The organism is Propionicicella superfundia DSM 22317, assembly GCF_000423465.1.
Lineage (GTDB): Bacteria > Actinomycetota > Actinomycetes > Propionibacteriales > Propionibacteriaceae > Propionicicella > Propionicicella superfundia.
The window spans coordinates 430,786-486,585 of record NZ_KE384021.1 but is presented as its reverse complement, the minus strand read 5'-3'; the positions used below and the strand labels follow the sequence as shown (position 1 = coordinate 486,585).

The following is a 55,800-nucleotide window of genomic DNA, read 5'->3' as shown; positions in this document are numbered from 1 at the left end:
CGGGCGGCGGGGTCGAGCCCGGCGAGACCGACATCGCCGCCGCCGTCCGGGAACTCGCCGAGGAGACCGGGCTCGAGGTGGACGCCGCCGCGCTGCGCGGGCCGGTCGCCCGCCGCGTCGTCCGGCACGGATACTCCGACCAGATCACGATCCAGCACGAGACGTTCTTCGGCGTGGGCGTCGCGGCACCGTTCCCGATCTCCACCGCCGGTCACACCGAGGGCGAACAGCTCACCCTCGTCGGGAACCGGTGGTGGCCGATCGCCGAACTGACGACGGCCGCGGATGAGATCTGGCCCGCGAACCTGCCGTACCTGCTCGCGCTGGCCGACGTCCCCGAACGACCGGACGGCCCGGTGGCGCTGCCGGATGTGGAAGAATCGACAGTCCCCATCTCTCCCGAGGCACCACCACCGTTGGTCTGACAAGGAGCGTCGTGGTCACTCAACGCGACCGGACACAGACGATCCTGGAGCGCTACATCTGGCTCTCGATCGCCACCGCCGTGGCCACGCTCACCCTGAAGGCGGTCGCGGCGTGGATCACCGGGTCGGTGGGCCTGGCGTCGGACGCTCTCGAATCGACCGTCAACCTCGTCGCCGCGCTCGTGGCGCTGTGGGCGCTGCGGCTGGCGGCGCGACCCGCCGACCACAACCACGACTTCGGGCACGGCAAGGCCGAATACGTGTCGGCGGGGGTCGAGGGGGCGATGATCTTCGTCGCCGCCGTCCTGATCGTCGTCTCGGCCGTCGACCGCATCGTCAACCCGGCCGAGCTCGAACAGCCCGGCCTCGGCCTGCTGCTGTCGACGGTCGCCAGCCTGCTCAACCTCGGCACGGGCCTGCTGCTGATCCGCGCGGGCCGGCGACACCGGTCCATCACGCTCGTCGCCGACGGCAAGCACCTCATGACCGACGTGTGGACGTCGGCCGGCGTCCTGGCGGCCGTCGGGCTGATCGTCCTCACCGGCTGGCAGATCCTCGACCCGCTCATCGCCATCGCCGTCGCCGTGAACATCCTGTTCACGGGATACAGACTGGTACGACGGTCGATCGTCGGCCTCCTGGATGCCACGCTGCCCCCCGAGGAGGTCGCCCTCGTCCGCGACACGCTCGACCGTCTCGCCACCGACAACGGCGTCGAGGTCGCGAACGTCCAGACCCGCGAGTCGGGCCGGCAGCGGTTCGTCAACGTGACGATCCTCGTCCCCGGCCAGTGGACGGTGCGGCGCAGCCACGACCTCGCCGACGCGATCGAGTCGGCCGTGGACGAGGTGCTGCCCGAGACGACGACCTTCGTCCACGTCGAGCCCGCGCCGTCCCCCTGACGGCCACTCCCAGCCGACACGCGGCGGAACCAGGCTCTCGCTGCTTCCGATACCGGTGGCGCACGCGGCAGGCCTCCGATGGTCGAGCGACACAGGTCACCCGAGCGGGGACTTGGGCCGACAGCTCCGCACGTCACACAATCCGACACACATCTCGCGGAAGACACTCAGGCGTGCGCAACGCGAGATGCAGCGCAACATCAGGAGCACCCCAGCCGAGAGAACCGCCATGAAGCACTCACGACCCCCCACACGCAATAGGAGACTCGCGACGCCTGTGGTTGCCGCCGCCATCCCCCTCCTCCTGATCGGATGCTCCTCACAGGCCTCACCCGCGATGACGACCATTTCGACCGGCGGACGGATCGCAGCCGATTCGCCCTACTACAGCGACGTGGATTCTCTGCTGAGAGAATCGGATGCGGTGGCGCTGGTCGAGGTCACCGAATCCAGATCGGCCGTGATCGAGACGAGTCGCATGACCGTGTACACCGCCGATGTCCTGAAGTCGATCCAAGCCGGGATTCCGTCGCGGATCGAACTCGCAGCGATCCCGGACAACGGCACCGCCGAGACGATCGATCTGGCCGTCGGGAAACGCTATGTCGTGTTCTTGACGACACACGATGACCGGCCGGCCGGGCTCGTATCACCCACGCAGGGCGTGTTTCCCGTCGACGGCGACGTCGCTGGCGCGAGCCGTGAGGGCTCGTTCGGGCTTGGCGCTCTGGCATCACAGTTGGGGCTGAAATGACCTCCATGGCGGGTGGTGCGACGTGAGCAGACCACTCTCACCGAGCCTGCGTGTGGACCTTGCCCAGCGACGCCAACGTCACTCGGTGGCGATCGCCTGCAACACGTCGAGTTGCGCCGCCCGCCGGGCCGGCCACACCGCCGCGAGGATGCCGACGAGCACCGATACGACGAGGAACAGGCCGAGCAGCGGCCACGGGATGTCCAGCTTGTCGAGACCCTGGTCGGCGAGCGGACGCTGCAGGGCCACGCCGAACACCAGCCCCATGCCCACGCCGAGGAACGCACCGAGGAGCGCCACCACCACCGACTCCAGCGTCACCATGCGCCGAAGCTGGCCACGGGTGAGCCCGATCGCGCGCAACAGCCCGATCTCCCGCGTCCGCTCGATCACCGACAGTGCCAGCGTGTTGACGATGCCGAGGACGGCGATGATGATCGCGAGGGCGAGCAGGGCATAGATGACGGCCAGCAACTGGTCGATGGCCGAGGTGGCCTGCTGGGTGATGCTGGCGACATCGTTCACGCTGATCAGCGGCTGATCCGACACGGCGTCGGCCACCCGCTGCCGCACATCGTCCACGCTCTGGCCCGGCGAGACGTACAGGACGTATTCCGTGTCCATCTCCGGAACCCCGGCCCGCTCCAGGGTGCCGAGGTTGCTGATCATCCCCGGCACACCCGAGTTCTGCGGCGCGGAGAAGATGCCCGTCACCCTCAGCGGCACGTCCTTGTCGCGGATCGTCGCGGTGATCGTGGAGCCGGTCGTGTACCCGTGCTCGGTGGCCCAGGTGTCCTTGACGACGACCGTGTCGACCGCATCGGTCAGCTCGCCGGACTGCATCGTCATCTCCGACGTCCGCCCGAACGCCGCCGCATCCATGGCGAGGATGTTCGCGTTGTCGGAACCGACGCGCGCAGCCGCCCGACGGGTGCGGTACAGGTCGGCGACACCATCGACCTTCTCGATCCTGTCGCCCACGGAGGGAGCCATCTGCGCGGCGAGCGACGAGACCGTCAGGTCGCCGCGGAAGCCGGTCGCCACGATGCTCGCGACGCTGGTCTTGGACGTCTGGCCGAGGATCGCCATCGTCACCACGAGCGCGAGCCCGATCATCAGGGCGGACGCCGTCGCGGCCGTGCGGCGCGGGTTCCGCGCCGCATTGAGCTCCGCCAGCCGTCCGACCGATCCGAACGCCAGCCCGTAGACCCGGCCGAGCACCCAGGTCACCGGTCGGCCCAGCAGCGGGCCGGCACCGGCGACGCCGAGCAGGATCAGCAGGGCGCCGACACCGACGCAGGCCAGCGCCTCGGGGAACCAGCCGAACAACCCGCCTGCCATCGCGACCGCACCGGCCGCGATCATGACGACCGACAGGATCGTCCGCCTGCCGAGCCCCTGGGTGCCCGTCATGTACTCCCCCGTCATCGCCGCGATCGGCGGCACCTTCGAGGCCCGCGCCGCGGGGACGTACGCCGCCCCGAGCGTGACGAGCAGGCCCACGGCGTACGACGCGATCACGGCCGTGGGGCTCAACCCGGGCAGGGCACCCCCCAGGTCGACGCCGACATAGGCCATGAGCCCGTTGATGCCGGTGGCGAGGAGCCAGCCGAAGCCGATCCCCGCGGTGGCCCCGCCGAGGCCGATGATCGCCGCCTCGAACAGGACGGAGACCCGCACCTGGGCACGCGAGGCGCCCATCGCGCGCAGCAGCGCAAGCTCCCGGCCGCGTTGGGCGACGATGATCGAGAACGTGTTGACGATGAGGAACGTGGCGACGATGAGCGCGATCGCCGCGAACACGAGCAGGAACGTGTTCACGAACGACAGGCCCTGGTTGAGCGTCTCCTGGGTCTTCTCGGTGACCGTGTCGGCGCTCAACGCCTCCAGACCGGACGGAAGCACCTTGCCGACATCAGCGGTGACCTGCTCGACGTCGGCCCGCCGGTCGGCGACCACCCAGGCCGTCAGGTAGGCGTCCTTGCCGCCGGTGAAAAGCTGCTTGGACGTCTCGTCGCTGACGAACATGTAGGTCGCGCCGAACGTCGTCCCGGATCCCCACGTCGCGGTGCCGACGATCTTGAACGGGACCGGCTTGCCCGTCAGCACGTCCACGGCGGCCATGATGTCGCCGACCTTGTAGCCGCCACGCTCCAGCGCCGTGGGGTCGAGCATGACCTCACCGTCTCCGGGGGCGTGCCCCGACTTGATGACGAGGCCCTGCTGCCCGCCCGCCGCGGGAGCCTTGATGTAGTTCGACGTGATCGTGGGCGCCCCGGGCGACGAGATGAGCTGGCCCGACTTGCTGAGCGGGTACAGCGTCGTGCCGACGTTGTTCCCGTACGCCGCCGCCACCCCCGGGACGTCGCGGATCCGCTCCAGGACGGCAGGCGTCACCTCGACGCGGGCCGAGTCGAGGTCGGTCATGGTCGCGTCGTCGTACTGGCCCTTGAGGCCCACGTTCACGTCGGCGACAGTGCCCTTGAGCAGCCCGTTCAGCGACGCGGAGAGCATGTCGGTGAACAGCAGGGACCCGGCCACGAACGCGACGCCGAGGACGATGGCGAATGCGCTCATCAGCATCCGCAGCTTGTGTCCGAGCAGCGACTTCCAACTGGCCCGGAGCATCAGTCCTCCACCACGCGGCGCGCCTCCTGGGGCGTCCCCTCGGACGGTGGGACGGCGAGTTCGGATGAGCCGGGCAGCAACGCCGCCTCGCTGTGCGCGGGCGCCACGTCACCGGGAAGCAGGACGCGGCCCCCGGGTGGCGTGGCCGGGCGTGCCGTCCGCCCGCCGGCCGGCTCGAGCCGGCCCATCGCCCGCAGGACGTCCTCACGGGACGGGCTGCGCAGTTCGTCGACGACCTCGCCGTCGGCGAGGAACACGACCCGGTCGGTGTAGGCGGCACCCACGGGGTCGTGCGTGACCATGACGATCGTCTGTCCGAAATCGTCCACGCTGCGGCGCAGGAATGCCAGCACCTCGGCGCCGGAGCGCGAATCGAGGTTGCCGGTGGGCTCGTCGGCGAACACGATGTCGGGCTTGCTCATCAGCGCGCGGGCGCAGGCCACCCGCTGCTGCTGGCCTCCGGACAACTCGCTCGGTTTGTGGGTGAGCCTGTCCCGCAGGCCCACCGTGTCGATGATGAGGTCGTACCACTCGGGGTCGGGTTTGCGCCCCGCGATGGAGAGCGGCAGCAGGATGTTCTCGTCGGCCGTCAGCGTCGGGATGAGGTTGAACGACTGGAAGACGAAGCCGATGCGCTCACGGCGCAGCAGCGTGAGCTGCTTGTCCTTCAACCGGCCGATCTCCGTGTCGCCGATGAACACGGCGCCACCCGTGGGATTGTCGAGGCCGGCGACGCAGTGCATGAGCGTCGACTTCCCCGAGCCGGACGCCCCCATCACGGCGGTGAACTTGCCGCGCTCGAACCCGAGGGTCACGCCGGCGAGCGCGACGACCGCCGCCTCACCATGGCCGTATACCTTGCGCAGGTCCTCGGTGCGGGCGGCGAGCGGGCTCAGGGACCCAGCAGTCATCGGCGTGGCTTCCTCTCGGGTCGAATCTGGGCCCCAGGGTACTCACAGCATCCGCCGCCGCTCCGGGCATCCGGGCGGGCTGGGGGACGACTCCGGGCAGCCCCCGAGCCTCGCCCGGCCGGCCGCGGCGGGAAGGCCGGGGACGTCGGTCGGTCAGCGCTGCGACGGGGCCGCGTGCAACTGCCGGGCGGCCTCGGCCATCGAGCCCGACAGCGACGGATAGATCGTCATGGCGCTGGCGAGTTGGTCGACCGTGACGCGGGTGGTCACCGCGAGAGTCAGGACGTGGATGAACTCGCTGGCCCGCGGCCCGACGACGACCCCGCCCAGGACGGTCCCGTCGCCGTCGCGGGCGATGATCTTGATGAACCCCTCGTGGATTCCCTGCATCTTCGCCCGGGCGTTGCGCGCCAGCGGGACCGTCGTCGCCCGTGCGCCGTGCTCGGCGGCGGCCGCCGCGCTGATGCCGACGGTCGCGATCTCGGGTGCGGTGAACACGTTCGCGGGCACGTTGCGGGTGTCCAGCGGCGCGACGGCATCGCCGAGGGCATGCCACATCGCGATCCGGCCCTGAGTCGCCGCGACCGACGCGAGAGGCAGCACGCCGGTCACGTCGCCGGCGGCATAGATCTGGGGCACCGTCGTCCGCGAGACCCGATCGACCTGGACGTGGCCGGACCGGGTCAGCGCGACCCCGGCCTCCTCCAGCCCCAGCCCGGCCGAGTTCGGGACGCCCCCCACGGCCATCAGGCAGTGCGAGCCCGTCACCTCGCGGCCGTCCTCGAGGGTGACGACGACACTGTCGCCGCGGCGCTCGGCGGCGGCGGCGCGCGACCGGGACAGGACCCGCATCCCGCGGCGCCGGAACGCCTCCTCGATCAGTGCCGCGGCATCGGGATCCTCGCCGGGCAGAACCCGGTCCCTGCTGGAGATGAGGACGACGTCGCATCCGAGCGCCCCGAACGCGCCCGCGAACTCGGCGCCGGTCACGCCCGAGCCGACGACGATCAGGCGTTCGGGCAGCTCCGTCAGGGAGTAGAGCTGCGTCCATGTGAGGATGCGCTCCCCATCGGGCCGCGCCGAGGACAGGACGCGCGGAGACGCGCCCGTCGCGACCAGGATCACGTCGGCGTCCAGTTCGGACTCGGCGCCGTCGGCGGCCGTCGCCTGGACGACGCCCGCCGTCACGATCCGGCCGGCGCCGTCGAAGACGCGAACACCCTCGCGTTCCAGGCGCGCGCGGATGTCGGCGGACTGCTGCGCGGCCAGCCCGCGGACGCGGGCGTTGACCTCGCCGAGGTCGACCGGCAGCGCGGTCGCGCCGTCCAGATGGACGCCCAGCTCGTCGGCACTCTCGATCACCGACCGCCATTCGGCGGTGGCGATGAGCGTCTTCGACGGGACCACGTCGGTGAGGACGGCGGCACCGCCCACGCCCTGGCGCTCGACGAGGGTCACCTCCGAGGCGAGCTGGCGAGCGACGAGGGCCGCCTCATAGCCGGCGGGCCCTCCCCCGACGATCACGACCTGGCGGCCGCGCATGGTCGCCGAGGCGCCGCTGTGCTGAGGGGACGCTCCCACCGATTCGCTCATGGCGACAATCTTGCCCCTCCCGGTGCCGGTTCACCCACCGTCCGCGCGGCTCGGCGAGCACCTCTTCGTCAACGCGAGCGGCGATCGCGGCGCCCGGGGCGGCGCTGCCGGGCGGATCAGCGACGGGTCGCCAGCTCCGTGAAGTCCTCGTACCGGAACTCGTCGCGCCCTTCCTGGAAGCGCAGCGCGACGCGGCGGATCTTGCCCGAGATCGTCTTCGGCAGCTCCGCGAACTCCAGCCGGCGCACACGCAGGTACGGAGCGAGGTTCTCCTTCGCGTATCGCAGGATCGTCAGCGCCGTGTCGCGGCTCGGTTCCCATCCCGGCGCGAGGTGGACGTATGCCTTCGGCACGGCGAGGCGCACCGGGTCGGCCGCGGGGACGACGGCGGCCTCGGCCACGGCAGGGTGCTCCAGCAGGACGCTCTCCAGCTCGAAGGGCGACACCTTGTAGTCGGACGCCTTGAAGACGTCGTCGGTGCGTCCGACATAGGTGAGGTAGCCGTCCTCGTCCTGCGACACGAGATCCCCGGTGTGGTAGTACCCGCCGTGGATCGCCTGCCGCACCTGGGCGGCATCGGCGTATCCGGACATGAGGTTGAACGGCCACGGGTCGACCGGGAGGCACACCTCGCCGTGAGCGTCCGGCCGCTTCGTGTCGGGATCGATGACGACCAGGTCGGTCCCCGGCATCCGCCGCCCCATCGAGCCCGGCTTCACGATCTCACCAGGGGCGTTCCCGACGATGCAGGTCGTCTCGGTCTGGCCGTACCCGTCGCGGATCGTGAGCCCCCATGCGTCCTGTACGCGTTTGATGACCTCGGGGTTCAGCGGCTCCCCGGCGCCGACGATCTCGCGCAGGCCGGCCGGACGCGACCCCAGATTGGCGAGCAGCATCATCCGCCAGACGGTCGGCGGGGCGCAGAAACAGGCGATGTGGGCGTTCTCCAGTTGCGCGATGAGGTCCGCCGCGTCGAACCGGCGGTAGTTGTACACGAAGACGGTCGCCTCGGCCAGCCACGGGGAGAAGAAGCTGCTCCATGCGTGCTTGCCCCAGCCGGGGGAGCTGATGTTGAGGTGTACGTCACCGGGCCGGACGCCGATGAAGTACATCGTCGTGAGGTGCCCGACGGGGTACGAGAGCTGGGTGTGGAAGACGAGCTTGGGATCCTTGGTGGTGCCGGACGTGAAATACGCCAGGACGGGGTCGGAGGCGTCGGTCGCGATCGCCTGCGGCACGGGGGCGACCTCGCGCGCCTCGGTGAACGAGCGCCAGCCGGCGGGCTCGTGGCCGGTCGTGATGCGGATGAAGTCCCCGGCGACGCTGGCGAACTTGTCGGCGTCACGGGGGTTGGCGATGACGGCCCGGACGTTCGCGCGCGCGATCCGGTCGGCGATGTCGGCCGGTGGGAGCGCTTCGGTCGTCGGCAGGATCACCGCGCCGATCTTCATGACGGCCAGTTGCGCGACCCACAGCTCGACCTGGTTGCCGAGCATGAGCATGACGACGTCGCCGATGCCCACTCCGACGCCGCGCAGCCATTCGGCCGCCGCGTCGGAGCGGTCGACCAGTTCGCCGTAGGTGTAGGTGGAGTCGGTGCCGTCGGTCTCCCTGATCCACAGGGCCAGGGTGTCGCGACCCCGGCCGATGGCGTCGAACCAGTCGATGGCCCAGTTGAAGGGGCCGCTGATGTCGGGCCACCGGAAGTCGGCCGCAGCCACGGCCGCCTCGCCACGGTGCGCCAGCAGCAGGTCGCGGGCCTCGCGGATCGCCTCGGTGGCCTTGCTCATCGGTCTCCCTCCCGTTCCGTGAACCTACCCTTACGGAACCGTAGGTTAGCAACGCTACCCCCGCTTTTCGCCGTGACCCGCGATGTCCCACCGCTGAGGCCCTTCACCGGGACCTGCCCGACCGCGGGCAGGCGCGTACCGAACGCTCGCTTTCCCCCACCCCGCCTCCGCCGAGCGCTCCCAAACTGCCGGAATTCGCCGCTTTTCCGGCAGTTTGGGAGCGTTCGGCGGGGGTTTCGGGCCCTCGGCGCGGGGATGTCTCAGCCCGCGGGACGCCGCACCGGCGGCCAGGGCGTCCCCGCGAGGTCGCCGGCCAGCTCCTCGCAGAAGACCGTCATCCGCTTGAGCCACGGAGAGCCGAACGTGGAGCACAACGCCACGTCCACCGCGTCCCGGCCGTAGGCGACGGGGACCCGCCCCTTGCGCCGGGCATCGTGACGCGGGTCGAACGTCCACCACCGATCCCCCAGGTACACCTCGCACCACGCGTGATAGTCCATCGGCGCCGGGTTGGGGACGACGTCGAGATCGGGCAGCATCCCGGTCACGTACCGCGCGGGCAGGTTCAGCGCCCGGCACAGCGCGACCATGAGATGCGCGAAGTCGCGGCACACGCCGTAGCGGTTGTTGAAGGCGTCCACGGCCGTCCACCACGACCCGGTGCTCCCGGTCGAATAGGTGAGGTGGGCATGGACGAACTCGCTGATCGCGCGCGGCCGCTCGTATGTCGCCGGCAGGTGACCGAAGAGGGCCCACGCCTCCTGACTGAGGACGTCCGACTGGGCGTACCGGCTGGGCATCGTGTACACGAGGAGGTCCTCGGGGATCGACTCCGGGGGCAGTTGCGGGGCGGAGAGGTCCGCCTCGTCGAGGTCGTCGGGGACGTCGGCGACGGCGTAGTACGCCACGACGGACTCGCCGGCCGGAAGCACCGTGCGGTGACACCGGTTGCCGAACAGGTCGCGGTACTCGTGGAGGTCGATGCCGGGCGCGGTGTACCAGGTCTCGCCCGACAGGTACCGGGCCGTCGGAGGTTGCAGGATGAAGATCGCCGGGGTCGCTGCCTGCGCGACGTGGACGAACTCGCCGCCGATGCGAAGAGTGCGCGTGACCATTGTGTTCCCTCCCCACGTGAGGCGCCGAATCTACCTCGGCGCCCCGCATTCGCTCTCCCCCCGACGCCGGATGCCGGATGCCCGGCCCCACGGCGGGTCCGTCGCCCGCCGCTCGCGTCCGGCGAGCCCGTGATTCAGAAGAGGACCGTCCGGACGGCGAGCGCCAGGACGATCGCGCCGCCCAGGACGGTCGTCCCCCGCCGGCCCCGCGGCGACGCCACGACGCGGCCCAAGGCCGATCCGCCGGTGGCGAAAGCGATCTGCCACACGGCCGACGCCGCGAACGCGCCGGTCACGAAGGCGACGCGGGCCGGCACGGAGGCGATCTCGCCGAACGGCGAACCGACGACGAGGGCGGCGAAGTAGACCACGGTCACGGGGTTCACGGCCGTGATCCCCAGCACCGTCAGATAGGCACGCAACGGCGACGTCGTGTCCTGCGGACCGGACGACGCCACCGGACCGGTGCGCAGCCCGCGCCACACCATCGTCGCGCCGATGCCGGCGAGGAGGACCGCCGAGGCCCATCGCAGCGCGGGACCGGCCTGTTCCACCAGCGGCGCAACGACGCCTCCGGCGAGAACCGCGACCACGGCGTACACGCCATCGGCCGTCGCGGCGCCCAGCCCGGCTGCCGCGCCCACTCGCCACCCGTGACGCGCCGACAGAAGGATGATGAACGTCGCGACCGCACCCACCGGCACGGCGACCGCCAGCCCGGCGACACAGCCGCCGAGGAACGCCCCGGTCATGGCGCCGAAGGGGGCTCCGCAGGGTCGTCGGCGAGAGTGTTCAGGCCCGACTCCGTCGCGCGCGGCATGGCGAGCGGGAACCACCGGGTCATGAGCATGCGGTCAGGCTAACGCCCGGGTGTTACGGACGGGTTCCGCGGCGGGTGAGCTCCTCGCTCAGGCGCACGAGGCGCCCGCGGTAGTCGGGGTCGTACGCCGCGGGTCGCGCCTGCGCCTCCGCCTGGCGGTTGAAGAAGCGGCCGGTCACGCCCTCCAGCGCCGGGTCGTCCACGAGCCGCATCACCGACGCGACGCCGGTCTCGAGGGACTCCTCGGCCTCCTGCCCGGCGTGCAGGACCATCTTCGTGGGCATGAACGTCGCGGGGTGGACGCTGTTGACGGTCACCTGGTCGGCCGGCAGTTCCTCGGCCAGGGCGAATCCCGCCGCGATCATCGCGAGCTTCGAACGGCGGTACGCCTGCCAGCCGTCGTACCCGTGGGCCAGGGTCGGATCGTCGAGGTCGACCTCGGCCTGTCCGATCGACGCCACGTTGACGACGCGCGCGGGTGCACCTGCCCGGAGCAGCGGCACCAGATCGCGGGTGAGGGCGAACGGGGCGAGGTGGTTCACGGCGAACCGCAGCTCGTTGCCGTCCGCGGTGAGGCGCCGGTCGGTTCCGTCGGGCTCTCCGAACCCCACACCGGCGTTGTTGACGAGGACGTTGACCCGGTCGGTGACGGTCGTGATGTCGTCGGCCAGGTGGTGGACCTGCACCATCTCCGACAGATCGGCCACGACGGTGACGATCCGGGCGCGATGCTCGGCCAGTTCGCTCTCCACCGCGGCGAGGCGACTCGGGTTGCGGCCGTGCAGGATGAGGAGGGTGCCGGCGCGCCCCGCGAGCCGGTGTGCCAGCGCACGGCCCAGTCCGTCGGTGGCTCCGGTCAAGACGACGACCCGATCTTCGCTCATGGATCCTTCCGGTTGCTGCCCCGGAGGAACGGCCCACGACAACGAGGTTCCTTGTTCCGGGTGCACGTGTCCACGTCCGATGGTACGCAACAGGTCCGGACCGGACGGCCGATTCCGTCCACGCGCTATCCCTCGGGCCTGTTCCACAGCACCACGTACCTCCACATGGCGAGCCGTCTCCAGCGGCATCCCGGCAGCGCGTGCCGCGCCGCGGCCCGCACCTCGGCGTAGCTGTGGGGCGGCCGGACGGTCGGCGCGGAATGCTCCCAGGCGGTGCGCCCGACGCTGAGCACCCGGTGTCCGACCACCCCGGCGACATCGTGGGCCCAATCGACGGGACGCGTGCTGCGGGCCATTCCGACCACAGCGACGACACCGCCGGGCCGGACAAGCTCGGCGAAGCGCCGCAGGGCCGTCGCCGGGTCGGCCAGGTGGTGAAGGGCCGCGACCGAGGCGACGACATCGAACGACGCCCGCGGGAACGGGTAGGTGAGGATGTCGCCGCGGATCCAGGTCACCCCAGGATCCTCGGCGTGGGCGAGAGCGAGGACATCCGCGTCGACGTCCAATCCCGTGACGTGCGGGATGCGCCGGTGGAGCTCGGTTGCCAACAGTTCGTTCCCTGTGCCGACATCGAGAGCGGTCCGGGCGTTCCGCGGCAGCGCACCGAGGATCACCGCGTGATAGTGGATGTTGTGGTTCCACCTCTCGTCGCGCCTCATCCGCCACCTCTCAGGAGGACACGGCCAGCGTACCTGTGGAGATGCCACGGACGTCGGGCAGCGGATCGCCGGAGACCCGGCACCGTCCTAGACTCGCGCCATGACCCTCGGATTCGCCGGTCGGCTCGACCGGAACCTGCTGCTGCCGGCCGTCGACCGCGTCGGCGAACTGGTCGCACGCCCACAGATCGAGCGCTCTTGGGAACGGGATTCGAGCTGCGAGGGAATGACGGTCGGGGGCCTCACCCGCCATCTCGTCCAGCAGCCCGCCACCGTCGCCGACCGGCTGGCGGGCGATCCCGATGCGGGCGCCGGCGCCGGGACGGTCGGCCTCGCCGAGCACTACGCGCGGGCGGCGTGGGCCAACGCCGACCTGGACGAGGCGCCCAACACCTCGATCCGCGATGCCGCCAACGCGGAGGCGGCGTCAGGCCACGCGGCGGCCGTGCACGCCCTCTCCGAAGCGCGGGCCCGCCTCGCCGGCGTCCTGCCCGGGGCACCGGCGACGGTGTTCCTGCCGCGACAGGGCTGGTGGCTGGCGACCGACGACTTCATCGTCACGCGCCTGATGGAGATGGTCGTCCACGCCGACGATCTCGCCGTCAGCGTCGGGCTGCCCACGCCGGCCTTCGGCGCCGAGACGATCGACGCCGTGCTGCGGCTGCTCGCCATGCTGTCGGTGCGCCGCCACGGGGAGGCGGCGCTCATACGCACGCTCACCCGGCCGCAGCGCGCCTCGCGCGACGTCACGGCGTTCTGACGCGCTCGGCGACGGGTCTCGTCAGCCCCGGCGCCGCAGGGCCAGGCCCGCGCCCAGCACCGAGATCGCGCACCACACGATCAGCACGATCCACGACCGCGGCGCGATGGAGAACTCCTGCGGCGCCAGACCGGCACGGACGGCCTGTGCCATCGGTTCGAGCGGCAGCCACTCGTGCAGGATCCGCGCCCACCCCGGCAGGCGCTCGGACGGATAGCTGATCGGGGTGAACAGCATCACGGTGAAGACGAGCACCTGGGAGATCAGTTGCGCCACGGTGGGCGGCAGCAGGGTCCCGATGGCGTAGCCGAGCGAGGCCGAGACGAGCGAGACGAGAAGGATCGATGGCACCAGCCACCAGGTCGGGGAAAGCGTCACGCCGAAGGTGAGCGCCCCGACGACGACACCGACGACGGTCCCGGGCAGCGCGATGAGCGTCCACATCACCAGGTCCGCCAGCAAGAAGACCTCGCGCGGCGCGGGCAGCGTCCGCAGCCAGTCGAGGCTTCCTTCGGTCTTGGACTGGAGCACCGTCTGCGGGGTCATCACGAGTCCCACGGTGATCAGGGTGATCGTGGGGGCGCCGGTCGCGAGGTACAGCCCCGCGATGCGGTCGGGGTTTCCGGCCAGCAGCCCGTAGCCGACGACCGTCGCGACGGCCAGCATCACCTGCACCACGACGAGCAGGGGCAGGTACTGGCCGCTGCGCCGCACCTGCCACTGGACCATCAGGCCGAGCTGACGCATGTGTTCGGCACCACGCGAGAACGCCTCCGGGCGACGCCCGGAACCGCCGACCCCGGTCTCACGAGCGAGGGCGGTCATGCTGCGGACTCCTCGTGGTCGACCAGCTCGACGTAGACGTCCTCCAGGGAGCGCTGCGTGAGGGAGAACGCCTCGATGCTGCGCTCCGCCCGCTCGCGGGCGGCCCACGCGATCGCCTCGCCGGCACGCTCGGCCGGGACGGTCGCGACCGAGCGCGTGCGGGTTCGCTGCGCGACCACGAGACCCGCAGGCCAGCCGAGCCGGGCCCCGGGAGCGGTCTCGACCTCCAGCGCCAGTGTGTCGCCCAGTCCGTGCGTGAGCGCACCGGGGGTTCCCGATGCCAGCACCACGCCGTGGTCGAGGATCGCCAGGCGGTCGACGACCTGCTCGGCCTCGCGGACGTTGTGGGTGACGAGGAGGACCGCGGCCCCGGCGTCGGCGAGGGCCCGGATCTGGCCCCAGAGGAGCCGTCGCCGCACAGGGTCGACGTCGTTGGTCGGTTCGTCGAGGACCACCAGTCGGCCCGGGACGACGGCCGCCATCGCGAACGCCGTGAGCCGGGCCACGCCGCCGGACACTTTCTCGGACGGTGTGTCGATCCATTCCTCGAGGTCGAGTGCCCCGAGCAGCGCCGCTGCGCGCGATGCCACCTCGGGGCGTCGGCCGCCGCGAATCCGTCCGACGAGCTCGACCGCGACCCGCGGGGTGAGGCCGGTGATCGGCACGTTCGCCTGTGCCTGGACGCTCGCAAGGCGGCGTGCCTGCTCGGGGCGGGCGATCGCGTCGACGCCGGCGAGGAGAATCTCACCCGCATCGGGCCGGAGCAGCCCGACGACCTGGTTGACCAGGGTCGACTTCCCGGCGCCGTTGTGCCCCAGCAGTCCCACGACCTGTCCGGCCGTGACGGTCAGATCGATCCCGCCGTTCGCCTGAACCGCACCGCCTCGGGAACGGAATCCCTTGCGCAGCCCGGTGACCTGCAGCACATCGTCCATCGCATCCTCCATGCCAGACGAGACCAATACCAACCGGTATGGAACATACCAGATGGAATCTACATGTCCTGGCAGTACGCTGCCCTCATGGCGAAGGCCCACGACGGCGACGACATCGGCACGGCGACCCGCGCGCTGGCCGAGGCGGTCAGCGCCCTGACAAGGTCGGTCACCCAGAACCTCTCCGAACTCGGGCAGGACGTGAACACGCAGGTGGCCGGCTCGCTGCGGGCTGCGTCGCGGGAGCTCGCGGACGCGTCCACGAAGCTCGGTCGCTCCGGTCGCGGCGCCACACGGGCGGCGTCACGCCGCACACGCGAGAGGCTTCTGGCTTCGGCCAGGAAGCTGTTCGCCGAGCGCGGCTACGAGGCGGCCAGCCTGGGCGACGTCGCCGCCGACGCCGGCTTCACCAAAGGTGCGGTCTACGCGAACTTCGCCGGCAAGGAGGACCTGCTGCTCGCCGTCGCCGAGGAACTCGCGTCCGAGAACGAGCGGTGGCTCGCCGACGGGCCGACCGCCGCGGCGCTCGGCGAGGCCACGGACGATCCGGCGGCCCACGAGTCGCAGTTGCTCGCCGTCGAGATCTCCTTGTACGCGGCGCGCCACCCCGAGGTCCGCGAGCGCATCGCGGGGCTCTTCGGCCCCGGGATCGACAGCATGGCGCGGCTCGTGGCCGCCGCCCCCGACAGCCCGGGATCGCACGACCGCGACACCGCGGCGGGTCTCATCGCGATCCGCACCTACATCCCGTTCGTGATCCCGATCCTCGCCGATGCCGATGCCGCCGAGACGAGCCGCCGCCTGGCCGTCCGGCTTCTCGCCGCCGAGCCGGACACGACCGCCTGATCGTCCCTCCGCGAACGGCGCCGCGAGGCCCGCCCGTCCACCCCGCGGCGACCCCGACTCGTTCTCGCGCGGGCCTGGGACGATGCCCCATGACCACGCTGAAGTCGATCGTCTTGTTCGTCGCCGCCGCGATCTGCGAGATCGGCGGCGCCTGGCTCGTCTGGCAGGGGGTCCGCGAACACAAGGGATGGGTGTGGATCGGAGCGGGCGTCGCCGTGCTGGGGGTGTACGGGTTCGTCGCGACGCTGCAGCCCGACGCGCACTTCGGACGCATCCTCGCCGCCTACGGCGGGGTGTTCGTCGCGGGGTCACTCCTCTGGGGGATGGCCGTGGACGGATTCCGCCCCGATCGGTTCGACGTCATCGGCGCGATCCTGTGCCTCGCCGGCGTCGCGGTCATCATGTACGCGCCCCGTGGCGCCTGAGCCTGCGCCGGGCCTGGCACGGCCGCCGCGTTCCCCCCGAGACGCGGCGACCTCGTGTGGTGCCGCGCTAAGGATAGCCTCACCGCACAACCGGACACCCCGACGTCTCGCCGGTAGGGACGCTCGCGCGGGGACATGAGGCGGTGGCCGAGAGGAGCGCAGACGCTCCTGCGCGCCACGAGGGCGAGCCCCGCGAACGGCGCAGAGCCAGGCAGCGGAGTTCGTGTCGGAGCCCGTCGCTAGTGTCATCGTCATGGTCGTACGCACGCCGCACGATGGTCCCCGCCCACCCCGCCTGCGCCCGATCCGTCTCGGCGCGCTCGCGGCGGTGGACGTCGATGCCCTCCGACACGGGGACACCGATCTCGAGTCGGTGGAGGCTGACGGTGCGTCGCTGGACGCGCTCGTCTGGGATCATCGCCGGCATCTGGACTCCTCGCGGCTGACCCGTCTGCGCGCCGAGGGCTGGGCGGCGCGGAGCGCCGTGCTCACCGACTCGATCCTCGACGGTGTCGACGTGCTGTCGCTCGCCGCTGCGGAGTCCGAGTGGCGCGGCGTCGAGATCCGGGGCAGCCGCATCGGGTCGGCGGAACTCTACGGGGCGTCCTGGCGATCCGTGCGGCTCACCGGTTGTCGGCTGGGCTACGTCAACCTGCGCGACTCCGCGTTGACCGACGTCGCATTCACCGACTGCGTCATCGACGAGCTCGATCTTCTGCGGTCGACGGCGACCCGTGTGTCCTTCGCCGGCTGCCGGATCGCGCGCCTCGACGTCACCGGCTCCTCGCTCGCCGACGTCGACCTGCGAGGGGCACGACTGGCCGATATCGCAGAGCCCGCCGGGCTCCGCGGTGCGACCATCACGCCGGACCAGCTCCTCGATCTCGCTCCGGCGATCGCCGCCGCCCTCGGCATCGCGGTGGGGTGAGCTCCGGGGCCGGCAGCCCCGGATCGGGCCGGAACACGCGGCCGAGGGCTCCGCGGGAGTCCCGCGATCCGCCGAGCGCAGCCAGGCCGACACCACGTCCGCGAACCCGATCCGCGATCCTCCCGCGGACGCCGCCCCGGTTCCGCCGGCGGATGCCGCCCCGCGCGGCGCTCACCTCGCCGACCGTGCAGGGCAGCGGCCGGACCAGCATGTACACGCCGATGACACAGGCCCCTGAGCCGAAGAAGACACCCGCCACCCCCGTGAGGTGAGCCGGTGCGCCGTCCTCGGAACTGAACGACATCAGGGCCGTCTGGGTCAGTGCCAGGAGGATCAGCGCCCCGGCGAGGTTGGCCAGTTTGATGACCTCGACGACGACGTCGGAGTTCCGCCGCGCCGAGACCACTCCGGCGATGGCCATCCCGAGCTCGGTGAAGGTGAGGGTGGCGATGGCGATCCCGCTGTAGGTGTCGTAGCTCTCGGATGCGCCGCCGCCGAAGACCATCGTCAGGCAGCTCACGACGTACAGCGCGGCCAGCACGCACACGGCGGCGCCGGCCGTCCGGTAGATGCGGTGCTGCGCGCGCACCCGGTTCGCCGGGCCGCGGACCTTCCCGGTGCGTCCCTGCCGATGGGCGACGACCGCGAGGGACTTGGCAACCGCAATCCCGACGCTGAACGCGGCGTTGCTCAGCCAGAACAGGGATCCGCCGACGAGTACCGCGGCGCCGATCTTCCAGGCCGCCATGGCCACGCTGCCACCGATCGACCACATCGCGAAGAACACGCTGCGCTCACGCAGGTCTCGCCAGTCCACGCCGAGTCTGCGGGTGACCCGGGGCACGGTGTGCGGGACGGGTGCGACCCCGACCCGCGCGCGTTCCGGCGACAGTTCCTGCTCGCTCACGGTTCGGATCGCCTGGGACACGGTGGCCCTCCTCCGCCTGGTGTGTGTCGACACCGGCAGTCTTCCGGGCGACGACGCGCTCCGAATCGTCCGTGCGAACCGGTTCGACCTACTGCGAACGCCGTACACGGACGGTCCGCCCGGACGATTCACCGCCGGCCCTCACCGACGAGGATCCACAAGGCAGGGGCAGCCGACGGTGTCTGCACCGCCCATCCACAGTCGAAAGGACGTCATGACCGACAGCAGACTCGCGGCCCACCCGGGCGTGATCGTCGCGATCCTCGCGCTCACCGGAGTGATCGCGACGGGTATCCAAACCCTTGTCGTACCGCTCATCGGCCAACTGCCGAGCATTCTGGGAGCCACGCCCGCCGACACCTCCTGGGTGATCACGGCCACCCTGCTCGCCGCCGCCGTGGCCGTCCCGCTCGCCGGCCGGCTCGGCGACATCTGGGGCAAGCGCCCCGTCCTGATGGCGAGCCTGCTGCCGCTGATCGCCGGCACCGTGGTCTGCGCACTCTCGTCGTCCCTGCTGCCCATGATCCTCGGACGCAGCCTCCAGGGGCTCGGCATGGGCGTCGTCCCGCTCGGGATCAGCCTGCTGCGCGAGATCGTCCCCGCCGAGCGGGTCGGCTCGGCGGTCGCGACGATGAGCGCGTCGATGGGCATCGGCGGGGCGCTGGGGCTTCCGTTCGCGGCGGTCGTCGGGCAGACGACCTCCTGGCGGGTGATGTTCTGGACCTTCGCCGGGCTCGCTCTGACGGCCCTCGTGCTCGTCTGGCGTTGCGTGCCCGCCGGGCTCCCGCCGCAGCGCACCGCCCGCTTCGACGGCCTGGGCGCCGGGTGGCTCTCCTTCGGTCTGGTGTGCCTGCTCCTGGGGATCTCCCGAGGAGCCGAGTGGGGCTGGACGTCCAGCCTGACGCTCGGGTTGCTGTGGCTGGCCTTCCTGGCGCTCGCCCTGTTCAGCATCCGCCAGGTGCGCACCGATCAGCCACTGATCAACGTGCGTGGTCTCGCGGACCGGCGCATCGCACTCACCAACATCGCATCTCTGCTGATCTCCTTCAGCACCTATGCCCTGTCCTATGTCGTCCCGCAGATCCTGCAACTCCCCGCCGCCACGGGCTACGGGCTCGGCCAGTCGATGGTCGCGATGGCGTTGTGGCTCGCGCCCGGCGGGCTCGCCATGCTGGCCGTCGCCCCCCGGTCCGCGCGTCTGTCGGCCCGCTACGGACCGAAGGTGACGATCGTGCTCGGAGCCGTCGTGAGCGCGACCGGGTTCGCGTCCGCCGTCCCCCTGATGGCGACCACCTGGGGGATCCTCGCGGTCGTCGTGGCGTGCAATGCCGGCCTCGGCATGGCCTACGCCGCCATCCCGCTGGTCATCATGGACGCCGTCCCGCCCCGCGAGACCGCGTCGGCGAACGGCGTGAACACCTTGGCCCGCGCCATCGGCACGAGCACCGCGGGCGCCGTCATCGGCAGTCTGCTCGCCGGGCTCAGCTCCAGCGTCGCCGGGTACACGGTGCCCTCACTCGGGGGGCTGCATCTGGTGATGCTGATCAGTGCGGGAGCGGGCCTCGGGGCCGCCATTCTCGCCATCGCCCTTCCGCGGCGCTCCCGGAGCGCCGGGACCCCGCCGCCCGTCACGACCGAACCGGTCCTCACCGGCCGCGGCTGAGACGACTCCGGGGACCCGTCGGTGAAGAGACCGCACCCGCGAAATCACCATCTCCTGGGCGCAACGACGCACGCGCTCGGCGAACCTGCACGCGAAGTACATCGCGTTACTGCGAACGCGGTACTCGGTCGATCCGTCCGGACGACGTCATCTCGACCCCGAATTGCGAGGCTATTCGTGCTGGACGTCGCCAGACGCTCTTCACGAGAAAGGAGAACGCAATGTCCACACGCTCGAAAGTGATCTCTGCGATCGCCGCGACCGGCGTGATCGCCGCGATCGTTGCCGTCGTGGCGCACAAGAGGACGTCCGAGACCTTCGCCGCCTGACCGTCCACCGGGGCGCGCAGGGCATCACATCGTCCATAGAAGACAGTCCGCAGTTTCATACAGATCGGAGAAGAAAATGAGCACCACCGCAATCGGCTGGACCATCGCGATCATCGTCGTCGTCATCATTCTCGCCATCGTCATCGGACGTGTCATCGTCAAGCGCAAGGGCTGACCTTCACGAACCGCACCGCAGCGTGATCGGCCGTCCCGTCAACGGGGCGGCAGATCGCGCTTCGGCCACGTCCCCACGACGCGGCGAGCGCTCCGAAATAGCCGGATTCGGCCGGATTTCCGGCAGTTCGGGAGCGTTCGGCGGAGATCAGGGATGGATCCCGGCCAGCACGGCGAACGACACCAGTTGCGCCCGGTCCCGGGCGCCGACCTTCATCATCGCCCGGTTGGCGTGCGTCTTCACCGTCAGCGGGGACAGGTACAGATCGGCGGCGATCTGGGTGTTGTCCAGCCCGGTCACGATCGCCCGGACGATCTCCAGCTCTCGCGGGGTGAGCGCCTCGAACCTGGCCGCCACCGCCGGGTCGGACGGGGCTCCCTTGTCCTCGGCGACATGGTCCACCAGAGCGTCCACGGCCGTGGCCGACAGCGCCCGGCCCCCTCCGGCGACCCGCACGATCCCCGCGGTCAGCTCGGCCGGACTGGCCCCCTTGCTGAAGAACCCGTCTGCCCCCGCCCGCACCGCGGCGAGCACGAACTCGTCCTGGTCGAACGTGGTCAGCACGAGGATCCGCAGCTTCTCGGGCGGATAGGAGCGACGGATCCGCCGCGTCGCCTCCACGCCGTCGATGCCGGGCATCCGGATGTCCATCAGCACGACGTCAGGAGCCATGGCGTCCAACTCCCGGATCGCCGCCAGGGCGTCCCCGGTCTCCCCCACGACCTCCAGGTCGGGGTGAGCGTCCACGATGGTCCGCAACCCGGTGCGGATCATCTCCTGGTCGTCCACGATCAGCACTCGGATCATCGATTCTCCTCCTCCTCGACGGGCAGCCAGGCACGCACCGAGAACAGTCTGTCGTCCGACCGGACCTCGATCCGGCCGCCGGCGGACGCGGCCCGCTCACGCATGCCGACGAGCCCGTTGCCGCCGCCCGACGTGCCGGCGCCGGCGGCCCCGCGCAGGTTCACCACCTCGATCGTCACCTGCGCAGGCGTGACGTCGACACGCAGCGACACCGGCCCCGTGCCGTGCTTCTCCGCGTTGGTGAGCGCCTCCTGCGTGATCCTGTACGCGGCGGCGCTCGTGGTCTGCCCCAACGACCGCTCCAGTCCCGTGAACCGGGCGTCGACCTCCAGCCCCGCCGTCTGGAAGGACGCCAGGAGATCCGGGATCCGGCTGTGCTCCGGAGTCGGGGTGACGCTGTCGGGCTCGACGCCCACGCGAAGCACCCGCAGGATCTCCTGCGTCTCCCGCAGGACGGACTGCACTCCGGCGCGCGCCTCGGCGAGGTCGACGGCAACCGCTGCGGCGTCGGTGGGCAGGTGCACCTCCGCGGCACCGAGGTGCATGCTCACCACCGCGATCTTGTGGCCGACGCTGTCGTGCAGATCGCGGGCGATCCTGACCCGCTCCTCGGCGACGCTGCGCTCGACCGCCGCCTCACGGGTGACGATCGCGTCCCGGGTGCGCTGCTCCAGTTCGGCCAGGTATCGGCGCTGGCCCCGGATAGCGCTTCCGATCGCGGCGCACATCAGCACGGCCGCGACGGCGATCCACGCCTCCGGATTGTCGTTCACGGACAGGCCACCGCCGTGCCAGCCGACAGCGGCGAAGCTCGCCAGCCCCGTGACCACACCGCCGATCACCCCCGGCAGCCCACGCAGTGTGAGCAGCAGCACGGCGAAACAGGCCATCGACCAGTTGTGGATCGGCAGCCACCCCACGAACACCGCCACCAGCGGAGATGCCGCCACCAGCGCCAGCCCCACGTACGGCTGGAACCGGTAGCCGATCACCGTGCCGGCCGCGATCGTGCCGGCCGCCACGAGTCCGGCCGGATTGCGGGCGATCACGGCCAGCGACGCCTCCACCCCGACGGCCAGCCCGATCACGACGAGGGTGACGATCTCGAGCACGCGCGAGGCGCGCACCCACAGCGGGGCGCGCGCCGTCCACGCAGAGCCCGGTGCCGTCGCCATGCGCTCAATGCTCCCACCCGTGCGCAGGTCCGACGTACTCCGAACGCAGTAGGCCAAGACCGTCCGCGCGGACGATTCCTCCGACGCCGCCGGCAGACAGGATCGGATCATCCCCACAACGGGGCACCGCACGAGGAGGACCAGCCATGACAGACACCACCACCGACTTCGTCGCCTACGAGTACCTGACCGTTCAGGCCGACCGTCAGCTCGAGCTGCTCTACAAGGACACCTACCGCAACTTCGGCTGGACCGTCGAGGGCTACGGCGTCGGCGTCCCCAACGTGAGCACCGTCACCCTGAAGCTCAAGCGCGACCGCCGCATCCCCAACCGCACCGCGGTGCTGGAGCTGCAGCGCACGGCCGAGCACGCCCTCGCCACGATCGCACGTCTGGAGCGCTCCACGTCGACCGCGCCGATGGCGGCCGCCATCACGCTGGGCCTCGTCGGATCGGCCTTCCTGGCCGGGTCGGTCTTCGCGATCACCGCCAACCTGTGGGTGCTCGGCATTCCGCTGGGCATCGTCGGGCTGGCCGGGTGGGCTGCCGGCTACTTCGCTCACGGCAAGGTGAAGGAGAACAAGACCGCCCAGGTCACGCCCCTCATCGACCGCGAGTACGAGACGGTCTACGAGACCGGCGAGCGGGCCGGTCGGCTGCTCGCCGCCTGACGCCCCGATTCCAGGAGGCGAACAGACCATGGCCGAGGTGCCACCCGGAGGGCGGCCGACCGACTTCCCGCTGTACCCCGACTACATCGGCTACGAGTACGCGACGGTGACCGCCGATCGCGATCTGGAGCCGCTGTACGAGGACACCTACCGCAGCTTCGGCTGGATCGTCGAGAACGCCACCACCACCGTGCCCAACGTGAACGCCGTCGCCTTGAAGCTCAAGCGTGACCGCCGCGTCCGGAACCGGCCGCTGATCAACGAACTGCAACGCACGGCCGAGAACGCCCTGGCCTGCATCCGGGCACTCGAGAAGTCCCGGACCGCCACGGCGACGGGCGTGGCGCTCGGCATCGGCATCGCCGGCTCGGCCTTCCTGGCGGGCTCCGTGTTCGCCATCGAGGCCGGCCTGTGGCTGCTGTCGATCCCGCTGGGCGCGATCGGCCTGCTGGGCTGGCTCGCCGCCTACCTGGCACACGGCCGGGTCAAGGTCCGCAAGACCGCCCAGACGGCGCCGTTGATCGACCAGCAGTACGAGATCGTCTACGGGGCCTGCGAGCAGGCCGCCCGGCTCCTCGCCTGACCCTCGCCGGCGGTGGCAACCCGCCCTGCGGTGAGTAGACTCACGCCGCAGTTGATCCGGTCGGCCAGGCGAGAGGGTGACACGAATGGCGCATCGACTCGACGTGCGTGCGCCGGGAAGGTACCCGTCGCCCTCCGGGACCTGGATGCTCTGGCTGGCCACCGGCGTCGCGGTCGCGTCCGCACTCGCGGTCGGCACTTTGCTGACGGCGCTGCCACCGCTGCCCGGACGTCCCACCGCCGACGATGTGACCGGCGTCGTGAGCGTTCTGGGCGATCTGATCGCCCGGCTCACCGGCGCGGCCGCGTTGGGCGGGCTGGCGGCCGTCTTCGCGTTCACCCCGGTCGGCGACGGGACGAGTCTCACCGAGACCGGCCGCCGCCTGGCGCGGTGGACGGGGCGGGTGTCGCAGGTCTGGTTCGTCGCGGCGGTGCTGATGACCTTCGCCAACCCGACGTTCGTGAACGGGACGCCGCTCGGCTCCGCGTTCCGCCCTGATGCCTGGTGGACCTTCCTCACCACCACACCCAGCGCCCTGGCCTGGCTGACCGCGGCGGTCGCCGCGGCCGGCACGGCCATCACCTGCTACCGCGCGACGCGGGTCCCCGCCTTCCTCGTCTGCTGGCTCGCCGGGGCCGCGGCGAGCGTGTTCGTGGCCACGACCGGCAACGTCTCGGTCGGCCTCGATCACGACTGGGCGACAGATGCCGCGACGATCGCGACGATCGCGACGCTGCTCCTCACCAGCGGCGCGGTGGCCGTCGTCGCGGCTGCCGCCGCCGGCAGCCCGGCGATCGACGCCGCCGTCCGCCGGTACCACCGCGCGGCGGGCGTGCTCGTGGCGATCTCGCTCGCGGGGTACGGCGTCGTCGCGTGGCAGCAACTGGCCGGCTCGTCATTGTTCGTCGTCCCTGCCGGTCTGCCCATCCTCGCCGGCCTCGTCGTGTCGATCCTGCTCCTGGTCAACTGGCTCTGGCGACAGGCGTCCCGCAGGCGCGCCACCGACCTGGACCGGCTCGTCGCGGGGGTTGTCCGGGACCTCGTCGCTCTCATCGGGCTGATGGCGTGTCTCACCGCCGCCGCCCACATCCCGCCACCCCGCTTCGCCCTGGCGCAGTCGATCCAGGTGAACTATCTCGGCTACGAGGTGGACGTACCCGCGACCGTCGAGCGCCTGGCCGGGCTGGGACGTCCGAACCTGCTGTGGGTCGCGCTGTCGCTGGGGGCGATCGGCGTCTACGTGTGGGGGATGATCCGCGTGCACCGCGCAGGCGGGCGATGGCCGGTGCCCCGTCTGTTGTCCTGGGTCGGCGGTTGGGGACTGACGCTCTACCTCGCGGTGAGCGGTCTGTGGATGTACTCCACCGCCGTCTATAGCTGGCACATGCTGGTGCACATGACCATCAACATGATGGTGCCGGTGCTGTGTGTCCTCGGCGCGCCGTTCGGCCTGGCGGACGCCGCGTCCCGGCAGCCCGGCCCCGACGACCTGCCGGGGCCCCGGCAGTGGCTGGCCGGGCTCGCAGAGAACCGCCTGGTCCGCGTCGTCCTCAGTCCTCCCGTCGTGTGGGTGGTCTACGTGGGTTCCCTCTTCGTGGTCTATTTCTCGCCGCTGTTCGGCTGGCTGATGAAATACCACTGGGCGCACCAGCTCATGCTCTTGCACTTCATGGCGGCCGGGTTCGCCTTCTTCAGCATGATCGTGGCGCCGGAGCGGCATGGCAGGCTGCCGTACCTGGTGAAGTTCGCCCTGCTGCTGAGCGTCATGCCGTTCCATGCGATCTTCGCCGTCGGCATCATGATGTCGCGTTCGCTGATCGGCGAGAGCTTCTACCGGGCGCTCTCCGTCGAGTGGGTGGGCGACCTGCTGAGCGACCAGAACATCGCCGGTCAGATCACGTGGTTCACCGGTGAGATCCCCGCGTTCCTCGCGGTGATCGTGCTGGCCGCCCAGTGGTTCCGCAGCGACACCTCCGCGGCGGCGAAGGCCGACAAGCTGATCGACGCCGGGGGCGAGGACGAACTCGCCGCGTACAACGACATGCTCGCCGAACTCGCCGCCCGTGACCAGCGCGAGCGCCGACCGGAGGGGGAAACGGGATGAGCCAGGCGGAGATCAGGACGACCGCCGAGACCGGCGATCCACTGGAGCAGCGGGTCGAACTCGACATCTCCGGTATGACCTGCGCGGCGTGCGCCAGCAGGATCGAGCGCAAGCTGAACCGCCTCGACGGGGTCCGCGCGACCGTGAACTACGCGACCGAGCGCGCGGTCGTCCTCGGTGCGCCTGCCGAGCGGGCTCCCGACCTGATCGCCACCGTGCGGGCCGCCGGGTATGACGCCAGCCCGGTCGTCGAGGGCGAGGAACCGGACGGCTACAGCGATCGGGTGCGGCTGCTGCGGAACAGGCTGATCGTGGCCGCCCTCATCACCGTCCCGCTCGGAGACGCCGCGATCGTGCTCGCGCTCGCGCCGCAGCTCCGCTTCCCGGGATGGCCGTGGGTCCTGATCGCCGGTGCGATCCCGGTGGTGTTCTGGTGCGCGTGGCCGTTCCACCGCGCAGCGTGGCGGAACCTGCGGCACGGCGGCACCAGCATGGACACGCTGGTCTCGCTCGGCGTCCTCGCGGCCTTCACCTGGTCGGTGGTGGCCACGCTGCTGGGCGTGTCGCAGGAGAGCACGTACTGGATCGGCTACGGCGCGGCGCCCGCCGGCGCCGACTCGCTGTATCTGGAGGCCGCGGCGGCGATCACCACGTTCCTGCTCGCCGGACGGTATGTGGAGGCGCGTTCGAAGCGCTCGGCTCGCGGCGTCCTCAGCGCGATCGGTGGACTGGCGCCCACCACGGTGCGAGTGATCCGCGACGGCGCCGAGCAGGTGGTGCCGATCGGCACCCTCCAGGTCGGAGAGCGTTTCGTGGTGCGACCGGGCGAGCGGATCGCCACCGACGGGCGCGTGCTCGTGGGAGCGTCGGCGATCGACACGTCCGCGATGACGGGGGAATCGGTGCCTGCGGAGGTGGCCGTCGGCGACCGGGTCCTCGGCGGCACCACCAACACGACGGGTGCGCTCATCGTCGAGGCCGAGCGCGTCGGCGCCCATACCCAGCTCGCCCAGCTCGCCGTGCTGGCCGAGCAGGCGCAGGCGCGCAAGGCCGCGGTGCAGACGCTCGTCGACAAAGTGGTGGCGGTGTTCGTCCCGGCCGTGCTGGTGATCGCGCTGCTCACCCTCGTGGCGTGGCTGGCCTTCGGCGGGGATGTCCGCGACGCCGTCAGCGCCGCCATGTCCGTGCTCATCATCGCCTGCCCGTGCGCGCTCGGCCTGGCCACGCCGACGGCGCTGCTGGTCGGCGTCGGCAGGGGCGGGCAGCTCGGCATCCTGGTCAAGGGGCCCGACGCCCTGGAGGCGTCCGGGGCGATCGACACCGTCGTGCTCGACAAGACCGGCACCTTGACCACCGGCCGGATGTCCCTGATCGACGTCCGCGGCTTCGGACAGGCCGATTCCCGAGACGCCCTGGGCATCGCGTCCGCCGTCGAGGGCTATTCCGAGCACCCGATCGCCCGGGCGGTGGTGGCCGGCGCTCAGGAGGTGGCCACACCTGCGGCGACCGACGTCACCGCGCTGCCGGGGTTCGGCGTCCGGGGACGCGTGTCGGCATCCGCCGGCGGGGTCAGCGACGTGGTCATCGGCACGCGCGAACTGATGGACGCCGAGGGGGTCGCGGTGCCGGCCGAGGCCCAGGAGTTCCTCGACCGGGCCGCCGAGGCCGGGACGACCGCCGTGCTGCTCGCCGTCGACGGCACGCTGACGGGCGGGTTCGAGGTCGCCGATGCGATCAAGGATTCCGCCGCCGGCGCGGTCGCACGGCTTCGCGACATGGGCCTGCGCACCGTGCTGCTCACCGGCGACCGGCAGCACGCCGCCGAGACGGTCGGCGCACAGGTCGGGGTGGACGAGGTGATCGCCGAGGTGCTGCCCACCGAGAAGGCGGCGGTCATCGAACGGCTGCAGGCCGACGGACGCTCCGTGGCCATGGTCGGCGACGGGATCAACGACGCGGCCGCCCTGGCAACCGCCAATCTCGGGATGGCGGTCGTCAGCGGAACCGACGTGGCGTTGAAGTCGGCCGACATCATCCTCGTGCGGCGCAGCCTGGACGTGGTCCCGGACGCGATCGCGCTGGCGCGGCGCACCCTCCGGACGATCCGCGGGAACCTGGTGTGGGCCTTCGGCTACAACGTGGCCGCGATCCCGCTCGCGGCGTTCGGCCAGTTGAACCCGCTCATCGCCGGTCTGGCGATGTCGCTCTCCAGCATCTTCGTGGTCACCAACTCGATGCGGCTGCGCCGCTTCGAACCTGCCCGGCCCCGCCGACCCCAGGCGGCCGACCCGGGTCGCGGCAACTGACCTGTCAGGTCCGGTGGCAGGTGCAGTGCGGACCGCACTGGCAGTCCGAACACAGGCACGGATCACCTGTGCGGCAGCCGCACAGGCGGACATCGACGACGTTCACCACGCGCTCGCCCAGGTCGGCCTGCAGGAGCGGGAGCATCCGGAGCCCCGAGTTCACCGTGGTCGCCCGGTCGAGCCACACCGAGCAGTCGTCGCAGTCGTCCAGGTGGGCGGCGATACCGGCGAGGGGCACCTGCGGCTCCTCGCCGTCCAGGAGCGCCGACAGTGCCGCGCGCCACACCTGCTCGCCGGCCGGAAAGTCCATTCCGGCAGCATACGACGGGACACTAAGGTGACCGCATGGCCACCGCTGATGCCGTCACCGCGCTCGCCCTCGCGGCCGCCGGCGGCGACAGGGCCGCGCTGGCGGAGTTCATCCGGGCGACACAGGCGGACGTCTGGCGCTTCGTCGCACACCTCGCAGGTGTCGCCGCTGCCGACGACCTCACCCAGGAGACGTTCCTGCGCGTGCTGACCGCTCTTCCCGCGTTCGAGGGGCGGTCGAGCGCCCGTGCCTGGCTGCTGGCCATCGCGCGGCGCGCCGTCGTGGACCGGATCCGCCACGACCGTGCCCGTCCTCGGCTGGTCGCCGTCGACGGGTCTCTCGATGAGCTCGTCGCCGAGCACGCCGATCCTTCGAACGGTCACGGCGCGGCGGCTCTGCTCGGCCTGCTCGGGCCGGAGCGGCGGGAGGCACTGGTGCTGACCCAGTTGATGGGGTTCACCTACGCGGAGACCGCGGAGATCTGCGCATGCGCCGTCGGAACGGTGAGGTCGCGGGTCGCGCGAGCCCGCGCCGACCTGGTGGAGGCCCTCGCGCGGCAGGACGCACCCGCGTCCCGTCGCTGATCCCGCGACGAGCGACCGGCGATTCCCGGGAACTCTCCGGCCCCGCCGGACGACTTCTGTGGTAGGCCCGAGGCGCCGCGCCATCGGGAGACGGAGGATCCATGTTCACGTTCGACGCGACACCGGTGAAGTTCGTCGGCCTGCTGGTGCTGTTCGCCTGGTGCACGGTGTGGTGCGTCTACGAATCGGCCCGGCCGCAGGTCGCGAAGCAGCGCGTCTCGAATCTGCTCCACCTGCTGATGGCGGTCGTGATGCTCCTGATGGTGCCGGGCTGGACCTGGAAGCCTCTCGTGGGCGTCGTCCCGCTGCCCGCGCTCGTGGCGGTGTTCGTCGCGGCCACCGCGTGGTTCGTCGTCATGGCCGTCGGCGCCTTCCGTGCCGCGGATCGGCGCGGCGGAATGCACCTGACCGGGCACGCCGCCATGTTCGGTGCCATGACCTGGCATCTCGCCGCGATGGCGGTGATGGCGGCGGGCATGTCCGGCATGGGTCACGGCGGCATGGGCGACGCGGCCCGGCAGCCGGGCGGCATCCTGTGGGCGTTCGCCCTGGTCGGCCTGCCGTTCATGGCCTACCTCCTGGCGGCCGGCGTGCTCGGGCTGCGGCGTGCCCTCCGACCGGCCGTATCCGTGCCTGGCGACTCCCGCGAGGTGGAGCATGCGGCCGCGTCGACGCACGCGTCCGGATCCGTGGCGCTCAGCGCCACGCCCGACGGCGAGCATCGCCCGGCCGCCGCGGCGCCGGACCCCGATCCGGCGGCGGCCGTCCACGGATGTCACGAGGAACGCGTCACCGGCACGGTCACGGATCGTCTCGCGGCGCTCTGCGACGCCGCGATGAACCTCGGCATGTTCTGGATGAGCACCGGGCTGATCACGCCGATCCTGCCGTTCTTCGCCGTGCTGGCGTTCTGAGCCGCGACGTCCGGTCAGGCGCCGTGTCCCTGACGTCCGGGAAGGAGGTCGGCCGGGAGGCGGGCCGCGCGGACACCGTTGAGGATGACGACGACCTCGGCGATCTCGTGCACCAGGACGACGCCGGCGAGGCCGAGGACGCCGAACAGGGCGAGCGGGAACAGCACGATGATGATCGCGAGCGCCAGGCCGATGTTGGCGGTCATGATCCGCCGGCCGCGACGGGCGTGCGCGAGCGCGCCGGGAAGGAGCCGCAGGTCGTGCCCGGTGAAGGCGACGTCGGCCGATTCCACGGCCGCCGCGGTCCCTGTCGCACCCATCGCGATCCCCACGGTCGCCGTCGCGAGCGCCGGGGCGTCGTTGATCCCGTCGCCGACCATCGCGGTCGGCTGCGTGCGGGCCATGGTCTCGATGATCGCGGCCTTGCCGGCCGGCAACTGCTCGGCATGGACGGTGGGGATCCCGGCCTCCTGCGCCAGAGCATGCGCGGTGCGGGCGTTGTCGCCGGTGAGCATGCTCGTCTCGATGCCCTGCTCCTGAAGACGCCGCACCGTCTCGGCGGCCTCAGGCCGCAGTTCGTCGCGGACGCCGATCAGCCCCGCGATGCGTCCGTCGGCCTCCACCACGACCACCGTCATGCCCCGGGAGGCCATCGCCTCGGCCGCGGCGGCGAGCTCGCCGGGGTCCAGCCAGCGCGCGCTGCCCACGCGCACGGCGACCCCGCCCACCCTGCCGACGGTCCCGCGTCCGGCGTCCTCGGTCACTCCCGATCCCGGCGGCGCACCGGGAGCAGCGGCGAGGATGGCCGCCGCGAGCGGATGACCGCTCGACCCCTCCACCCCTGCGGCCAGTGCGAGGACCTGGGCGCGCGGGACGTCCTCGGCGGGGAGAACCTCCACGACCGTGGGCTCGTTGCGTGTCAGCGTGCCGGTCTTGTCCAGCGCGATGGCGCGGATGGTGCCCAGCTCCTCGAACGCCTCGCCGGACTTGACGATCACGCCGAGCTTCGACGCCGCCCCGATGGCACTGATCACCGTGACGGGCACCGAGATCGCCAGCGCGCAGGGGGACGCGGCGACGAGCACGACCAGGGAGCGCTCCACCCATGTCCACGGGTCTGCGGTGAGGATGCCGAACAGGGCGACCAGAACCGCGACGATCAGGACCCCCGGTACGAGCGGACGGGCGATCCGGTCCGCCAGACGGGCCCGCTCCCCCTTGCGGGCGTGGGCCTGCTCCACCAGCCCGACGATCTGGGTGAGCGAGCTGTCGCGGCCGTCGGCGGTCGCGTCGATCCGCAGGGTGCCCGAGCCGTTCACCGATCCGGCGGCGATCTCATCGCCGCGCGCGACCTCGATCGGGATCGACTCGCCGGTGATCGCGGAGGTGTCGATGCTCGAACGGCCGCTCACCACGACACCGTCGGTCGCCACCCGCTCACCGGCGCCCACGACCAGGATGTCGCCCGCCCGCACGTCGGCGGCGGGGATCGTGGCATCGCCGCCCGGGCGCGATACGCGCACCGTCTCGGGGATCAGCGTCAGCAGTGCCCGCAGGCCCTCTCTCGCCCGGTCCATCGCGCGGTCCTCCAGCGTCTCGGACAGCGAGAACAGGAACGCCAGCGCGGCTGCCTCACCGACATGGCCGAGCAACACGGCCCCGATCGCGGCGATGGTCATCAGGAGCCCCACGCCGATCCGGCCCCGGACGAGGCGTCGCACGGTGCCGGGCACGAACGTGTACGCCCCGGCGACCAGCGCGATCCCGTGCAGGACCACGGCGGCGACCGACTGCCCCGACCACTCGAACCCGTAGCCCACCAGCAGGAACACGCCTGAGACCACCGATGGCAGGAAGGCCGTGTCCCGCCACCACGGCGGACGCACCTCGTCGGCCTCGTCGGCATCGTCCTCGACGGCGGGCCGGTGCGACGGCGCGCCTCCGCAGCAGTCGTCCCCGGCGGCCGGCGCGTCGCTCATCGCGCCTCCTCGACGGCCGTGGCGGCGCGAGACCCGCAGGACGCCTCGCCGCCGCCGTCCAGGCACGGCACATTGTCGTCGTAGGCGACCACCGCCTGTACCAGCAGCTCGATCGCCTGCGCCAGGTGCGGATCGGCGATCTCGTAGCGCGTCTGCCGACCCTCGGGGGTCGCCACGACGAGGCCGCATCCCCGCAGGCAGGCGAGATGGTTCGACACGTTCGTGCGGGTCAGGCCCAGCGTTCCTGCCAGGCGCGCCGGGTATCCCGGCGCTTCGATCAGTTCGAGCAGGATCCGCGAGCGGGTCGGGTCGGCCATCGCGCGGCCCAGCCTGTTCATGACGTCGAGGCGCGTCGCAAGAGTCAGCACACGCTGACTATACAGTCGCCAGTGACCTGACGCGGGTCGTCCTCAGCGTTCGCCCGGCCGGGCGAGCAGGCCACGCGCGGTCGCCAGCGAACGCGATGCCTGACCGGGGGCGACGCGGACGAGCGCGAATGCGGCCACCACGAGACCTGTGCAGGCGTCGGCCAGCACCTCGCTCTCAGCGCGGGGGAGGTCGGGACGGAGCGCGGCCACGCCCCGGCCGATTGCGACACGAAGCTCCTCGCGGTACCCCGCCACGGTCCGGGCGACCGCGTCGTCGCGTCCGATCGGGGCCGAAGCGGCGTTGATCAACAGACACCCGCTGCTCGCCGGAAGCGATCCTGCGCGCGTCAGGGCAGCATCGAGGCCGTTCAGATAGCCGATCAGGGCGTCCCGCTCCACGGTCTCGGCACGGAGCGGCTCCAGCCGAGGACGGATGACCTCGGCGAGATAGCTGTCCACGGCGGCGTCGAACAGCCCGCGTTTGGAGCCGAAGGCGTGGTAGATGCTCGATCGGCTCAGACCCGTCGCCCGCTCCAGCTCGGGCAGCGACGCGCCCTCGTAGCCGCGCTCCCAGAACACCGCCCGCGCCGCACGGACCACCGTGCGGGTGTCGAACCCCTGCGTCCTGCCCATGCCCACCGCTTCCCGCATCCGATCGATCCAGCATATATTGGATCGGACAGTACACAATTTCCGGGCCTCAGAGCCCGCCGACATCGAAGGGTCCCCGTCATGGTCATCGCAGGGCTCGTGCTCGCCGGGATCGCGGCGCTCGTGCACGTCTTCATCTTCTACCTCGAATCGATCGCCTGGACCGGCGAGCGCGCCCGCTCGGTGTTCGGGATCTCCTCACCACAGGCCGCGGAGGCGACGAAGGACCTGGCCTTCAATCAGGGCTTCTACAACCTGTTCCTCGCCGTCGCCGTGCTCGTCGGGATCGTGCTGTTCTCGCTCGGACATCCCATCGCCGGGGCGACTCTCGTATTCACGGGGGCAGGGTCGATGGTCGCGGCGAGCCTGGTGCTGCTGCTGTCGAGCCGGGACAAGGCCGCTGCCGCGCTCAAGCAGGGCGTGATCCCCGCTCTCGGCGTGATCGCACTGGCCGTCGGTCTCGTGATCTGAGTCTCAGCCGCCCGGCCCCAGATCACCAGGAACGACGAACGGCCCCCCTCCCGTCACCAGGAGGGGGGCAGCGTCGCATGCCCCCGGCGCGGGCGAGAAGGCTCGCCCACGGCCTGCATCGTGGACCGGTCCCGTCGCGCACGCCCCCCGGTCACGCGCGACGAGTCCCGGACCCGATGCAGCTCCCCCCCGATACTTGGAGGACGCCCACAGCCGGCAACTATGACGCGAGACTCACCCGCTTTCTCACCCGCCGTTTCACACCGTCCCGTCCCGATCAAGCGTCAGCGCGGCCGATCACGAGAAAGTCCGATACCAGAGGCTCAAGACGCCGGCTCCGCCCCGGGGCAGAGGAAGGCCCGGGCGAGGACCAGGCAATCCGGCGCTCACCGCCACGTTGTGAGGCACACCGAGGGGGTAGACCAGGGCCGGGAGCCGAGACCGCCAGTTTGCACGGCATACGGAGTCCCGCCCGGACCGGGCAACCCGCACAACGTGGCGGTCACGACACAGTGACGGCGACAGACCGGCTCTCATGCCGCACAACCTGGCGGTCACCCCAACCGCGATCGGCGCGGCGCACGCCCACGTCGTCCTCGTCGATCGCGAAGGAGCGTCCTGACGGGTTGATCACGAACACCGCGTCGAACGGAAGACTCGAACGGAGAACTCGAACGATCTACGAGGATCAGCCCGGCAGGATCGCGCGGCGACCCAGCCGCGGGGCGAGACGCCGCCACACCGTCGCGGCGCCGATGGCCGCCACGGCGCAGAAGACCGGCAGGTGAGGGATGAGGTAGCGCGAACGGCCCTGGAACACGAGCATGAACAGTCCCGCCCCGAGCAGCGTCACGGCGGCGAGCAGGATGTCCCTCCGAGGCGGACAGACCAGCAGCCCGGCTCCCGACACCGTGAGGATGAACAGCCACAGAATCTCCGCAAGGTGCACGTGGATGCCCCACAGCGGGACGGCCGGGTCGTTCGCGGCTCCGACGGCCCGCCACGGGAACGAGGCCAGGAGCGGCTTGGCCATGTCCTGGCCTTCCCCGCGAGCCCAGAATGTCCCGTCGCCGAAGTTGAATGTCCATTTGTCGATGGCGAAGCCCACCATCCCCGCGAACCCCCGCGTGGAGACCTGCTCGCCGATCAGCTCGCGGGACGTCTCGGTCTGCTCGTCGGTGGGACGACCCCAGGTCGCGAGGTTGACGACCCTGTCGTACCCGCCATACACGACGCTGCCGTCGTCGCGGTACTGCTCGCGGATCCCATCGGCCACGTAGGAGAGCGGAACCTTCGACACGCCCGGCGTCAGCGGCGGCATGTCCGCGGACGAACTCGCCCACGCGGAGAACCCGACATACCCGGCGCCGAAGCCGAGTGCCGCCGCGATCAGTGACGTGGCCACCGCCCGCCGGGCATGACGCCGTCGCGAGCCGGGCGACGCGAAGGCGAGGACCCCCACGGCGACGACCGCCACCATGCCGACCACCGGGGTGACCTTCAGCACGAAGCCGACCGCGAGGACGGCTCCGCCGGCCAGCGCGCCGACGACACCCCGGATGGTGGGCCCGCGCAAGACCGGAAGGAACAGGGCGAGGGCGACGATGGGCGTCCACATGGCCAGAACGTCCGTGTACGGAACCGACATCCACGGCGACAGCCCGAGCACCCCGAGGAGAAAAACCAGGGAGAGCGCCCCCGCCTTCGCTCCGCGGATCTGCCGCACGACGATGTACATGGCGACCGCGGCGGCCAGGTAGCACGCGGCATTGATCAGCGCGAAGGCGGCGTCGTAGTTCAGCCCGATGGCGCCCATCCCGCGAGCGATCCGAGCCACGGCCAGCATCGCGTAATTGTTCGGGTACCGGGAGAAGTAGGCGACGTAGTACTCGCTGAACTCGTCGGGCGGCAGCGCCGAGGCCAACTGCACAAGCCGCGAGTCCCAGGTCGTCTCGTACACCGACGTGTACGCCGTCAGCCACGCGAGTGCGGTCGTCGCGCCGCAGAGCGTCCACCCGAGGCGGTTCCCTCGCTTAGCCGACCAGGGCGCCGGGCGGATCCCGAACCGGCGCGCCGCGAAGACGAATCCGGCGCACGCCAGGGCCAGGCCGACAACGACGATCAACGGGTTGGTGGGGTTGTTGGGTTCCCGAGGACGGATCACCACCAGCAGGACGGTGAGCAGAAGCACAACCCCGATCACTCGCTGGGTGGCCGTCTCGATGCTCTGCACGACCATCCTGATGCGATCACCAGGCTTGGCCATCACGGCGCTGCCCACGACGGGGAGCCTAACGTACGGCGGCTCGCGCAGGCGGACGAACGGGCGCGAACCACCCTCCGATGGCACCGCCCGCGATCACCTCCTCGACGATCTGGTCGCGTCGCCTGAGGAGGAGGCGAACGAGACGGCGGCGGTGCGTTGTTCGCACGCGTCAGACCGGTGCAGCCGCGTGAGTCACCCGCGCTGCCCGTGCTCCGGCAGGACTGCACCGATCATCTGCGCAAGTGCCTGGACGAGGGCATCGCGGCTGGCCGAGGACAGCGGTTCGAGGGCCGGAGTCCAGGAGCGGGCGAGAGCCAGGCCGATGCCGGTGCACATCACGAGTTGCGTACGCATGAGCAGTTCGTCGTCGGGGGCCGAGGGGTCCCATCCCGCGACCGCAGCCATGCTCTCGGCGAAGCGGCTGAGCAGGTCGATCCGCACCCGCTCCGCATTTTCGTCGCCCGAGGACTGCATCAGCAGCGGCAGCAGCGATCCGATCTCCTGGCCGGAAGCCGAGCCGGGGACCTGGGCCAGTGCGGCCGCCAGGATGCCGGCGACCCCGGCCTGCCCCTGCAGCGCGGCTCTCGGGGCTCTGATGTCCTCGGCAGCCGCTTCGAGGCACGCCGTGAACAGTCCTTCCTTCGAGCCGAAGTAGCGGGAGACCAGGGCCACATTGACGCCGGCTTCCTCGGTGATCGCCCGGAGCGTGGTCGCGGCGTAGCCGTCGACGGCGAAGCGGCGCCTGGCGACGTCGAGCAGCCGTTGCCGCGTGCGCATCGCGTCCCGCGTCCCCGGGGGCGGCGTCTCGCCGCCGGGCGGTGCGTCCGTTGCGGCTGTCTCCACCGGTTCCGAAGGCATGGTCTGGTTCCTCCCTGTGCTCAGCGCCGACGAGACAAGTGTAAACGCTTGTTGACTTCCTCGCGTGGGCGGTGCGAGACTACACAAGTAATCACTCGTTTACTTACTGGATGCGTGGCACCATGATCAGATCCCACACGAAGCCCGGCAGTGATACGCCTGCACCAACCGAAACCATGGGCCGGGCGAATCCCGGTGTCGTGGTGCTGTTCTTGTCTCTCGGAGGCTTCGCCTTCGCGGTGCTGCAGTCGATGGTGGCCCCGGCACTGCCGGACATCGCGGCACAGTTGCACACGTCCTCTGCGGACGTGAGCTGGGTGGTGACCGCCTACCTCCTGGCGGCAGCAGTCCTCACGCCGGTCCTCGGACGTCTGGGCGACATCGCCGGCAAGCGCCGGGTGCTCATCATCGTCGTCGCGGTCCTCGCCGTCGGCACGCTGCTCGCCGCTGCAGCCACCACGCTGCCCGTGCTGATCTTCGCCAGGGCGGTGCAGGGCACGGCCGGGGCGATCCTCCCGCTCTCCGTCGGCATCGTCCGAGACGAGCTGCCGCCCGAACGCGTCAACGTCTCGGTCGGTCTGCTGTCGGCGATCACGGGAATCGGAGGCGGCCTCGGCATCGTGATCGCGGGCCCGATCGTCGACCACCTGTCGTGGCAGTGGCTCTTCTGGCTCCCCCTTCTCCTCGTCGTCGTCGCCCTCGCCGGCGTCGTCCTCGGCGTGCCGGAGTCGCCGGTGAAGGACCGTGACAGCCACCTCGACCTGCCGGGTGCGGCGACGCTGTCCGTCACGCTGGTCGCGCTCCTGCTGGCCATCACGAAGGGCCCGGAGTGGGGATGGGTCGCCGGCCCCACACTCGCTCTGCTCGCCCTTGCGGCTGTCGCGCTCGTCGGCTTCGTCATGGTCGAGCAACGGACGACCAGCCCGCTCGTGAATCTGCCGTTGCTCGCCAAGCGCAACGTCTGGGCCACCGATCTGGTGGGCCTCATCTTCGGGTTCGCGATGTTCGGCATGTTCATCCTGATCCCGACCCTGCTCGAACTGCCGGCGGCGACCGGATTCGGCTTCGGCAAGACGGTGACCGGTGCGGGCCTGTTCCTCCTGCCCTCCACAGTCATGATGCTCGCCCTGGGGCCGGTCTCAGGGCTGCTCGCGGATCGCTTCGGTGCTCGCGTGCCGCTCCTGCTCGGATCGGTCGTCACCACGGTCGCGTTCCTCATCCCGGCGATTGCCCACGACCAGGCCTGGCAGCTCATGGCCTGCGGGCTTCTGTTCGGAGCCGGCATGGGACTCGTGCTCGCCGCCATGTCCAGCGCGATCGTCGCCGCAGTACCCGCCGACCACACGGCGGAGGCCATGGGCGTCAACGCGATCGCCCGCAGCATCGGTGGGAGCGCTGGGACTGCGGTTGTCGCCGCGGTCATCACGGCTCACACGACGACGCAGGGCATACCTCTCGACTCGGCCTTCACATCCGGATTCTGGGTCTGCAGCATCGCTGCCGCGGTCGCGATCGCAGCCGTGCTGGTGATCTCCCCCCGCTCTGCCGAGGGAGCCTGAACGACGGCCCAGCCGTTCGCGCCGCCGCGAGGTGTCCTCGATCCGGCCTGTCGGCCCCGGGCGGCCGAGGACACCGACACTTCGGCGTAGCGACCGACGACGCTCGCGTCGGACCCGGAGGCCGGAGATGCTCCCGTCTGCCCTCTCACGGGGCTGACGGGAGCACCACGGGCTGCGTGTGATCAGGCGTTGACGGTGAGCGCCTGCGCCTGCGCGAGCGGCACCGGAACCGGAACAGCAGTCAGGAAGCGCTGCGTCGGATCCTCGACGTCGGGATCTGCCGGCCGCGAGTATGGGGTGACGTAGATCGGGGAGCCTGGCTGCGACCGTCTTCCCTCGGCCAGCCCACCGAGGTCCAACGCATCGAACCCGATCACGTCCAGGAACTCGATCACCCGCACCTTCGCGTCGAGACCGTCGCCCGCGATCGGAAGAGCGGTGCGCTCAGGCGAACCTGCCGGACGACCCAACTGGGGCAGGCGCACGAAGTCGATGTTGTTGAGGCCCTTCACCAGCAGGACCCCGGGCAGATGGGAGGCGAGGTACTCGCTCGAGGTGAGTCCCCCGTCATCCAGGGCGGCCACATGACCATCACGGCCGGGATAGTAGTTGGTGGCATCCACGACGACCTTCCCCGCCAGCACCCCTGCCGGAAGGTCTCCAACGGCACCGAACGGGATCGCGAGAACCACGACATCGGCTCGTTCGATCGCTCGCTCGACCGTGTCCGCCGTGGCACGTCCGCCCAACTGGGCGATCAACGCGACCAGCGAGGCAGGCCCCCGCGAGTTCGCCACCACCGTCTCGAGGCCTGCTGCGGTCGCCAACTGCGCGACGCCCTTGCCGATGTTGCCGCTTCCGATGACCCCAACCACGAGTTCACTCATGCGATCTTCCTTCCCGCTCGTAAGCACGAACACGTTCCCGGCAGGAGTTCCTCGGCCCGCCGCCAGCAGACGCTTCCCTTTCAGAAGCACCGTCGGTGTTGATAGTGTATCGACATGAGCAAGGCCATCGAACGGGCGCAAGAGATGAGTGTGTATGACCCCGACTGCGTGTCGCGGGCAATCCTCGAACATGCCACCGGCCGGTGGGGGTCTCTGGTGCTCGTCTCACTTGCGGACGGGCCGCTCAGGTTCACGCAGATTCGCCGCCAGGTGGCCGGAATCGGCGACCGGATGCTGTCGCAGACCCTGCAGCGCCTCGACGCTGACGGCCTGATCTCCCGCACCGAACTGTCGGCCATCCCGCCGCATGTCGAATATGCGCTCACCGAACTCGGCAGGCCAATCGCCGACCGCATCGGTGCACTCATAGAAACGATCTACGAACAACTCCCCGGCATCGTCGCCCACCACTACGCACACCCGCAGACCGCTCCAGGGAATCCGGCCCCACAGATGCCCGGAGCGCCTGACGCGAAGATCCGCTGATCCTCAGGTGGCGATCATGGCCAGTGCCCCTACTCCAGGGCGAACCGAAGGGGCTCTTCGGAATCAAGCGTGGTTTGGTCTGGTTGATCGGGCGCCGGAGGCGGCCAGCAGGATGCGGGCCCGGTAGTGGGCGAAGGTGCGGAGTGAACCGCTCTGGGTTTGATGGAGACTCGCGCTATTTGATTCCCAGCAGCCGGTCGGCTGCTGTTTGGTCAGCATGGAACGCTTCCTCGAACTCGGCAGGCGGGACGTCGCCGAGGTAGCCGTGCAGGCGCTGCGTGTTGTGCAGTGCACCCAGCCGAGGGTCGCCAGTTCCAGATCAGGATGCCGCGCCGAGGTCGGATCGGGCCTGGTCGTCTTCACCCGCTTCGACCGGATCGCTCCCTCGATACTCGCCGCCCGCATGAGCCGGCCCGTCTGGTCCCGACCGATCTCAATGCCCGCCCGGCGAGCCGCCTTCCAGAGTTTCCGGACCCCATAGACGCGGTAGTTGTCCCCCCAGAGAGAAACAAGGGCAGGGGTGAGGACGGCGTCACTGATCGACCGTGCTGACGGGGCACGGTCTTTCGCGGCGTAATACGTGCTCGGAGCTACCTGCAACACAGAGCAGATGGGCTCGACCCCGAGCAGGCGACCCTCGACGACGTCGGTCTTGTTCGCGTCGATGAACGCCACTACTTCCGGTGTTGGCGGTCGAGCTCCGCCCCGAAGAAAGACGCCGCTCTCTTCAGAATCTCGTTGGCCCGCCGCAACTCACGGACCTTCCGCACCCACCGCGCCTCCGCCGTGGTCACCCCGGCGACGTGACCGTCATCGACATCAGCTTGCTTGACCCAGCTTCGGACGGATTCAACGCCGTATCCGAGCTGCGCCGCGACCCGCTGCACCGCCCCGTGATCGGTCCCGAGCTCCGCGCGCAGCATCCTGACCACCCGGACCGCGGCGGCCTTCTCCCCCGGTGAATACCGACGTCCCGTCGACCCACCAGACCCCTGCCTTGCTCCCATGACTCCATCCTCGTTTCCAAAGTCAGGAGCCCCCATCAAACCCAGAGCGGTTCAACCTGCGGGTGCTGGCCAAGCTGTTCAAGCATCCCTGGCCGTACCTGCTTGAGGATGCGCCTGAGCCATCCCCACACCCGGGTGACGACAACCGCACATCTGCCAACCAGAAGGCCGTACTCTCGCCGGAAATGATCGCCGAGTTGCAGGCAACCGACCTGATGCTCGAAGCAGCCGCCGAGCTCTTTCCTGAGCCGCGGTTCGTCCCGCCGACACTGAGTATCACGCCGGACACCACTCCCGCCCAGCTCGGTGCAGACACTCGGGAGCGGGACTGCTGCACAGATCGTCGCCATGGACAACGCCTACAGCCAAACCATGTCCGTGCCGAGGCAAGAAACAGACACCAGAGCTAACGGGATTCGAACCCGTGACCTTCTCAGGCCGCACGGCACCGGCAGGGTGGTCGCGATCGAGGTCGGATGGACCACCCGAGGCACCCGGCAGCGCAAGCGGCGCATGACCAACCCGGCCACGGGGAGGGCGATGTTCTAGGCGCTGATCGCGACGACGCTCTCGATCGGCTTTGGCGGCTCTTCGGACATTCGGTGGAGGTCATGGGGGTGAGGTCGCCGGCGGCGAGGAGCATACGGAGCCGGTAGTTGTGCCGGTTGCGGAAGCCTCTGGCAAGGCGTCGGTGTAGCTCGATTGAGTATTCGTGTCGACGACGCGTGAATACTGACCCCCAGGCGTCGGGGATTTTTGGCCCCCTCCGACCACTCTTGGAGCGTGATCTCAATGGAAGATTGGGCGGAGATCCGTCGTATACATCGCGCTGAGGGCGTGCCGATCAAGGCGATCGCGAGGAGGCTCAGGGTCGCGCCGAACACGGTGCGGGCGGCGTTTTCGTCGGACGCGCCGCGCGGTATAGGCGGGCGGGGAAACAGTCCTTCGTGGACGCGGCCGAGCCCGAGGTACGCAAGCTCCTCACGCTGTCCGCGCGGATGCCGGCGACGGTGATCGCGGAGCGGATCGGGTGGGAGCACTCGATCGCGATTCTGAAGGACCGTATCCGGCAGATCCGGCCCGAGTATGCCGGTGTCGACCCGGCTGACCGGATCGTGCATGAGCCGGGGCAGGCGCCGCAGATGGGTTTGTGGTTCCGGGAGCCGCGGATCCCAGTCGGGTTCGGGCAGGCGGCGATGCTGCCGGTGCTGGTGATGACACGGGTGCCCAACGGTGGTGTTGGCAACGTGACGCAGCAGCGATCTGGCGTTCCTCGCCGAGTCACTCACGCGTTCTCACGGGGGATGAGTTGGTGAGGCCGAGTAGTGAGGCCGAAAGCACTTGAGAGGAGCGATCATTGGCCCTCTGACCGTACTCGACGATGGTCGCGATCAGCCCGGTCATCCGTCGCCACACGAGCGTGCAGACCGATCGCCACCCCCACTTGGTCGACAGCCCTCGGTTCGTATAGCGGAAGGCGGGCCCAGCGAGGGCATCGCTTGCCGACTATCGATTCGCAGGGCATTTGCGGGCGAGCTGGCATAACTAGTCCGTGGTAGCTGCTCGTCTGATCGCGAGCAGGAACGGGCCGTCTTCGGCGCGCGTAGCGGGATCCAGATCCGCAAAGGGCACGATCGATTCGTGGGTTGGGTCCACTCCGAGCATCCAAGCTGCCCAGGCATCGTGGACGTCCTCTGCCTGGACCTTGGTGCCTTTAGCGCGCATGAGCACTGCATAGAGCAGGAACAGGTCGTTGGCATCATCCGGCACTGAACTGCCTTCCGGAAGAGCCGCACGTATGCGCGCAGCGTCCATAGCTAGGTAACTCACCATGGCAGCAGCCTCCCTGCGAGTAGTGCGACGTACAACAACCCGAACACGATTGGCACGACCCGCTCAACATTGCCGAGCTGCCTCAGTCCAGCCTTCACCCTCTTCAGACGCCCCTTCACCGCGTCACCCCCGCTGAGCACAGCCCATTCGTCCAGGAATGGTCGTACAGGTAGGTGGTTAGCCTCGATCTGGTTGATGACCGCAAACTTCGCCTCGTTCAACCTGCGGTAGTTCCGGAGAAGGAACCACCAGCATGCGGCGACCACGATCCCAGCAACGCAGACGGAAATCGGCAGCAGGGCGGAGCCGTCGGTTTCGCGGCGCAAACCCACCACTGCGACGAGCGTCGTGTTCACCATAAGGAAGAACGCGTTGGCGGCTGCGCGCCGTGCCGACGTTCGGTCGGCCATCTCGACCGTCAACTTGTAGATCTCCATCACCCGGGGATCAGGCGACGGACTCGCGGGACGCCTGAGGCGCCAGCTCAACGCGCACCACCCACGAGTGCCTTCAGGTTGTCCCACGTCCATGTGTACAGCTTGTCGCTCACGCTCGCGCTCGTCGGCTTGGTGCTGCCCACTTTGTATCCTGCGAGCAGAAAGTAGGGGATGCCCTCCTCTTTCGCAATGAGCAGTTCCTCCGCGACGCCCACTGCGGCACGGGTGTACTGGCCGCACAAGACAATTACCAGACCTGCCGCCTTCACGCGGCGCCGGGCCTCAGCCTTCCAAGTCGGAGACGCGATCTTGATTGACCAGTCGGCGATCTCGAACGGCGTGTCCGGGTTCTTGGCCTGTCCCAGCAGCAAGTCCTTCAACCGTGCGTCGTTGTCGTAATCGAAGCTGATGAACGCGCGCTTCGCCATTGATGCCCCCTTGGGTAGTCGTCCCGGCGTATCGCCGACTCATCAATACTGCCGGATGTGTTCGACATCGCAGGGCGCGCCGCCTCGCCAGCACGTTTCTGAACCGGAGCACTGCCTACGTCCCCAGGCTCCAGTGGCAAACTCACCCCGGACAATTGCGCGAGCTGCGCCGCACGCCGGGCATTGGGGACATCGACGCCCCGCCCAGGCAACACGGCAACGCCAGGTGCCCGGTAAGTCGAGAGTCGAGCTATCGTCCGCAGCTACGTCCACGAGCCATATACCGCCCGAAGAGGAGTGTGGCAGCTGAACCATCGCTTGCTAGCGATGAACTCAAGCAGTAGCGCCGTCCCCATGGGGGAGACGGATAAGCGTTCTGATGCCCCTGACCTGGCGCAACCCTGGCCAGCGCGCGGGAGGTATCGCATGGCTACGCAAATAGCGTTGGCGGCTTGCCCTTCGCCTCACGCACGTTGCGCACTTGCTGCTCCCACTTGGCCACGATTGAGCGCCACTCATCCGTATTGAGATAGTCAGTACCGCCCGCGTCGACTGTGAACTCAGGCATATAGAGTCCCACCACGCCCTTCTCGAGCAGACCTTCGGCGATCACCCCCGACTCCCGAAGTATGAGGATCGGCAGCCCGAGTTGGAAGGCCATCGCCGGTTCAATTTGACTGTAAGGACTCGTGAGCCAAGCCCTGGATATTGGCGTTGACGCGACCCCAGGTATGTCAGCTCCTTGCCGCGAATTGCCTTGGTCGATGTAAGTCCGTCTGAATGCGATTGTGATCAACCCATTGGACTCGAGCATCAATCGTCGGATTGCCGTCAATGGCGCGTCCATGTCGTACTCGGTCACACCCAGCGTCTTGGGATCCAGTCCTCGATCACGCAGACCCTTGCTCACGCGTTGCACGAAAACCTCTTGCGCGTTGGTGTGCGGCTTGGGGTAACTCAAGAAGACGGGAACGCCCACGTGTCCACCTTTCGATCAGATGTTGCGGCTGTTCGGCGCCCCCTCTGGCTCGCTACGATTGAGGAGCCTTGTGTCCACCGGTCCTACAGCCTCAAGACTGAGGATAGCTGCCGCGCTCTCGCCAGCGCCTTCGTCGCCGGTCCAAGCGCGCACGAGATCCTCTCCTTCCGGGCAGTGCGTCCTATTACATGCGCCGGACAAGGGTCGTCGCTTCGCAGGGGCAGGTCTCGGTGATTGTGTGAGGACGTGAACATGTTCGCGACGGCGCTCGCGGAGCGCGATCGTGTTCGTACCGAGGAAGGCGGCGCAGACAGATCTGTGGTTCCCGGAGCTCCGGATCCCGATGAGCTTCTATCGATCCGCGACTAGACCATGCCCGACCTCAGACATAGTCACCGGGGCTCCCGTGAATGGAGAACGCTGAATTCCAGTGGCCGCGGCGTCGGCGTGGACCTCGATCTTGTCGAAGAGGGTGCGGCAGAGCGCGCGCTTCTCGTGCTCGGTGCCGATGTCAAAGCGTTGGTCGACGTTCTCGAGCTGATCCAACGCTTCTGTGATCTGTGAGGTCACGTGCCGGGTCTGCTGTGCGATGACGGTGAGTTGCTGTGCGATGTCGAGGAGTTCCCGGCGGATGCGGTCCTGCTCACGCTTCAGCATGTCGGTGCTGATCGCGTCGGCGTAGTAGGCACGGAGCACACGCTCCTGCTCCCCTCGCAGCTCCTGCTCGCGAGCCTGGAGCTCCCTACACCCGGTATCCGCCTCGCGCAGGCCCGCATCGGCTTCGGCAAGGAGCTGCTCCTCTACGCTCTGCCGTTCCTTCGAGGTGAGGCTGATCTGTTGGATCAGTTGCTGTACGGCCTTCTCGATCAGATGCACTTGCTGCGCTTTCAACGTGCAGGAGGTGCGGCCGCTGTGTCGGCCGAGGCACACGAAGTAGAAGTACAGCGTCCCGTGATTGTTGCGGGTGCGGTTGTACATCATCGACGACCCGCACTCCCCGCACCGGAGCAGCCCCTTGAGGTAGTGCGTGTGCACGTCGCGGGTGCTGGTGTTCCGCCGCGCGGTGAGCGCATCCTGCACCCGCTGCCACAGCGCAGGATCGACGAGGGGTTCGTGCGTGCCGGAGTACTCGACACCGACGTAGGTGACGATCCCGCAGTAGTACGGGTTTCGGAGCATCCGCTGCAACACACTCACCGTCAACGCCCGGGGCGGCTTCCCCGCCCTGGGTGCGAGGGTGAAGCCGAGCTGGCTCATGCCCCGGGCCAGACGGTCAAGGCTCCACTCCCCCGTCGCGTAGGTCGTGAACGCCCACCGGATGATCTGTGCCCGCTCCTCATCCACTTCGATGATCCGCGCTTCACGGCCCTGCGCATCGAAGGTCCGCACGTTCCGATACCCGGCAGGGGCCTTGTTCGGGGTGCCGCCGTTCATTGCCTTCTGCCGCAGTCCCTTGCTGACCTCGGTGGCGAGGTTACGGGAGTAGAACTCCGCGATCGACGCCATGATCCCATGCACCAACCTGCCCGACGGCGACTCATCAATCGCCTCCGTACTCGACACCAACCGGGCACCCGCATCGGCGATCGCCTGCGTAATCTGCACGTCATCCGCACGGTTCCGTGCGAGCCGGTCGAGCTTGTGCACGACCACGATGTCGACCCGGTTCGTGCAGATCCACTCGAGCATCTCCGTCAACGCCGGACGCGCAGCAGACCGCGCTGATTCGCCCGCGTCGACGAACTCCTTCACGACCCACGCGCCGAGTCCGTGGGCGGTCTTCCTGTTCGCTTGCCGTTGCGCCGGGATCGAGAATCCCTCCCGCTCCCCTCCACGCTCCGCCTGCTCCCGGGTCGACACCCGCAGATACGACACCGCCCGCAACACCAACTCCGGAGAAGCAGACGCCCCGTCAGCGTGATCGAACGAGACCACAGACAAGGAGGAAGGAACGGACGGGACAACGGCAAGCAGCGACATAGAGAGGTGAAGGGCTTTCTCCGGCACACCGGCCGGCACGAGAAAGGCCCCGCAGACGCGGAGCCCCACCCAGCCTGCCCACCCGCTCGGCAGCCAGAACTCCGACAGCACCGAACCGCCATCAGAAGCCCTACAGAATCAAGGGTTCCACTGTCCCGTTAGTTCCCAATGCGCAAGGATGTCACCCGCGGCAGAAACACCCGAAAAACGCCCGAAACGACGCAATACAGCCCGAAAACCCGCCAAAACAGCCACCGAGCAAGCCGAAAGCCCCCAACTCTCAAGGAGTTGGAGGCTTTCCATGGGTGGAGCTAACGGGATTCGAACCCGTGACCTTCTCATTGCGAACGAGACGCGCTACCAACTGCGCCATAGCCCCAGTGCCTTGCGGCGTCGCCACACTACCACCTCGGTGTCGGCGGGTGGAACTCGGATCAGGCGCCGGTGGACCGGAGGCCTTCCTCACCGTCCGTCTCGGCGTCCTGCGGCACAGGCACGTCGTAGCGGGGCGGGGCGAGCGGCGAGCTCAGATCGAGCGTCCGCACGGTGCGGGCAGCCAGGGGCTGCGACATGTAGGTCGGCGCGGTGACCGGGATCGGCTCCCACAGCGAACCGGTCTTGGCGACCGGCGGCGCGAGGCTGACGCTCGCGACATCGTCCTCGGGAGACACCTCGACCACCTTGACGGCGACGGTCTCCTCGTCGTTGTCCTCGTCGACGCTCGCGAGCAGCCGGTCGGCGCGACGGCGCACGACCTTCACGCTGATCGGGGATCCGACGAAGAACATCACGAGCATGACGCCCGGCGCGACCAGCCACGTCCACTGCAGGACGCCGAAACCCGCGAGGACGCCTACGACGACGAGCATCACGACCAGGCCGAGCAGCAGGCGGCGGCGCTGCATCGCAGCGGTCTGCTTGATGCGGCGCGCCTCGCGCTTGGCAGCGCGCCTCGTCAGCGGCGTGGACACCGTGGCCTCGCCGGGCGTCGCATCGGCCAGTGACTCCCCCACCCGCACGATCGTCATGGACGACCGCGACAGATCGGCCGGTACGGGCTCGATGTCCACAGGGGTCTGGCCCCGGCTGGAGAGAAACCAGGGGACGAGGTAGATCAGCCATGCCACGCAGATCGCGCCGAAGATCAGTCCCTCCACGCACGCCAGTGTGGCCGAACCGCACCCGCCCGCTCCCGACCACCGTCGGAGTGTCGGGAAACGGAAGGTGAATGGACAGGTTGTCCCCAGCAACGCCCGGCCGCGACGCATCCCGGGCCGTCAGGCGGCACAAACCACCGTCTACCCGGCCGGACGACCGGGTGCCCCGTCCTGGCCTGCCAGGAAATCCGACACCAGTCGGCCGACCTGCTCGTCCTCGATCAGGAACGCGTCGTGCCCGTAGGGCGAGGACACATACCGCACCGGATCCGCCGCGGGGATGCGACGCGCGACGAGTTCGGCCTGCTCGGGCAGGAACAGCCGGTCGGAGTCGACGGCCACGACCAGGGCCGGTGCGCTGACGCCGGCCAGCGCCGCATCCACCCCGCCACGGCCCCGGCCGAGGTCGTGGGTGATCATGGTGCGGGTCAGGGCGACATAGGAGTTCGCATCGAACCGCCGCGCGAGCTTGTCGCCATGGTGATCGAGATAGGACTGGACGGCGAACCGCCCGCCGCGCAGCGGCTCCTCGCCTGCCTGCGGGGCACGACCGAACCGCGTGTCGAGCTCCCTCGCGGAGCGATAGGTCTGGTGAGCGATCTGCCGGGCGATGCCCAGGCCGACGTGCGGCCCGGCACCGTCGGGCTGGTCGTAATAGTCTCCGCCCAGGAAGCCCGGGTCGGCCTGAATCGCGGCAAGCTGGGCGTGGAACGACGCGATCTGGTCGCCGGAGGTCTGGGCGGCGGTCGCGATCGCCGCGATCGACCCGACCCGCTCCGGCACGGTCACGGCCCACTCCAGCACCCGGTGCCCGCCCATCGAACCCCCTGCCACCAGCGCCCAGCGGCGGATCCCCAGCGCGTCGGCCAGGGCGAGTTCGGCCGCCACCTGATCGCGGGTGGTGATCGCCGGGAACCGCCCTCCCCAGGGGCGGCCGTCCGGGGCGAGCGACGACGGACCGGTCGATCCTTGGCAACCACCCAGGACGTTGGGGGCCACCACGAAGTAGCGGTCGGTGTCGATCGGGGCGCCGCGTCCGACCAGCGAAGGCCACCAGCCGGCCGTTCGATGCCCGGGCTCAGCGGGACCCGTCACGTGGGAGTCACCGGTCAGGGCGTGCAGCACGAGGACGGCGTTCGAGCCGGCGTCGTCGAGAACGCCCCACGTCTCGTACGCCAGCCGGACCGACGGCAGCCACCCACCGGCCTCCAGCCGGAGCGGACCGACCTCCACGAAGCGCCGCCGACCCACCGGATCGTGCTCTCTCCACGCCGCGGACGCCGGCACGGGAGGGCGCTGCGACAACGGCAGACGCGCATCGGGCGCGTCAGCGGACGAGGCCACGCCGCCCCCGGGCCATGGGGCGTGGCCGGGGAACGGGGACGGTGCGGCCGGGCTCATCGTCGCGTCCGTCCTCACGCCACGGAGACCGACTCGGCCGGGGCTCCGACCCGGGCCGCGGCATCGAACCCCAGTTGCAGATCGGCGAGGATGTCGTCGATGTGCTCCAGGCCGACGGCGAGGCGGACCAGCCCCGGCGTCACGCCCGACAGCGCCTGCTCCTCGGGGGTCAACTGGCTGTGCGTCGTGGACGCCGGGTGGATCACCAACGAACGCACATCGCCGATGTTGGCGAGGTTGGAATGCAGTTCGAGCGCCGACACGAAGGCCTTCCCCGCCTCCGCCCCGCCGGGAAGCTCGAAGGACACCACGGCACCGGAGCCCCGCGGCGTGTACTTCAGCGCATTGGCGTGATAGGGGCTCGACGGCAGCGAGGCATAGTGCACCCGGACGACGTCGTCGCGGCCCTCCAGGTACTGGGCGACCCGCAGGGCGTTGTCCAGGTGACGCTCGATCCGCAGGGACAGCGTCTCCAGCCCCTGGGCGAGAAGGAACGTGTTGAACGGGCTGATCGCCGGGCCGAGATCACGCAGCAACTGGACGCGGGTCTTGAGGATGAAGGACAGGTTGACGCCGAAGATGCCGTTCTTGCCCAGATCCCGGCCGAACACGAGGCCGTGATAGCTGGGGTCCGGCGTGTTGAAGTTCGGGAACCGCTCCGGATACGCCTCGAAGTCGAACCGGCCCGAGTCGACGATCACGCCGCCGATCGCCGCGCCGTGCCCGCCGAGGTACTTCGTCGCGGAGTGCACGACGATGTCCACACCCCACTCGAAGGGCCGCAGCACGTACGGCGTCGGCACCGTGTTGTCGACGACGAACGGCACGCCGTACTCGTGCGCGATTCCCGCGACCGTCTCGAGGTCGAGCACGTCGGTCTTCGGGTTCGGCACCGTCTCGCCGAAGAGCAGCTTGGTGTTGGGCCGGATGGCGTCGCGCCACTGCTGCGGGTCGTGCGGGTCGTTCACGAAGGTCGTCTGAATGCCCAGCTTCGGCAGCGTGTAGTGGAACAGGTTGTAGGTGCCGCCGTACAGCGACGCACTGGAGACGATGTGGTCCCCGGCCTCGGCGATGCTGAGGATCGCCAGGGACCCCGCCGCCTGTCCCGACGCGACCAGGAGTGCGCCGACGCCTCCTTCGAGCGAGGCGAGACGGTTCTCCACCGCCTCCTGAGTCGGGTTCCCGATCCGTGTGTAGATCGGGCCGAGTTCCTTCAGCGCGAACCGCGCAGCGGCCTGCTCGGCGGAGTCGAACACGTAGGACGTCGTCTGGAAGATCGGCAGCGCGCGTGCGCCTGTCGAGGGGTCCGGCACCTGGCCGGCGTGGATCTGGCGGGTCTCGAAGTTCCAATTCTCGTTGGTCATTGCTTGCTCGTTCCTCGGGTTGGCGGATGGCTTCCCGCGAGAACGAGGGGTACGTGCAGCCCACGATCGCCCCGCGGGGGGTTCGGTGGTGGCGCACGTGCGGGCCTTCGGGCCGGGTGCTACAGGTTCGCGTCTGAGACGATGCGATCTGTTGAAGACAGCCGGACGTGCGCTAGCGGCACATCAGACAGCTGGACATGCGGCAAGGGTAGTGGAGCCGCCCGGTCTGCGCCACCGTGTCCATCCACGATGCGAGCCGGGACGCGCCCGCCGACGACCTCACTCCGGTGGCAGCGTGCGGGCCGCGCAACGCCGCTGCCGGTACTCGGCGACGAGCCCGTCGGGGAAATCCCCGGCGTTGAGGACGAACACGTCGTGATCGCGCCAGTCGCCATCGATGTGAAGGTACTTCTCCCGGCGTCCTTCGTAGCGGTAGCCGAGTTTCTCGACGACGCGCAGGCTCTTGGCGTTCTCGGGGCGGATGGCGATCTCCAGCCGATGCAGCCGCAACCAGTCGAAGCAGTAGTCGGTGGCCATCGCGACCGCCTGGGGGATGATGCCGCGACCCGCCCACCTCTCGTCCACCCAGTAGCCCAGGTTGGCCCACCGGGCCGAGCCGTAGGCGATGCCGGACACCGTCAACTGGCCGGCCAGCACGGGATCGGCGGCGCCGTCTCGGTACCACACGAACCACGGGACGGTCTCCCCCAGCCGCGCAAGCTGGCGGAACCCGCGCACCATCGTCAGGAAGTCGCGAGGCTGGTCGCTGGAGCCGGGCGGCGGCGTCGGATCCCAGGGGCCGCACCAGTCGCGGTTGCGGTGCCGCACCTCGGCCCAGGCAGCGTGGTCGCGATAGCGCACCGGCCGCAGCTCGACATCCCCCTCGACCAGCGTCGGAATGTCCCGTGCCTCGAATTTCATCGCGCCGTCATCGCTCCCCGGCGCGCCACGGCAGCACCGTGACCTCGGAGCCGGCGGCGACCTGCTCGGAGACGACCGCGAGCCCGTCGGCCTCCTTCAGCGCCTGCAGTTCGGTGTGCGGGTCGCCGGCCCGGACGGCCTGGCCGTTGTCCACCCGAACCGGCACGTAGGTCGTCTCCCCCGCCGCCCTGGGAGCGAGGAGCCGTTGCGCGACGGCGGTGGTCTGCCCGGTGTCGTCCGGCAGTCCCTGCAGCCGCCGCAGCAGCGGTTCCGCGAACGCGGTGAACCCGGCGGCGGCGGCCACGAGCCCGGCGGGAAGAAGGAGGGCCGGGACCGTCCCGTCGAGGATCGCGAAACCGTGCTCGGAGCCGGGATGCATGTCGACCGCGGCGAACAGCGGGTCGTCGCGCGCGTCGAGCGTGTCGCGCAGGATCCCGCCGCGCTCCGTGCCGCCGACGGTGATGAGGAGATCGGCGCGGATGAGCTGGTCGGCGAGAGCCTGGCGCAGCGACGCCCGGTCGGAGAGGTCGGTGGAGACATGGACCGACAGCGCGCCCGCCTCGCGCGCCGCGGCCGCGACGTACCACGACGCGGCGTCGTACGACTCCCCGCGATGGGTGAGCGGCAGGCCGGGTTCGACCATGTCCTTCGCGAAGGACATGACGACGACGCGGGGCCGCGGGCGCACGAGGATGCGGTCGATGCCGATCCCGGCGAGGACACCCACCATCGGCGGGGTGACCCGTTCGCCCTCGCGAGCGATCACGTCGCCCTCGGCGATGTCGACACCCTTGGAGCGGACTCCCTCCCCGACGTCGGTGGCGCGTCGGATCGTCACGTCGACCGTCCCCGCATCGGTGTCGGCCACGGGCACGACGGTGTCGACGCCGCGCGGGATCGGTGCCCCGGCGGCGAGCAGCATGGCGGTGCGCGGTGCGAGCGCGTCCTCGGCGATCGCACCGGACGCCAGTTCGCCGACGACGGCCAGCGTCACCGGGCTCGCGGGGGACGCGCCGCGGACGTCCTCGGCACGGACGCCGTACCCCGGAGCAGCCGCAGCGTCGAAATGCGGGACGTCGAAGTCGGACAGGATGGTCTCGCAGAGCGAGAGCCCGAGCGCCGCCATGATGTCGACGCCGAACGGTTGCATGGGCGAGGTTCTGGTCAGCAGGTACTCGCGGTATCCGCCCACGCTCATGGCCGGGTCGGCGCCGTTCGCGGGCGCCTCCTCCTCGGCGACGGCGGCGGACGTCACGGCGTCCTCGTTGTCAGCGGCTTTCCGGGAACGACCGAACAAGGGCATGGGCTTACGATAGAGCGCGTGACGACCTCCGCCCCGGTGCGACCCTCGCACAACGCGGGTCCTGGCAAGGCGGATCTCCGTCGCGAGATCCTGCGGCTCCGCGCATTGCGCTCCCGTTCCGAGCGGGAGGCCGCCGACGCGTCCCGGACCGAGCTCCTCGTCGAGCTGTCCGCCCAGCATGCGACGATCGCCTGCTATGTGTCACAGGATCCCGAGCCGGGGACGCTGCCGCTCCTCGACGTCTTGTATCGCCGCGGCCGGCGCGTCCTGATCCCCTGGATGGGTGACGGGAGCGGTCCGCTGGAGATCGGCTGGGGCCGCTATCAGGGACCGGAGAGCCTGGTCCCGGGCCCGCGCGGGATCCTGCAGCCCGCGGTGTCGCTGGGCGCCGAGGCGCTGGCCGAGGCGTCGCTGGTGCTGTGCCCGGCTCTGGCCGCGACCCCGACCGGGATCCGCCTCGGCACCGGAGGCGGGTGGTACGACAGGGCGCTGCTGCATGCCTCGGCCCGCGCGAAGACGGCCTGCCTCGTGGACGACGACGAGGTCTTTCCCTCCCTGCCGACCGATCCGTGGGACGTCCGCATGGACCTGATCGCCACGCAGACGCGGCTTCGCGTCTGGCGGGACAAGTGAGACTTGGCCTCGTCCGTTAGCACTCGTATGATGAGAGTGATAACACACACGCGTCCATCGCACTCCGAGGTCGAACCATATGCCCACTTACCAGTACCGCTGCGCCGATTGCGGCAATGACCTGGAGGCCGTCCAGAAGTTCACGGACGACCCTCTGACCGAATGCCCCACCTGTGGCGGTGGGCTGCGCAAGCGGTTCGGTGCCGTCGGCATCGTCTTCAAGGGCTCGGGCTTCTACGCGACCGACAACCGCACGAAGGGTGCCCGCAACGCGGCCGGTGGGAAGTCCGACACGAAGGCATCGTCCGCATCGTCGTCCGGTTCCGGCGCATCGTCCTCCGCGGAGTCGTCGGGTTCGTCCTCCCCCGCGTCGTCGGGTTCGTCCTCCTCCACCGGCTCATCGGCGAAGAAGGACGTCTCGGCGGCCTGATCCGAAGCGAACGGCGAGCGCACAGAGGATCGTCTCGTACCGACGGCGGCAGATGGACGCATCGCACGCCCGCCCGGCGCTGACGGGTCTGCGCCGACGGTGACGAGGCAGGTTCTCGATTCGCCCTGTGGATAACGGGCAGATCGCCGTCCCCGGTCCCATGGCACGACCGTGAAGAGCTTCCTCGGCGCCATCCGCCGCGCCATCTCCTGGCACCGTCGCGCTCTGGCGGTGGTCGCCGCCGTCCTCGGCACCGTCCTGCTTGCATCCGCTCTGGCCCCGGCCGAGCCGGCCTCCGCCTGGGCCGTCGTGACGACGCGGGCGGTCCCGGCCGGGGAGGTTCTCGCTGCCACGGATGTGACGCGTGTCCGTCTCCCCGAACGCTCGCTGCCCGATCTCCTCGTCTCCGACCCTGCGGACGTGGTCGGGCGGATGGCTCTGGGCCCGCTGCCACGGAACACGATCCTCTCGACGGCCGCGGTGTTCACGTCCGGCGATCTCCAGGCGTCCCCGGGTAAGGCGATCATGCCGCTGCGCCTGCAGGAGGAGGGCCTGCAGGGGCTCTTGACGGTCGGGACGAGGGTCGACCTGATCGGCTTCAGCTCCGCGACCGGGAGCGCGCAGGTGCTCGCGCGCGATGTGCGGATCGTTGCGATTCCGACCGTCGCCGCCTCGGGCACCTTCCAGACGAGCGCCGGCGAGGGCATGCTGGTCCTCATCGAGGTCTCGCCCGACGCGGCGAGCGCTCTGGCCACCGCCGCGGTGGCGTCCCGCCTCACCGTCATCATCACCTGACCGGAGTCGGATCGCGGCGCCCCAGGGCGTGAGCCGGTCGCCACGCGGGACATGGTTTTGCCCGGAATCGGCTGTCATACCATGGCTTCGATCCGATCCCACTCTCAGGAGGAGCAATGAAGGGTTTCAGGGATTTCCTGTTACGCGGCAACCTCATCGAGTTGGCTGTCGCCTTCATCATGGGCACCGCGTTCGCCAGCGTCGTCACGACCTTCACCAAGGTCCTGCTGGACGCGATCGGCAAGGTCGTCGGCGGGCAGCCGAACTTCGACCAGGTCGCGATCGCCGGTGTCGCCGTCGGTCCGTTCATCACCGCGCTGGTGAACTTCGTGATCATCGCGGCGGTCGTGTACTTCGCGATCGTGGTCCCGTACAACAGGATCCGCGACCGGTTCGTGAAGGAGGAGGAGGACACCCCGGCGACCACCGAGGACCTGCTCGGGGAGATCCGCGACATCCTCAAGCAGAAGTAGGACGCCGACCCAGGCGGGGAGCCGCAGCCGCACCACGATCCCGGGCAACGGCTCCCCGTCGGGTCCGACGCCGGGCCGACAGACGAGCCCGCCGTGTCTCGGACCTAGCGGTAGTGCGGCGGGACGTCGTCCATGAGGCGACGCTCGTCGGCGGTGAGACGGCGGCGATTCGACACGGTCGGCGATGCCAGCCCGGTGAGCCCCAGCGCCGTTCGCACCTCCCGCACCGCCGCTGCCACCTGCGCCGCGCCGGTCCCCTCGCGGATCGGTGCGGGCACCGCACAGGGCCATGGCTCGGGACCTGCCGCCAGCGCTGCGATCCGGTCACGCCCCCAGCCCGCCGCCGCGAGGTCGCCGACGAGGTCGGCGACCCGCCATCGGTCCGCCGGCGGCAACGCGATATCCGACCGGGTCACCGCGTACGCGACCGCGCGGCGCAACCCGTCGATGCTCACCGGGCGACGGTGGGCAGCGGCTCGCCGGTGGCCAGTGCGGCACCGTCGAGAACGGCCCCCGCGGGCACGTCGGTGGGCACGGACACCTCGATGTCGACGTCCCCGGAGACCACGACGCCGGCACCGAACGTCACGTCGCCGCGGATGCGCAGGCGGTCGGCTCCGCTGAGGGACGGCGGCAGCGGGATGCGCTGCTCGAACTCGGAGAGCACCTGGTAGTGCTTCGGATCGAGGTCGACGCGGGGCAGGGAGTCGCGCGTGGCGACGAGCCGGCCGTCGGCGGCGAGCCCGAACAGGTCGGAACGGATGAGCAGCAGCTCGTTGGTCGTCTTGACGGGAAGGAAGCGCGACCGGTCGACCTGGATCGCGGTCGCCCCTTCGAACACCTCGACGGCGGCGCCCATCGCCGTCTCCAGTTGGATCACGGGGATCGAGGCCGGGTCGGCCGGGTCCACGGTCTTGCGGTTCTTGATGAGGGGCAGCCCCAGATGCGTGCCGCGAACCTGCATCAGCGCGCGGAGCGCGACGAGATCGACCCACAGGTTGTTGGTGTTGAAGAAGCGGTGGCGCGATGCGTCCATGAACGCCTCGGCGTCTTCGGCCGGGGTCTGACTGAGTTCACGGAGGATGACGCGCCCGTCCGACCTCCGGACGGCGAGGTGACCGCCCTTCCGGTCGTTGGCGGTCCGCTCGCACACCTCGACCGCGAACGGCGCACCCGACGAGGCGAACCAGCCGGCGAGCGGCGCGCTCGGCGCCGCGCCGAGGTTGTCCCCGTTGGACAGGCTGAGGTACCGATAGCCGCCA

At 69.9% G+C, this 55,800-nt stretch carries 53 protein-coding genes, 1 tRNA gene and 3 pseudogenes (2 of these 57 cut by a window edge); 23 read left to right on the top strand and 34 right to left on the bottom strand.

Annotation, left to right across the window (positions count from 1 at the left end; translation table 11 throughout):
- The 3 genes from G555_RS19755 to G555_RS0112105 form a co-directional block, all read left to right on the top strand.
- Nucleotides 1–425: the 3' portion of an NUDIX hydrolase gene (locus tag G555_RS19755; protein WP_084635224.1), read on the top strand. The gene continues 166 nt to the left of window position 1, outside the view; 425 of the gene's 591 nt are visible here — the last part of the coding sequence; its start codon lies beyond the left edge, outside the window; the stop codon is at nucleotides 423–425.
- An 11-nt stretch (nucleotides 426–436) separates the two neighbouring features.
- Complete coding sequence (locus G555_RS0112110; RefSeq protein ID WP_028709060.1) at nucleotides 437–1,327, top strand: cation diffusion facilitator family transporter; 891 nt, start codon at nucleotides 437–439, stop codon at nucleotides 1,325–1,327.
- Nucleotides 1,328–1,664: 337 nt separating this feature from the next.
- Nucleotides 1,665–2,081 carry a hypothetical protein gene (locus G555_RS0112105; protein ID WP_156887538.1) on the top strand — a complete coding sequence of 139 codons (417 nt, stop codon included), beginning with the start codon at nucleotides 1,665–1,667 and terminating at the stop codon, nucleotides 2,079–2,081.
- Nucleotides 2,082–2,159: 78 nt separating this feature from the next.
- Here the strand turns inward: G555_RS0112105 and G555_RS0112100 are convergent, their stop codons facing one another.
- The 8 genes from G555_RS0112100 to G555_RS0112065 form a co-directional block, all read right to left on the bottom strand.
- Nucleotides 2,160–4,709 carry an ABC transporter permease gene (locus G555_RS0112100; RefSeq protein ID WP_028709058.1) on the bottom strand — a complete coding sequence of 850 codons (2,550 nt, stop codon included), beginning with the start codon at nucleotides 4,707–4,709 and terminating at the stop codon, nucleotides 2,160–2,162.
- On the bottom strand, nucleotides 4,709–5,620 hold the full coding sequence (locus G555_RS19750) for an ABC transporter ATP-binding protein (RefSeq protein ID WP_084635223.1): 912 nt from the start codon (nucleotides 5,618–5,620) through the stop codon (nucleotides 4,709–4,711). The genes G555_RS0112100 and G555_RS19750 overlap by 1 nt, the downstream gene beginning before the upstream one ends.
- 153 nt (nucleotides 5,621–5,773) lie before the next feature.
- On the bottom strand, nucleotides 5,774–7,162 hold the full coding sequence (locus G555_RS0112090) for an NAD(P)H-quinone dehydrogenase (RefSeq protein ID WP_036922894.1): 1,389 nt from the start codon (nucleotides 7,160–7,162) through the stop codon (nucleotides 5,774–5,776).
- A gap of 167 nt (nucleotides 7,163–7,329) precedes the next feature.
- On the bottom strand, nucleotides 7,330–9,003 hold the full coding sequence (locus tag G555_RS0112085) for an AMP-binding protein (protein WP_028709056.1): 1,674 nt from the start codon (nucleotides 9,001–9,003) through the stop codon (nucleotides 7,330–7,332).
- Nucleotides 9,004–9,263: 260 nt separating this feature from the next.
- Nucleotides 9,264–10,118 carry a transglutaminase-like domain-containing protein gene (locus G555_RS19745; RefSeq protein WP_051208975.1) on the bottom strand — a complete coding sequence of 285 codons (855 nt, stop codon included), beginning with the start codon at nucleotides 10,116–10,118 and terminating at the stop codon, nucleotides 9,264–9,266.
- A 134-nt stretch (nucleotides 10,119–10,252) separates the two neighbouring features.
- Complete coding sequence (locus G555_RS0112075; protein ID WP_028709055.1) at nucleotides 10,253–10,870, bottom strand: LysE family transporter; 618 nt, start codon at nucleotides 10,868–10,870, stop codon at nucleotides 10,253–10,255.
- Between the two features lie 121 nt (nucleotides 10,871–10,991).
- Nucleotides 10,992–11,822 (bottom strand): SDR family NAD(P)-dependent oxidoreductase, encoded by an 831-nt coding sequence (locus G555_RS0112070; protein ID WP_028709054.1) that lies wholly within the window; start codon nucleotides 11,820–11,822, stop codon nucleotides 10,992–10,994.
- Between the two features lie 125 nt (nucleotides 11,823–11,947).
- A complete protein-coding gene (locus G555_RS0112065; RefSeq protein ID WP_028709053.1) occupies nucleotides 11,948–12,544 on the bottom strand; it encodes a class I SAM-dependent methyltransferase in 597 nt (198 codons plus the stop codon).
- Between the two features lie 100 nt (nucleotides 12,545–12,644).
- Between G555_RS0112065 and G555_RS0112060 the strand changes: the two genes are divergently transcribed.
- Nucleotides 12,645–13,304 (top strand): maleylpyruvate isomerase N-terminal domain-containing protein, encoded by a 660-nt coding sequence (locus G555_RS0112060; RefSeq protein WP_028709052.1) that lies wholly within the window; start codon nucleotides 12,645–12,647, stop codon nucleotides 13,302–13,304.
- A gap of 21 nt (nucleotides 13,305–13,325) precedes the next feature.
- Here G555_RS0112060 and G555_RS0112055 read toward each other — a convergent pair whose 3' ends face one another.
- Together G555_RS0112055 and G555_RS0112050 are read right to left on the bottom strand one after the other, a co-directional pair.
- Nucleotides 13,326–14,129, bottom strand: a complete 804-nt coding sequence (locus G555_RS0112055) for an ABC transporter permease (protein ID WP_028709051.1) — start codon at nucleotides 14,127–14,129, stop codon at nucleotides 13,326–13,328.
- A complete protein-coding gene (locus tag G555_RS0112050; protein WP_028709050.1) occupies nucleotides 14,126–15,064 on the bottom strand; it encodes an ABC transporter ATP-binding protein in 939 nt (312 codons plus the stop codon). The genes G555_RS0112055 and G555_RS0112050 overlap by 4 nt, the downstream gene beginning before the upstream one ends.
- 63 nt (nucleotides 15,065–15,127) lie before the next feature.
- Here G555_RS0112050 and G555_RS22865 point away from each other — a divergent pair, with 63 nt between their 5' ends.
- From G555_RS22865 to G555_RS0112035, 3 genes are all read left to right on the top strand, one after another.
- A complete protein-coding gene (locus G555_RS22865; RefSeq protein WP_051208973.1) occupies nucleotides 15,128–15,910 on the top strand; it encodes a TetR/AcrR family transcriptional regulator in 783 nt (260 codons plus the stop codon).
- An 89-nt stretch (nucleotides 15,911–15,999) separates the two neighbouring features.
- Entirely contained in the window at nucleotides 16,000–16,335 is a 336-nt protein-coding gene (locus G555_RS0112040; protein WP_028709049.1) for a YnfA family protein, read from the top strand.
- Nucleotides 16,336–16,588: 253 nt separating this feature from the next.
- On the top strand, nucleotides 16,589–17,263 hold the full coding sequence (locus tag G555_RS0112035) for a pentapeptide repeat-containing protein (protein ID WP_051208971.1): 675 nt from the start codon (nucleotides 16,589–16,591) through the stop codon (nucleotides 17,261–17,263).
- On the opposite strand, the gene G555_RS0112030 is transcribed toward G555_RS0112035, so the two are convergent.
- Nucleotides 17,196–18,191: a hypothetical protein gene (locus tag G555_RS0112030; RefSeq protein ID WP_028709047.1), complete on the bottom strand. Its 996-nt coding sequence runs from the start codon at nucleotides 18,189–18,191 to the stop codon at nucleotides 17,196–17,198. The two genes, G555_RS0112035 and G555_RS0112030, sit on opposite strands and share 68 nt — an antisense overlap.
- A 214-nt stretch (nucleotides 18,192–18,405) precedes the next feature.
- Here G555_RS0112030 and G555_RS0112025 point away from each other — a divergent pair, with 214 nt between their 5' ends.
- Nucleotides 18,406–19,854 (top strand): MFS transporter, encoded by a 1,449-nt coding sequence (locus tag G555_RS0112025; protein ID WP_028709046.1) that lies wholly within the window; start codon nucleotides 18,406–18,408, stop codon nucleotides 19,852–19,854.
- Between the two features lie 651 nt (nucleotides 19,855–20,505).
- Here G555_RS0112025 and G555_RS0112010 read toward each other — a convergent pair.
- Together G555_RS0112010 and G555_RS0112005 are read right to left on the bottom strand one after the other, a co-directional pair.
- Nucleotides 20,506–21,165, bottom strand: a complete 660-nt coding sequence (locus G555_RS0112010) for a response regulator transcription factor (protein ID WP_028709045.1) — start codon at nucleotides 21,163–21,165, stop codon at nucleotides 20,506–20,508.
- Nucleotides 21,162–22,340 carry a sensor histidine kinase gene (locus tag G555_RS0112005; RefSeq protein ID WP_156887537.1) on the bottom strand — a complete coding sequence of 393 codons (1,179 nt, stop codon included), beginning with the start codon at nucleotides 22,338–22,340 and terminating at the stop codon, nucleotides 21,162–21,164. Before G555_RS0112005 ends, G555_RS0112010 begins: the two co-directional genes overlap by 4 nt.
- Before the next feature lie 146 nt (nucleotides 22,341–22,486).
- Here G555_RS0112005 and G555_RS0112000 point away from each other — a divergent pair, with 146 nt between their 5' ends.
- The 4 genes from G555_RS0112000 (at nucleotide 22,487) to G555_RS19735 (ending at nucleotide 28,004) form a co-directional block, all read left to right on the top strand.
- A complete protein-coding gene (locus tag G555_RS0112000) occupies nucleotides 22,487–23,011 on the top strand; it encodes a hypothetical protein (protein ID WP_028709043.1) in 525 nt (174 codons plus the stop codon).
- Between the two features lie 28 nt (nucleotides 23,012–23,039).
- Complete coding sequence (locus G555_RS0111995) at nucleotides 23,040–23,594, top strand: hypothetical protein (RefSeq protein WP_051208969.1); 555 nt, start codon at nucleotides 23,040–23,042, stop codon at nucleotides 23,592–23,594.
- An 85-nt stretch (nucleotides 23,595–23,679) separates the two neighbouring features.
- Nucleotides 23,680–25,698, top strand: a complete 2,019-nt coding sequence (locus tag G555_RS0111990) for a cytochrome c oxidase assembly protein (RefSeq protein WP_084635221.1) — start codon at nucleotides 23,680–23,682, stop codon at nucleotides 25,696–25,698.
- Entirely contained in the window at nucleotides 25,695–28,004 is a 2,310-nt protein-coding gene (locus G555_RS19735; protein WP_051208967.1) for a heavy metal translocating P-type ATPase, read from the top strand. Before G555_RS0111990 ends, G555_RS19735 begins: the two co-directional genes overlap by 4 nt.
- A gap of 4 nt (nucleotides 28,005–28,008) precedes the next feature.
- Here the strand turns inward: G555_RS19735 and G555_RS0111980 are convergent, their stop codons facing one another.
- Nucleotides 28,009–28,314, bottom strand: coding sequence for a zf-HC2 domain-containing protein (locus tag G555_RS0111980; protein ID WP_028709040.1), 306 nt, complete (start codon nucleotides 28,312–28,314; stop codon nucleotides 28,009–28,011).
- Nucleotides 28,315–28,349: 35 nt separating this feature from the next.
- Here G555_RS0111980 and G555_RS0111975 point away from each other — a divergent pair, with 35 nt between their 5' ends.
- Both G555_RS0111975 and G555_RS0111970 read left to right on the top strand, forming a co-directional pair.
- A complete protein-coding gene (locus G555_RS0111975) occupies nucleotides 28,350–28,898 on the top strand; it encodes a sigma-70 family RNA polymerase sigma factor (protein WP_028709039.1) in 549 nt (182 codons plus the stop codon).
- A 101-nt stretch (nucleotides 28,899–28,999) separates the two neighbouring features.
- Nucleotides 29,000–29,812 carry a DUF5134 domain-containing protein gene (locus tag G555_RS0111970; RefSeq protein ID WP_028709038.1) on the top strand — a complete coding sequence of 271 codons (813 nt, stop codon included), beginning with the start codon at nucleotides 29,000–29,002 and terminating at the stop codon, nucleotides 29,810–29,812.
- A 14-nt stretch (nucleotides 29,813–29,826) separates the two neighbouring features.
- On the opposite strand, the gene G555_RS19730 is transcribed toward G555_RS0111970, so the two are convergent.
- Genes G555_RS19730 through G555_RS0111955 form a run of 3 tightly spaced genes read right to left on the bottom strand, consistent with a single transcriptional unit; the run spans nucleotide 29,827 to nucleotide 32,810 of the window.
- Nucleotides 29,827–31,791 carry a heavy metal translocating P-type ATPase gene (locus G555_RS19730; RefSeq protein WP_084635220.1) on the bottom strand — a complete coding sequence of 655 codons (1,965 nt, stop codon included), beginning with the start codon at nucleotides 31,789–31,791 and terminating at the stop codon, nucleotides 29,827–29,829.
- Nucleotides 31,788–32,159: a Cd(II)/Pb(II)-sensing metalloregulatory transcriptional regulator CmtR gene (gene cmtR, locus G555_RS19725; protein WP_051208965.1), complete on the bottom strand. Its 372-nt coding sequence runs from the start codon at nucleotides 32,157–32,159 to the stop codon at nucleotides 31,788–31,790. Before cmtR ends, G555_RS19730 begins: the two co-directional genes overlap by 4 nt.
- Before the next feature lie 42 nt (nucleotides 32,160–32,201).
- Nucleotides 32,202–32,810 carry a TetR/AcrR family transcriptional regulator gene (locus tag G555_RS0111955; protein ID WP_211223245.1) on the bottom strand — a complete coding sequence of 203 codons (609 nt, stop codon included), beginning with the start codon at nucleotides 32,808–32,810 and terminating at the stop codon, nucleotides 32,202–32,204.
- 81 nt (nucleotides 32,811–32,891) lie between these two features.
- On the opposite strand from G555_RS0111955, the gene G555_RS0111950 reads away from it, so the two are divergent.
- Complete coding sequence (locus G555_RS0111950) at nucleotides 32,892–33,281, top strand: DUF1304 domain-containing protein (protein ID WP_028709036.1); 390 nt, start codon at nucleotides 32,892–32,894, stop codon at nucleotides 33,279–33,281.
- Nucleotides 33,282–33,969: 688 nt separating this feature from the next.
- Here the strand turns inward: G555_RS0111950 and G555_RS0111940 are convergent.
- Nucleotides 33,970–35,562 (bottom strand): glycosyltransferase family protein, encoded by a 1,593-nt coding sequence (locus tag G555_RS0111940; RefSeq protein WP_156887536.1) that lies wholly within the window; start codon nucleotides 35,560–35,562, stop codon nucleotides 33,970–33,972.
- A gap of 177 nt (nucleotides 35,563–35,739) precedes the next feature.
- Entirely contained in the window at nucleotides 35,740–36,405 is a 666-nt protein-coding gene (locus tag G555_RS0111935) for a TetR/AcrR family transcriptional regulator (RefSeq protein WP_028709034.1), read from the bottom strand.
- A 176-nt stretch (nucleotides 36,406–36,581) separates the two neighbouring features.
- Between G555_RS0111935 and G555_RS19720 the strand changes: the two genes are divergently transcribed.
- Nucleotides 36,582–37,964 carry an MFS transporter gene (locus G555_RS19720; RefSeq protein ID WP_051208961.1) on the top strand — a complete coding sequence of 461 codons (1,383 nt, stop codon included), beginning with the start codon at nucleotides 36,582–36,584 and terminating at the stop codon, nucleotides 37,962–37,964.
- Nucleotides 37,965–38,146: 182 nt separating this feature from the next.
- Here G555_RS19720 and G555_RS19715 read toward each other — a convergent pair whose 3' ends face one another.
- Nucleotides 38,147–38,851 (bottom strand): NADPH-dependent F420 reductase, encoded by a 705-nt coding sequence (locus tag G555_RS19715; protein WP_036922507.1) that lies wholly within the window; start codon nucleotides 38,849–38,851, stop codon nucleotides 38,147–38,149.
- Between the two features lie 114 nt (nucleotides 38,852–38,965).
- Between G555_RS19715 and G555_RS19710 the strand changes: the two genes are divergently transcribed.
- On the top strand, nucleotides 38,966–39,397 hold the full coding sequence (locus G555_RS19710) for a winged helix-turn-helix transcriptional regulator (RefSeq protein WP_084635219.1): 432 nt from the start codon (nucleotides 38,966–38,968) through the stop codon (nucleotides 39,395–39,397).
- A 315-nt stretch (nucleotides 39,398–39,712) separates the two neighbouring features.
- On the opposite strand, the pseudogene G555_RS21935 reads toward G555_RS19710, so the two are convergent.
- Nucleotides 39,713–40,404 (bottom strand): annotated as a pseudogene (locus G555_RS21935) (IS3 family transposase); the annotation flags it as partial.
- A 62-nt stretch (nucleotides 40,405–40,466) separates the two neighbouring features.
- Here G555_RS21935 and G555_RS22340 point away from each other — a divergent pair.
- Nucleotides 40,467–40,814, top strand: a complete 348-nt coding sequence (locus G555_RS22340) for a hypothetical protein (protein ID WP_156887534.1) — start codon at nucleotides 40,467–40,469, stop codon at nucleotides 40,812–40,814.
- Between the two features lie 373 nt (nucleotides 40,815–41,187).
- A pseudogene (locus G555_RS23095) lies at nucleotides 41,188–41,624 on the top strand (IS21 family transposase); the annotation flags it as partial.
- Nucleotides 41,625–41,949: 325 nt separating this feature from the next.
- Here the strand turns inward: G555_RS23095 and G555_RS0111890 are convergent.
- The 11 genes and pseudogenes from G555_RS0111890 to G555_RS19685 all read right to left on the bottom strand — a co-directional run bounded on the left by G555_RS0111890 (nucleotide 41,950) and on the right by G555_RS19685 (nucleotide 52,207).
- Nucleotides 41,950–42,237: a DUF7701 domain-containing protein gene (locus tag G555_RS0111890; RefSeq protein ID WP_028709030.1), complete on the bottom strand. Its 288-nt coding sequence runs from the start codon at nucleotides 42,235–42,237 to the stop codon at nucleotides 41,950–41,952.
- A complete protein-coding gene (locus G555_RS0111885) occupies nucleotides 42,231–42,674 on the bottom strand; it encodes a RipA family octameric membrane protein (protein WP_051209183.1) in 444 nt (147 codons plus the stop codon). Before G555_RS0111885 ends, G555_RS0111890 begins: the two co-directional genes overlap by 7 nt.
- Nucleotides 42,675–42,721: 47 nt before the next feature.
- Nucleotides 42,722–43,102 (bottom strand): TIR domain-containing protein, encoded by a 381-nt coding sequence (locus G555_RS0111880; RefSeq protein ID WP_028709028.1) that lies wholly within the window; start codon nucleotides 43,100–43,102, stop codon nucleotides 42,722–42,724.
- Between the two features lie 430 nt (nucleotides 43,103–43,532).
- Complete coding sequence (locus G555_RS0111875; protein ID WP_028709027.1) at nucleotides 43,533–44,081, bottom strand: hypothetical protein; 549 nt, start codon at nucleotides 44,079–44,081, stop codon at nucleotides 43,533–43,535.
- Between the two features lie 351 nt (nucleotides 44,082–44,432).
- Complete coding sequence (locus G555_RS19700; RefSeq protein ID WP_051208959.1) at nucleotides 44,433–46,172, bottom strand: recombinase family protein; 1,740 nt, start codon at nucleotides 46,170–46,172, stop codon at nucleotides 44,433–44,435.
- A 195-nt stretch (nucleotides 46,173–46,367) separates the two neighbouring features.
- Nucleotides 46,368–46,440, bottom strand: a tRNA-Ala gene (locus G555_RS0111865).
- A gap of 55 nt (nucleotides 46,441–46,495) precedes the next feature.
- Nucleotides 46,496–47,218 carry a hypothetical protein gene (locus G555_RS19695; protein WP_051208957.1) on the bottom strand — a complete coding sequence of 241 codons (723 nt, stop codon included), beginning with the start codon at nucleotides 47,216–47,218 and terminating at the stop codon, nucleotides 46,496–46,498.
- 141 nt (nucleotides 47,219–47,359) lie between these two features.
- Nucleotides 47,360–48,619 (bottom strand): homoserine O-acetyltransferase MetX, encoded by a 1,260-nt coding sequence (gene metX, locus G555_RS19690; RefSeq protein ID WP_051208955.1) that lies wholly within the window; start codon nucleotides 48,617–48,619, stop codon nucleotides 47,360–47,362.
- 14 nt (nucleotides 48,620–48,633) lie between these two features.
- Nucleotides 48,634–49,986: pseudogene (locus tag G555_RS0111850) on the bottom strand (bifunctional o-acetylhomoserine/o-acetylserine sulfhydrylase); the annotation flags it as partial.
- Nucleotides 49,987–50,262: 276 nt separating this feature from the next.
- A complete protein-coding gene (locus G555_RS0111845) occupies nucleotides 50,263–50,904 on the bottom strand; it encodes a GNAT family N-acetyltransferase (protein ID WP_036922501.1) in 642 nt (213 codons plus the stop codon).
- 7 nt (nucleotides 50,905–50,911) lie between these two features.
- Entirely contained in the window at nucleotides 50,912–52,207 is a 1,296-nt protein-coding gene (locus G555_RS19685) for a molybdopterin-binding protein (RefSeq protein ID WP_051208951.1), read from the bottom strand.
- An 18-nt stretch (nucleotides 52,208–52,225) separates the two neighbouring features.
- On the opposite strand from G555_RS19685, the gene G555_RS0111835 reads away from it, so the two are divergent.
- The 4 genes from G555_RS0111835 to mscL all read left to right on the top strand — a co-directional run bounded on the left by G555_RS0111835 (nucleotide 52,226) and on the right by mscL (nucleotide 54,538).
- Entirely contained in the window at nucleotides 52,226–52,840 is a 615-nt protein-coding gene (locus G555_RS0111835) for a 5-formyltetrahydrofolate cyclo-ligase (protein ID WP_028709024.1), read from the top strand.
- A gap of 79 nt (nucleotides 52,841–52,919) precedes the next feature.
- The gene (locus G555_RS21925) at nucleotides 52,920–53,270 is read left to right on the top strand and encodes an FmdB family zinc ribbon protein (protein ID WP_028709023.1); all 351 of its coding nucleotides are present in this window, start codon (nucleotides 52,920–52,922) and stop codon (nucleotides 53,268–53,270) included.
- 171 nt (nucleotides 53,271–53,441) lie between these two features.
- Nucleotides 53,442–54,065 (top strand): SAF domain-containing protein, encoded by a 624-nt coding sequence (locus G555_RS0111825; RefSeq protein WP_028709022.1) that lies wholly within the window; start codon nucleotides 53,442–53,444, stop codon nucleotides 54,063–54,065.
- Nucleotides 54,066–54,181: 116 nt separating this feature from the next.
- A complete protein-coding gene (mscL, locus tag G555_RS0111820) occupies nucleotides 54,182–54,538 on the top strand; it encodes a large conductance mechanosensitive channel protein MscL (protein WP_028709021.1) in 357 nt (118 codons plus the stop codon).
- Between the two features lie 104 nt (nucleotides 54,539–54,642).
- Here the strand turns inward: mscL and G555_RS0111815 are convergent, their stop codons facing one another.
- Together G555_RS0111815 and G555_RS19680 are read right to left on the bottom strand one after the other, a co-directional pair.
- Nucleotides 54,643–54,993: a hypothetical protein gene (locus G555_RS0111815; RefSeq protein ID WP_028709020.1), complete on the bottom strand. Its 351-nt coding sequence runs from the start codon at nucleotides 54,991–54,993 to the stop codon at nucleotides 54,643–54,645.
- A protein-coding gene (locus tag G555_RS19680) for a UTP--glucose-1-phosphate uridylyltransferase (RefSeq protein ID WP_051208947.1) crosses the window boundary here: on the bottom strand, nucleotides 54,990–55,800 show its 3' portion. It continues 602 nt past the right edge of the window; only the last 811 of its 1,413 coding nucleotides appear in the window; the start codon falls outside the window, past its right edge; it ends in the stop codon at nucleotides 54,990–54,992. Before G555_RS19680 ends, G555_RS0111815 begins: the two co-directional genes overlap by 4 nt.

Bases quoted from the DNA above. Each gene is read 5' to 3' on its own strand.
- G555_RS19730 (WP_084635220.1), bottom strand. From the start codon at position 31,791: ATGAGCGACGCGCCGGCCGCCGGGGACGACTGCTGCGGAGGCGCGCCG.
- G555_RS19715 (WP_036922507.1), bottom strand. From the start codon at position 38,851: ATGAGTGAACTCGTGGTTGGGGTCATCGGAAGCGGCAACATCGGCAAG.
- G555_RS0112010 (WP_028709045.1), bottom strand. From the start codon at position 21,165: ATGATCCGAGTGCTGATCGTGGACGACCAGGAGATGATCCGCACCGGG.
- G555_RS0112070 (WP_028709054.1), bottom strand. From the start codon at position 11,822: ATGAGCGAAGATCGGGTCGTCGTCTTGACCGGAGCCACCGACGGACTG.
- G555_RS0112065 (WP_028709053.1), bottom strand. From the start codon at position 12,544: ATGAGGCGCGACGAGAGGTGGAACCACAACATCCACTATCACGCGGTG.
- G555_RS19735 (WP_051208967.1), top strand. From the start codon at position 25,695: ATGAGCCAGGCGGAGATCAGGACGACCGCCGAGACCGGCGATCCACTG.
- G555_RS0111845 (WP_036922501.1), bottom strand. From the start codon at position 50,904: ATGAAATTCGAGGCACGGGACATTCCGACGCTGGTCGAGGGGGATGTC.
- G555_RS0111890 (WP_028709030.1), bottom strand. From the start codon at position 42,237: ATGGTGAGTTACCTAGCTATGGACGCTGCGCGCATACGTGCGGCTCTT.
- G555_RS0111950 (WP_028709036.1), top strand. From the start codon at position 32,892: ATGGTCATCGCAGGGCTCGTGCTCGCCGGGATCGCGGCGCTCGTGCAC.
- G555_RS19710 (WP_084635219.1), top strand. From the start codon at position 38,966: ATGAGCAAGGCCATCGAACGGGCGCAAGAGATGAGTGTGTATGACCCC.
- G555_RS0112005 (WP_156887537.1), bottom strand. From the start codon at position 22,340: ATGGCGACGGCACCGGGCTCTGCGTGGACGGCGCGCGCCCCGCTGTGG.
- G555_RS0111935 (WP_028709034.1), bottom strand. From the start codon at position 36,405: ATGCCTTCGGAACCGGTGGAGACAGCCGCAACGGACGCACCGCCCGGC.
- G555_RS0111995 (WP_051208969.1), top strand. From the start codon at position 23,040: ATGGCCGAGGTGCCACCCGGAGGGCGGCCGACCGACTTCCCGCTGTAC.
- G555_RS0112025 (WP_028709046.1), top strand. From the start codon at position 18,406: ATGACCGACAGCAGACTCGCGGCCCACCCGGGCGTGATCGTCGCGATC.
- G555_RS19750 (WP_084635223.1), bottom strand. From the start codon at position 5,620: ATGACTGCTGGGTCCCTGAGCCCGCTCGCCGCCCGCACCGAGGACCTG.
- G555_RS0112035 (WP_051208971.1), top strand. From the start codon at position 16,589: ATGGTCGTACGCACGCCGCACGATGGTCCCCGCCCACCCCGCCTGCGC.
- G555_RS0112050 (WP_028709050.1), bottom strand. From the start codon at position 15,064: ATGGACGATGTGCTGCAGGTCACCGGGCTGCGCAAGGGATTCCGTTCC.
- G555_RS0112105 (WP_156887538.1), top strand. From the start codon at position 1,665: ATGACGACCATTTCGACCGGCGGACGGATCGCAGCCGATTCGCCCTAC.
- G555_RS0112100 (WP_028709058.1), bottom strand. From the start codon at position 4,709: ATGCTCCGGGCCAGTTGGAAGTCGCTGCTCGGACACAAGCTGCGGATG.
- G555_RS0111885 (WP_051209183.1), bottom strand. From the start codon at position 42,674: ATGGAGATCTACAAGTTGACGGTCGAGATGGCCGACCGAACGTCGGCA.
- G555_RS0111980 (WP_028709040.1), bottom strand. From the start codon at position 28,314: ATGGACTTTCCGGCCGGCGAGCAGGTGTGGCGCGCGGCACTGTCGGCG.
- G555_RS0112000 (WP_028709043.1), top strand. From the start codon at position 22,487: ATGACAGACACCACCACCGACTTCGTCGCCTACGAGTACCTGACCGTT.
- metX (WP_051208955.1), bottom strand. From the start codon at position 48,619: ATGAGCCCGGCCGCACCGTCCCCGTTCCCCGGCCACGCCCCATGGCCC.
- G555_RS0111975 (WP_028709039.1), top strand. From the start codon at position 28,350: ATGGCCACCGCTGATGCCGTCACCGCGCTCGCCCTCGCGGCCGCCGGC.
- G555_RS0112055 (WP_028709051.1), bottom strand. From the start codon at position 14,129: ATGACCGCCCTCGCTCGTGAGACCGGGGTCGGCGGTTCCGGGCGTCGC.
- G555_RS19720 (WP_051208961.1), top strand. From the start codon at position 36,582: ATGGGCCGGGCGAATCCCGGTGTCGTGGTGCTGTTCTTGTCTCTCGGA.
- G555_RS0112075 (WP_028709055.1), bottom strand. From the start codon at position 10,870: ATGACCGGGGCGTTCCTCGGCGGCTGTGTCGCCGGGCTGGCGGTCGCC.
- mscL (WP_028709021.1), top strand. From the start codon at position 54,182: ATGAAGGGTTTCAGGGATTTCCTGTTACGCGGCAACCTCATCGAGTTG.
- G555_RS0111880 (WP_028709028.1), bottom strand. From the start codon at position 43,102: ATGGCGAAGCGCGCGTTCATCAGCTTCGATTACGACAACGACGCACGG.
- G555_RS19745 (WP_051208975.1), bottom strand. From the start codon at position 10,118: ATGGTCACGCGCACTCTTCGCATCGGCGGCGAGTTCGTCCACGTCGCG.
- G555_RS0111955 (WP_211223245.1), bottom strand. From the start codon at position 32,810: ATGCGGGAAGCGGTGGGCATGGGCAGGACGCAGGGGTTCGACACCCGC.
- G555_RS0112090 (WP_036922894.1), bottom strand. From the start codon at position 7,162: ATGCGCGGCCGCCAGGTCGTGATCGTCGGGGGAGGGCCCGCCGGCTAT.
- G555_RS0112085 (WP_028709056.1), bottom strand. From the start codon at position 9,003: ATGAGCAAGGCCACCGAGGCGATCCGCGAGGCCCGCGACCTGCTGCTG.
- G555_RS21925 (WP_028709023.1), top strand. From the start codon at position 52,920: ATGCCCACTTACCAGTACCGCTGCGCCGATTGCGGCAATGACCTGGAG.
- G555_RS0111990 (WP_084635221.1), top strand. From the start codon at position 23,680: ATGGCGCATCGACTCGACGTGCGTGCGCCGGGAAGGTACCCGTCGCCC.
- G555_RS22865 (WP_051208973.1), top strand. From the start codon at position 15,128: ATGTCCTGGCAGTACGCTGCCCTCATGGCGAAGGCCCACGACGGCGAC.
- G555_RS19685 (WP_051208951.1), bottom strand. From the start codon at position 52,207: ATGCCCTTGTTCGGTCGTTCCCGGAAAGCCGCTGACAACGAGGACGCC.
- G555_RS0112040 (WP_028709049.1), top strand. From the start codon at position 16,000: ATGACCACGCTGAAGTCGATCGTCTTGTTCGTCGCCGCCGCGATCTGC.
- G555_RS0112060 (WP_028709052.1), top strand. From the start codon at position 12,645: ATGACCCTCGGATTCGCCGGTCGGCTCGACCGGAACCTGCTGCTGCCG.
- G555_RS0111970 (WP_028709038.1), top strand. From the start codon at position 29,000: ATGTTCACGTTCGACGCGACACCGGTGAAGTTCGTCGGCCTGCTGGTG.